Below are 56792 nucleotides of genomic sequence, written 5' to 3'. Positions count from 1 at the left end.
AACAGCAGCCCGAACGGCGCGAACGGCTCCACCTGGCGCTTCACCCCGTACGGCAGCCAGGGCTCCAGGACGCCGTAGCCGTCGAGGCCCGGCACCGGCAGGAAGTTCAGGAGCGCCGCGGTGACCTGGAGCAGGGCCAGGAACGCGAGCGCGTAGCGGAAGTCCGCCGGCACGCCGTCCAGCGCGTCCAGCCAGAACGGCGCGGTGCACACGGCGGCGAACAGCACGTTCGTCAGCGGCCCCGCCGCCGAGATCAGACTGTGCCGCCACCGCCCTCTGATCCGGCCCCGCTCGATGAACACGGCACCGCCGGGCAACCCGATCCCGCCCATGATCACGAACAGCACGGGCAGCACGATGCTGAGCAGGGCGTGCGTGTACTTCAGGGGATTGAGCGTGAGATACCCCTTGGCGCCGACGCTGATGTCCCCCGAGTGCAGGGCGGTGCGGGCGTGCGCGTACTCGTGCAGGCACAGGGAGACGATCCAGGCGGCCGTCACGAACAGGAACACGGCCACACCGGGCTGCGCGGCGAACCCGGTCCAGGTGGCCCACCCCGTGACCGCGGTGACGGCCGCGATCCCGACGAAGACGGGACTGATCCGCCGGTCACTGCGACGACTGAGGGCGGTGGTCATGAGGGCAGGACTCCTGAGGTCGGACATCGGGTGTGCGGGTCGACGGTACCGGTGGTGTGAGGGGAACGCCCCGCGGCGACCCCGGGTTCCTCGGGGCGCGGGCCGGGCGCCGCAACATCCGGAGCGGATCAGTCCGTAACGGCGGGGCCCGGGGCGGGAAACCCGGGAGCGTCGGGGGTGTGTCGCCGGAGAGAATGAACCCCGTGCGCTACCGCATCCTCGGAACCACTCAGGCCATCCGTCCCGACGGCACTCCCGTCGCCGTCGGCGGTGCGCGGCTGCGCGCGCTGCTCACCGTCCTCGCGCTGCGCGCCGGTCGGACCGTGCCCGCCGGGCTGCTGGTGGAGGAGGTGTGGTCCGGGGACCCGCCCGCCGACGCGCCGGGCGCGCTGCAGGCGCTCGTCGGGCGGCTGCGCCGGGTCCTCGGCGCGGCGGCGGTCGCCTCGGCGGAGGGCGGTTACCGGCTCGCCGCCGGCCCCGACGCCGTCGACCTGCACCGTTTCGAGCGGCTCACCGGTGACGGGCTGCGCGCCCTCGCCGACGGCGACCCCGCCAAGGCGGCCGCCGTCCTCGACGACGCGCTCGCCCTGTGGCGGGACCCGGCCCTCGCCGACCTGCCCGACCGCACCTCCGAGGCCGCCCGGTGGGAGGCCCGCCGCCTCGACGCCGTCCGCGGCCGCCACACCGCCGCACTCGCCCTCGGCCACGGCGAGCAGTCGCTGCCCGAGCTGACCGCGCTGTGCGGCGAACACCCCCTGGACGAGCCGCTCCAGGCGCTGCGCCTGCGCACCCTGCGCGCCGTCGGCCGCACCGCCGAGGCCCTCGTCGCCTACGACGGCATACGCCGGCTCCTGGCCGACCGCCTCGGCTCCGACCCGGGGCCCGAACTGCGCTCCGTGCACGCCGAGTTGCTCTCCTCCGGCGATGCGTCGCCCGCCGCGGAGCCCGCGCCGGCCCCGGTCCGGGCGCCGGCTCCCGCCCTCGCCCCGGGCAACCTCCGCGCGCGGCTCACCTCGTTCGTCGGGCGGGAGGGCGACATCGAGGTCATCCGCGCCGACCTCGCCGGCGCGCGGCTCGTCACCCTGCTCGGGCCCGGCGGGGCCGGCAAGACCCGGCTGTCGCAGGAGGCCGCCGAGGCCGTGCGCGGCGGCCTGGCCGACGGGGTGTGGCTGGCCGAACTGGCGCCCGTAGCCGACCCGGACGCCGTACCGCAGGCCGTCCTCACCGCCCTGGGCGCACGCGAGACCGTGCTGTACGGCGCCGGAGCCGAGGAGATGCGCGCGGTCGCCGAACGGCACGACGACCCCGTGGAGCGGCTGATCGAGCACTGCGCCCGGCGCCGCATGCTGATCGTCCTCGACAACTGCGAGCACGTCGTCGGGGCCGCCGCCCGTCTCGCCGAGGAACTCCTCGCGCACTGCCCCGGTTTGACGATCCTGGCCACCAGCCGTGAACCCCTCGGCGTGCCCGGAGAGACGCTGCGTCCCGTCGACCCGCTGCCCGAACCGGCCGCGCTGCGACTGCTCGCCGACCGGGGCGCCGCCGCAAGCCCCGGCTTCCGCGTCGACGCCGACGACGAGACCGCCGCGGCCTGCGCCGAGATCTGCCGCCGCCTGGACGGCCTGCCCCTCGCCATCGAACTGGCCGCCGCCCGGCTGCGGATGCTGACCGCCCGCCAGATCGCCGACCGCCTCGACGACCGGTTCCGGCTCCTCACCTCGGGCAGCCGCACCGTCCTGCCCCGCCAGCAGACCCTGCGCGCCGTCGTCGACTGGTCCTGGGACCTGCTCGACGAGGACGAACGCGAAGTCCTGTGCAGGCTCTCGGTGTTCGCCCGCGGCTGCGACCTCGCCGCCGCCGAGGCCGTCTGCGGCCCCGCCGCCCTCGACGCGCTCGGCTCTCTCGTCGACAAGTCGCTGGTCGTCGCCGCCCCGGCCGCCGACGGCGCGATGCGCTACCGGCTCCTGGAGACCGTCGCCGAGTACGCGGGCGAACGCCTCGACGAGTCCGGCGACCGCGGCGCCGCCGAACGCGCCCACCTCACCCACTACCGCGAACTGGCCCGCACCACCGAACCGTTGCTGCGCGGCCCCCGGCAGGGCGTTGCCATCGCCCGGTTCCAGCTGGAGTACGAGAACCTGCGCACCGCGCTGCGCCGGGCCGTCGCCGCCCGCGACGAGCAGGAGGGGCTCTGCCTCATCCTGTCCCTCGCCGCCTACTGGCAGATGCGCGACCTGCGGATCGAGGCCCGCGCCTGGTGCGAGGAGGTCATGGCCCTCGGCCCCGACCCCTTCACCGAGCCCGTCCGCCCCGCCGCCCCCGTGTGGAAGCCCTGCACCGACGCCCCGCCGCCGATGACCGGCGAGATCCTCGCCGAGGCCCGGCGCGGCGTCCACCTCGCCCATCTCGCCTGCATGGACACGGACCTGGCGGCCTGGGAGACCCCCGAGGCACAGACGAAGCTGCGGGTCATCGCCGAGACCTACCGGCCCGGTCTCCCGCAGACCTGCCGGGTGCCGGGCATGCTCTGGTTCTACGCCGTGATGCTCAGCGGCGACGCGGACCGCGTCCGCGTGATCATCGACGCCAACGTCCGCACCTGCCGCGAGACCCCCGGCTACGAGTGGGAGCTCGCCGCCTGCCTCCAGATGCGCGCCAACGTCCTGGCCAACCGCTCGGACTGGGCCGGCGACGCGCTGGCCGACGCCGACGAGGCGCTGGAGATCTTCCGCCGCGTCGGCGACGCCTGGGGCACCGCCGAGGCGCTCTCGGCGCGTGCCGAGGCCCACGAACGGCTGGGCCGCTACCTGGAGGCCGCCGCCCTCTACGAGGAGGCCATGGAGCACGCCGAACGGCTCGGCGCCCGCGCCCAGTTCTCCGTCCTGTCGGCCCGGCTGGGCGCCGCGCTGCTGGAGGCCGGCGAGGCCGAGCGGGGCGAGCGGATCCTGAAGGACGTGCTGGACGAGGTGGGCGGCACGCACACCGAGGCGATGCCGTTCAGCCGTATCGTCCTCGCCGCCTGGACCAGCATCACCGGCCGCGTCGCGGAGGCCCGCGAGCACATCCGCAGCCTGCGCGAGGACTTCGCGATCGCCCACTTCGTGGTCTTCGACACGTTCATCCTCAGCCAGGAGGCCTGGCTGGACGCCGTCGAGGGCTGCCACGCCGAGTCCCGGGAGAAGATCCGGCGCGGGCTGGGGATGGCCATGACCCCGCTGGCGCAGGCCATGTCCCCGCACGTCCAGTCGGTGTTCCTGACCGTCGCCGCCCTCGCCCTCGCCGAGGGCGACGCGGACACGGCCGGCGGCGGGGCACGCGACGGCGCCCGCTGCCTCGGGGCCGCCGACGCGCAGCTGCCCCCCGGTCATCGGCGGACCGCCGCGGAGCGCGTCGTCCGCGAGCGCGCCGAGGCCGCCGTACGGGCCGTGCTCTCCGCCGAGGAGTACGCGGCCGCCTACGACGAGGGCGGCGCCCTCACCGGAGAGGAGGCCGCCGCCCTGGTCTGAACGCCTCACAGGAGGGTCCCGGTCAGTTCTTCGTACGGAACTTGTGGATGGCGACGGGAGCCGCCACCGCGGTGATCAGCACCGACCAGGTCAGGGTCACCCACAGGTCGTGCGTGACCGGGCCGCCGACCATCAGCCCCCGGGCCGCGTCGGCCAGCGTGGACAGCGGGTTGTAGTCGGTGAAGGTCTGGAGCCAGCCCGGCATCGACTGCGTCGGGGCGAAGATCGACGAGCCGAACTGGAGCGGGAACAGCACCAGGAAGCCCATCGCCTGCACGGACTGCGCGTTCTTGAGCGTCACGCCCAGGGTGAGGAACACCCACATGATCGACGAGGCGAACACCGTGGACAGGCCCACGGCCGCGAACAGGCCGGGCCAGCTGCGGATGTCGAAGCCGACCAGCACCGCGACGACCATCAGCACGGACGTGGCGAACAGCATCCGCATCAGCTCGACGGAGATCTTCGCGAACAGCACCGAGCCGCGTCCGATCGGCAGCGACCGGAACCGGTCCATGACACCGGAGTTGAAGTCCTGGCTGAATCCGGTTCCGACGCCCTGCGACAACGTCATGCTCATCATCGCGATCATGCCGGGGATCACGTACTGCACGTACCCGTCCTGACCGCCGCCCAGGGCCTGCCCGATCGAGCCGCCGAAGACGTACACGAACAGCAGGGTGAAGACGATCGGCATGGCCAGCGCGTCGAACATCGACTCCGGGTCCTGCCGGATCCACAGCAGGTTGCGGCGGACGAGGGCGCCGGTGTGGCGCAGATGGCCGCGCAGGGTGATCCGCGCGTCGGCGGCAGGCTGGGTGAGGGTGGCGGAGCTCATACGGCGACCTCTTCGCGGTTGTCGGCGGGCACGGTGTCCTGCGGGGCGCCGGCGCGGTGGCCGGTGAGGGACAGGAACACCTCGTCCAGGCTGGGGAGTTCGGTGGTGACGGAGGAGAGCGTGATGCCGCGCGCGGTGACCGCGCCGATCACGGCGGTGAGTTGCTCGTCGCTGAGGACCGGCACCAGCACCGAGCCGCGCTCGGCGTCGACGGTCGTGCCGGCGAGCCCGGTGACGCCCAGGTCGTCGATCCAGCCCGCGAGCGGCCGCAGCTGCGCCGGATCGGCCGGGCGGACCCGCAGGGCGCGGCCGCCGACCTTCGCCTTCAGCTCCTCGATGCCGCCGCCCGCGATGACCTTGCCCCGGTCGACCACGGTCAGCTCGGTGGCGAGCTGCTCGGCCTCCTCCATGTACTGGGTGGTCAGCAGCACGGTCACGCCGTCGCCGACCATGCGCTTGACCTCGTCCCACACCTCGTTGCGGGTGCGCGGGTCCAGACCGGTGGTCGGCTCGTCGAGGTACAGCACCGCGGGGCGGCCGATCATCGACGCGGCCAGGTCCAGGCGGCGGCGCATGCCCCCGGAGTAGGTGCTCGCGGGGCGCTTGGCGGCCTCGGTGAGGGAGAACCGCTCCAGGAGTTCGTCGGCGCGGGCGCGGGCCTCCTTGCGGGACAGGTCCAGCAGTCGGCCGATCATGTACAGGTTCTCCCAGCCCGGGAGCTTCTCGTCGACCGAGGCGTACTGGCCGGTCAGACCGATGACCCTGCGCAGCTGGCGGGGCTGGTGGACGACGTTGTAGCCGGCGACGGTGGCCTGCCCGGCGTCGGGGGTGAGGAGGGTGGAGAGGATGCGGACGAGGGTGGTCTTGCCGGCGCCGTTGGGGCCGAGCACCCCCATCACGGTGCCCTCCCGGACGTCGAGGTCCACCCCGTCCAGGGCCTTGGTCTCGCCGTAGTGCTTGACCAGGCCCCGGACGGTGACGGCGGTCCCCGTGGCGGCGTTGGGGTTCTTGTCGGTTCGCGTCATGGGAACGACAGTGCCGCCCCCCACCGACAGACGGCCGACAAGCCGCGCCCGCCGCCCGCGGACCGCCTGCAAACCGCCTACAGACGACCGACAGAGCTCAGCCGACAGAGCTCAGCCGGCAGAGCCCTGGTGGCAGACCTCAGTGGACCGAGTGCTGCTCCGTCGGGAACGTCCCGCCGACGACCTCGTCCGCGAACGCCCTGGCCGCCCCGCTCATGACCTCGCGGAGGTTCGCGTACTGCTTGACGAACTTCGGGACCCGCCCACCGGTCAGGCCCAGCATGTCCGTCCAGACGAGGACCTGCGCGTCCGTGTCGGGCCCGGCCCCGATGCCGACCGTCGGGATGTGGAGCACGCGCGTCACCTCGGCGGCCAGCTCCGCCGGCACCAGCTCCAGCACGACCGCGAACGCCCCGGCGTCCTGAACGGCCTTCGCGTCCCGCAGCAGCTGCGCGGCCGCCTCCTCGCCGCGCCCCTGGACGCGGTAGCCCATGGCGTTCACGGACTGCGGGGTCAGGCCGATGTGGGCCATGACCGGGATGCCGGACTCCACCAGCAGCTCGATCTGCCGGTGCGAGCGCTCGCCGCCCTCCAGCTTCACGGCGCCGACCCCGGCCTCCTTCACCAGGCGGGTCGCCGAGCGCAGCGCCTGCACCGGGCCCTCCTGGTAGGACCCGAACGGCAGGTCGCCGACGATGAGGGCACGCCGGGTGCCCCGTACGACGGCCGCCGACAGCATGGTCATCTCGTCGAGGGTGACGGGGACGGTCGTGTCGTACCCCAGGTGACAGTTGCCCGCCGAGTCGCCGACGAGCATCACGGGGATGCCGGCCTCGTCGAAGACCGACGCGGTCATCGCGTCGTAGGCGGTCAGCATGGGCCATTTCTCGCCGCGCTCCTTGGCGGTGGCGATGTCGCGGACGGTGATGCGGCGCGTGCCCTTGCCCCCGTACAGCGCGGTGCTGCCGTCGGAGGGAGTCGACTTCGCAGTCTGGGCAGCCGAAAGCTGCGTCATTGCAACGGCTCCTAACGTCATCTCGAGGCGCCCTCACGGCGTCCCCGGACCACTGCCCATGGTGGCACCTCGGCACAGGGAGAGCCAGACCGGCTCCTGTGGGTAAGACCTCAGTAAAAGAATTGCGATACGAGACGGTCTCGTATCGCAATTCCCCTAGCCTCGACCGCATGACTACTCCCGCCGCTTCCACCGGGCCGGCAGCCTCCCGCATACCCGAAGAGGTCCACAGACGGCGCTGGGCGATCCTCGCCGTGCTGATGTTGAGCCTGCTGATCGTCGTCCTCGACAACTCGATCCTCAACGTCGCGATCAAGACCATCTCCACCCCCGCGCCGACCGGTCTGGGCGCCACCCAGAGCGAGCTGGAGTGGGCGATCAACTCCTACACGCTCGTCTTCGCGGGACTGCTGTTCTCCGCCGGTCTGCTCGGCGACCGCGTGGGCCGCAAGAAGGTCCTGCTCGGCGGTCTCGCCGTGTTCGGCATCGGCTCCGCGCTCGCCGCCGAGTCCGGCTCGCCCGCCCAGCTCATCGCCTTCCGCGCGGTGATGGCGCTCGGCGCCGCCTTCGTGATGCCGGCCACCCTGGCCGTCCTGATGAACGTCTTCGAGCGCGAGGAACAGCCCAAGGCGATCGGCCTGTGGGCCGGCGGGGTGGGTCTCGCGATCGCCATCGGCCCCATCACCGGCGGTCTGCTCCTCGACCACTTCTGGTGGGGCTCGGTCTTCCTGATCAACGTGCCGATCGTGCTCCTCGCCATCGCGCTGATGCTGTGGCTGGTGCCCGACTCCCGGGACCCGAACCCCGGCCGGATCGACCCCGTCGGCGTCGTCCTGTCCGTCGTCGGCCTGGTCCTGCTGGTCTACGGCATCATCAAGGGCGGCGAGCTCGCCGACTTCTCCGACCCGACCGTCCTGTCGACGATCGGCGCCGGCCTCCTCGTCCTGGTCGCGTTCGTCCTCTTCGAGAAGCGCAGCGACCATCCCTCCATCGACGTCACCTACTTCAAGAACAAGGTGTTCTCCGCCGCGATCAGCGTCATCGCGCTGGTCTTCTTCGCGCTGATGGGTGTGACGTTCTTCGCCGTCTTCTACACCCAGAGCGTGCGCGGCTACTCGCCGCTGCAGACCGGTCTGCTGATGCTGCCGCTGGCCGCAGCCCAGATGATCTTCGCGCCGCGGGCCCGGCTGGTCGTCGACCGCTTCGGCATCAAGGTCACCACCACGACCGCCATGCTCGTCATCGCCGCCACCCTGACGGCGTTCGCCACGCTCGACGAGGACACCCCGATCTGGATCCTCGAGGTCGTCTTCTTCTTCATGGGCGCCGGGATGGCCCACATCATGACCCCCACCAGCGTCGTCATCATGCAGGCCCTGCCCCGCGAGAAGGCCGGCTCCGCCTCCGCGCTCAGCAACACCTTCCGCCAGGTCGGCGGTGCGCTCGGCATCGCCGTCCTCGGCTCCGTGCTGTCCACCGCGTACCGCACCGGCATCGAGGACCGGCTCGGCGCGCTCCCGGCCGGGCTGCGCGAGACGGCGGGGGAGTCCATCGAGGCGACCCTCGGCGTCGCGGCCAAACTCGGCGACCAGGGCAAGGCGCTGGTCGGCCCCGCCGACGCCGCCTTCCTGCACGCGATGCACGTCACCGCGCTGTGGGGGGCCGGCGTGGCGGTGGTGGGCGCCGTCGTCGTCGGGATGTTCCTGCCCGGCAAGCCGAAGGCGCCCCAAACGGCCGAGAAGGACCAGGACTTGGTGCGGGCCGAGTCGTAGGTCCGGCCGTCGGGCCGTCCCCTGAGCGACAATCTCCCCAGTGTTCCCGTTACGACGAAGGGACGGACACACGTGAGCCTCGCCGACAGCGACACCGGTGTGGAGCAGCCCGCGCGCGGGCGACCCCGCAGCGAGGCGGTGGAACGGGCCATCATCGAGGGGACGATGAGACTGCTGGAGGAGGGGGTTCCGCTCGGTGAGGTGTCCATCGAGCGGATCGCCCGCACCGCCGGTGTCGGCAAGGCGACCATCTACCGCCGCTGGAGCGGCAAGGCGGAACTCTTCATCGACGTGCTGCGGGCCGTCGAACCCGAGGACCTCGCCCTGCCCGGCACCTCCCTGCGCGACGACCTGGTCGTGCTGCTGGAGTCGATGCGCCGGCGCGGACTGGCCAACCGGTCCTCCGCGCTGCTGCACAACGTCCTCGCCCAGATGAAGAGCAGCCCCAGCCTGTGGGCGGAGTACCACAACACGGTCGTCTCGCCGCGCCGCAGGCTCGGCCTCGAAGTCCTGCGCCGGGGCCGGGAGAACGGCGAGCTGCGCGCCGACCTCGACCTGGAGCTGATGTACGACATCGTCATCGGCCCCATGCTGGTGCGGACCGTGCTGCACCCCGACGCCGACCTCGCCGACGGGCTCGCGGAGCGGATGGTCGACGCCGTGCTGGCCGGCCTACGGGACGTCAGTTCGGTGCAGGCCGCGCCCTGATGTGAGCGTTTCGTCACAGGCCTGTCCCCGGCCCGGACGACCGGAACCCTGCGCGCCGCCCCCTTCGTCATCGTCGCCGTACGGCCGTCACGGACGGCAGGACCAGGGCCGGACATCCCCTAGGGTCGTACCCGGGGGACGGACGGTGCACGGCAGGCAGTGAGGCGACGGTATGGCGCGACAGGCGTACATGACGGAGACGGAGAACGGCGGCTCGGGGCCCGAGCGCCGAGGAGCCCGGCTCCGGCGCCTGCTCGGCCGGCTGGCCGCCCGGATGGCGGACGGCTGGCGCGGCGACCCGAGGATCTGGCGGCGCGGCCTCGTCGTCGCCGCCCTGGCCCTGCTGCTGGCCGCGGTGATGGTGGTGCACTCCCACATCCCCAACCGCTTCGGCAACCTCGGCAGCCTCACCGAGACGTTCCTGCCCTGGCTCGGCGTCTTCATCCCGCTGCTGCTGGTGCTCGCGCTGGTGCGCAGGTCGGCGACGGCGCTGATCGCGGTGGTCGTGCCCGCCATCGTGTGGACGAACCTCTTCGGCGGGCTGTTCACCGACAAGACGGCCCCCGGCGGCGACCTCACCGTGGCCACCCACAACGTCAACGCCGACAACCCCGACCCGTCCGGCACCGCCCGCGACGTCGCCGCCTCGGGCGCGGACGTGGTGGCCCTGGAGGAGCTGACCGCCTCGGCGGCCCCCGTCTATGAGAAGGCGCTGGCGGAGACCTACCGGTACCACTCGGTGCGGGGCACGGTCGGCCTGTGGAGCAAGTACCCGATGAGCCAGGTCGCGGACGTCGACATCAAGCTGGGCTGGGTGCGGGCGATGCGGGCCACGGTGACGACCCCCGAGGGACCGGTCGGGTTCTACGTCGCCCACCTGCCGTCCGTACGCGTCAAGCTCCAGGCCGGGTTCACCGCCCGCCAGCGGGACAGGAGCGCGGACGCGCTCGGCGAGGCGATCGCCGCCGACTCGCTCAGCCGGAAGATCCTGCTCGGCGACCTCAACGGCACCATGAACGACCGTTCGCTGAACGCCGTCACCTCCCAGATGCGTTCGGCGCAGGGCGCGGCCGGCAGCGGCTTCGGCTTCAGCTGGCCGGCGTCGTTCCCGATGGCGCGCATCGACCAGATCATGGTCACCGGCGTGGAGCCGGTCACCTCCTGGTCGCTGCCGCAGACCGGCAGCGACCATCTGCCGGTGGCCGCACGTGTGAACGTCGCCACACCGTGAGCGGCTGAACTGCCGGAATAGCGGGCCGGGCGGGGTTTGTTCCGTACTTGAACATATGATGGAACCAACCCCCTCCCGGAAAGGAACAGGCCCCTCTATGCCCTTGGCGCTGCTCGCCCTGGCCGTAGGTGCCTTCGGCATCGGCACCACCGAGTTCGTGATGATGGGCCTGCTGCCCGACGTCGCGGACGACCTGAACATCTCGATCCCGACCGCCGGACACCTGGTCTCCGCCTACGCCCTCGGCGTCGTCGTCGGCGCCCCGCTGCTGGCCGCGGCGACCGCCCGGATGTCCCGCCGCACGGTCCTGATGTCCCTGATGGGGCTGTTCGTCGTGGGCAACGCGCTGTCGGCGCTCGCCCCGGACCACCACTGGCTGCTGGCGGCCCGGCTGCTCAGCGGACTCCCGCACGGCGCGTTCTTCGGCGTCGGCGCCGTCGTCGCCACCGGGATGGTCGCGCCCGAGCGCAAGGCGCGCTCCGTGTCCCTGATGTTCCTCGGCCTGACCGTCGCCAACGTCGCGGGCGTCCCCGTCGCCACCCTCATGGGCCAGCACCTCGGCTGGCGGGCCACGTTCCTCGGCGTGAGCGCGATCGGCCTGGTCGCGATAGCCGCCCTGGCGCTGCTCATCCCGCACGACCACCAGCACGCGGCCTCCGGCGCCGGACTGCGCGGCGAACTCGCCGCCCTGCGCTCGCTGCCGGTGTGGCTCGCGCTCGGCACGACCGTCGCCGGCTTCGGCGCGCTGTTCTCCGCCTACAGCTACATCACCCCGATGCTGACCGAGTCCGCCGGGTTCGCCGACGCCGACGTGACGCTGCTGCTCGCCCTGTTCGGCGTCGGCGCCACGGCCGGCAACCTGCTGGGCGGCCGCCTCGCCGACCACCATCTGCGCGCCACCCTGTTCGGGGGCCTCGGCTCGCTGGTCGTCGTACTGTCGCTGTTCCCGCTGCTGATGTCGGCGCAGTGGAGCGCGGCGCTGGGCGTGGTCCTGCTGGGCGTGGCCGCGTTCGCGACCGGATCGCCGCTGCAGCTGATGGTGATGGAGAAGGCCGCCTCGGCCCCCTCCCTCGCCTCCTCCGCCAACCAGGCGGCCTTCAACCTCGCCAACGCCGGCGGCGCCTGGATCGGCGGCCTCGCCCTGGCGGCCGGCCTCGGCGCCACGGCCCCCGCGGTGGCGGGCGCGGCCCTGGCCGTCCTCGGCCTCGCGGTCGCCGCGACGGCCTGGACGGTCGACCGCCGCAGGAACCCGGCCCCGTCCCCGGCGCGCATCGTCGCGAAGTCCGCCGCGGCCCGGCGCAAGGAAGCCCTGCACCACTGACCCACCCGCACGGCGCGAAGCCGCCGCGCGCGAAAGAACCCCGGAGCCCGGCTCCGGGGTCCTTCACGGTTCCGGCCCGCCCGCCGGGGCCGGCCGGCGGGCCGTCAGCGGCGGCGGAACGACGGCACGTAGTCCCGCGCGGGCGTGCCCACGCCGGTGACGTCGTCGTAGTACCGCACCGCAGACAGCGAACCGTCCTCGCCGGGACTGCGCACGGACGTGGTCAGGCCCTCCGCCCCGTCATAGCCGTTCACACAGTCGACGCGGACACCCGCGCGCCGTCGGGCGTCGCACCCCGGTCCGCCTCGGCCGTGGCCCAGGCGGGCCTGGTCCCGGCCGGCGCGTCCCGCGCGGGGCCGCCCGCGGCACGCGGCCGGAACGGCAGACGTGCCTTGAGGGCGCAGGCCCCCGAGGATTCAGATGCCTAGGGGGCCTTCGCGCCGCGCTCCTCGAGGAGGTCGGCCATCAACCGGATCTCCGACTCCTGCGCCTCGACCATCCCCTGCGCCAGGCGCTTCTCCACCGGGACCTCGCACCGCGAGACACACCCCTCGGCCATGTGGACGCCGCCCCGATGGTGGGCCGTCATGAGCTGGAGGTAGTAGACCTCCGCCCGGCGGCCGTCGAGAGTGCCGAGCTTCTTCATCTCAGTGTCGGTGGCCATGCCCGGCATCAGGGCGCCGTCCTCGCCGCCGGCCATGCCCTTCATGCCCATCCACGTCATCGGCCCGTCCGACGACACCTTCGGCAGCTCCCACAGATCCAGCCAGCCCAGCAGCATCCCGCGCTGGTTGGCCTGGGTCTGGGCGATGTCGTAGGCGAGCCGCCGTATCTCCTCGTCCTTCGTGCGGTCGCGTACGACGTACGACATCTCGACGGCCTGCTGGTGGTGCACCGCCATGTCCCGGGCGAACCCGGCGTCCGCCGAGGCGGCCGACGGGACCCCGGGGCCGTTGTCCCCGGCCACCGAGTAGCTGATCGCACCGGCCGCGACCAGCACCCCCGCCACGGCCACGGCGACTGACGCGTACCTCACTGCGACAGGCCGCCCGTGCACGCCGCGCCCGGCTCGGGGGTCTGCTCGCCCTGCACGAACTTCTCGAAGAACGCGGCCAGCTTCGGGTCGCTCGCCCCCGTCACCGTCCGCTGGTGCCCCCACGCGCTCAGCATGATCGGATCGGCCTGCTCCTGGACCGGGCTCATCAGCGTGTACGGCGTCTTCCTCACCTTCGCCGCCAGCGCGTCCACCTCGGCCTTGGGGACCTTGTCGGTGTACGTCACCCAGACCGCGCCGTGCTCCAGAGAGTGCACGGCGTTCATGTCGTTCAGCGCCTCGGTGTAGACGTCGCCGTTGCAGTTCATCCACGCCCGGTCGTGGTCGCCGCCCACAGGAGGCTCGGTCGGATACTTCACCTTCTTGGTGACGTGGGTACGGCCGAGCTTCCCCTGCCACGTCTTCACGCCGTCGGCGCCGGTGACGAACTTGCCCGTCGCCTCGGCGTCGGCGGCCGCCGTCCCGTCGTCGTCCGACTGCGACCGCACGAGGACCACGGTCCCGGCGACGAGCGCGGCGACCGCGACGACGCTCGCCGTGACGATCAGGACGCGGTTGCGGCGCTCCCGGGACTGCTCGGCGCGCCGCATCTCCTCTATACGCGCCTTGCGTGCGGCGTTGCTGCTCTTGTCGGCGGAACCCATGGGGCTGTCCTTCGGGGGATCAGGGGGGGCGGAAGGGTAGAGCGGGGCCGGGCGGGGCGGTGCGTGGGACGCTGATGATCGTAAGGTCCCCGCCGCGGATTCCCTAGGCCGCGGCCAGCCGACAACGCTCCGGAATCGGCGGGGCCGGGTGGGACGCGGGGGGCCGGGCATTACGGATGTCGGTCCGAGCAGGCAAGATGGGCGGCAGAGCAGTACGCCCGCCGTGCGCGGGGCGTTCAGGCCAGGGTCGCCGCGGCGATCAAGGTCCGCAACGCGTACGAAACGCGTGTGTGGTGGGATGCTCAGGTGCCCGACCGCCCTCCCGTGGGACGGGGGACAGGCGGCCTGACCAGCAAGGATGGGGAAGCGGAAGATGGACAAGCAGCAGGAGTTCGTGCTCCGGACCTTGGAGGAGCGCGACATCCGGTTCGTACGCCTGTGGTTCACGGACGTGCTGGGCTTCCTCAAGTCCGTCGCCGTGGCCCCGGCCGAGCTGGAGCAGGCGTTCGACGAGGGCATCGGATTCGACGGTTCCGCCATCGAGGGCTTCGCCCGGGTCTACGAGTCCGACATGATCGCCAAGCCGGACCCCTCCACCTTCCAGGTCCTGCCCTGGCGCGCCGAGGCCCCCGGCACCGCCCGCATGTTCTGCGACATCCTCATGCCGGACGGCTCGCCCTCCTTCGCCGACCCGCGCTACGTCCTCAAGCGCGCCCTCGCCCGCACCTCCGACCTGGGCTTCACCTTCTACACCCACCCCGAGATCGAGTTCTTCCTGCTGAAGGACCGCCCCCTCGACGGCAGCCGCCCCACCCCCGCCGACAACTCCGGCTACTTCGACCACACCCCGCAGAACATCGGCATGGACTTCCGCCGCCAGGCGATCACCATGCTGGAGTCGATGGGCATCTCCGTCGAGTTCTCCCACCACGAGGGTGCCCCCGGCCAGCAGGAGATCGACCTGCGCTACGCCGACGCGCTCTCCACCGCCGACAACATCATGACGTTCCGCCTGGTCATGAAGCAGGTGGCGCTGGAGCAGGGTGTCCAGGCCACGTTCATGCCCAAGCCGTTCTCCGAGCACCCCGGCAGCGGCATGCACACGCACCTGTCGCTGTTCGAGGGCGACCGCAACGCGTTCTACGAGTCCGGCGCGGAGTACCAGCTCTCCAAGGTCGGCCGCTCCTTCATCGCCGGCCTGCTCAAGCACGCGGCGGAGATCTCCGCGGTCACCAACCAGTGGGTCAACTCCTACAAGCGCATCTGGGGCGGCGCCGAGCGCACCGCCGGCGCGGGCGGCGAGGCCCCCTCCTACATCTGCTGGGGCCACAACAACCGCTCCGCGCTGGTCCGCGTCCCGATGTACAAGCCCGGCAAGACCGGCTCGGCGCGGATCGAGGTCCGCTCCCTGGACTCCGGCGCCAACCCCTACCTGGCCTACGCGATGCTCCTCGCCGCCGGCCTCAAGGGCGTCGAGGAGGGCTACGAGCTCCCGCCGGGCGCCGAGGACGACGTCTGGGCCCTCTCCGACGCCGAACGCCGCGCGATGGGCATCGAGCCGCTCCCCCAGAACCTGGGCGAGGCCCTCACCCTGATGGAACGCAGCGACCTCGTCGCCGAGACCCTCGGCGAACACGTCTTCGACTTCTTCCTGCGCAACAAGCGGCAGGAGTGGGAGGAGTACCGCTCGGAGGTCACCGCGTTCGAGCTGCGGAAGAACCTGCCGGTGCTGTAGGCGCAGGTCGGGGCGGGTTCGCCACTGAGGCGTCACGTGGGGCCGACGGTCGCGGACCGTCGGCCCCGTTGCGTTTCATTGGCCCTGGGGGACCATCCGGGCTATGCCACCTGCCTATATGCCTCTTACCTGCGCAGACGCCCAAGGCGCGCGGCTTACGGAGCGGTGGCGCAGGTTCGAATCCTGCCGGGGGCACCTTGGATTAAGGTGCCTAACCAAAGACCCCGCCATCAGCGATTTTGCTGAGACGGGGTCTTCGCGTTTGTGCGGGCGTGTGCCGGTTGGAGCGGCTGTACGTCGGGTGCCGTGGACTGGCAGCGGGGCAAGAATCCGCAGGTCAGGCCAGCAAACTCTCGCGGCTCGGCGCGACGGCCGGTCTACTGCCAGCCGTGTTCCGTGAGAGGGCCGCTGTCGTCGAGGTAGCCGCGCAGGCCGGCCTCCGGGTATTCGATGATGTCGTCGGGCAGGTCGTGCACGGTGAACCACTCAAGGGCGAGGCACTTCTCGGGCTCCTTGTTGACGGGCTGCCCCTCCCATTCGGTGGCCTCGAAAAAGAAACCGATCCGCTCCACCTTCGCGTCCTGCCGGTGGTGCACGGTCTGCACCAGGCGAAGGTGAGTCGGGTCGACGGTGATGCCCGTTTCCTCGTACAACTCCCGGGCGGCCCCGTCGGGGAGGGGCTCGCCTCGGTCGAGCTTGCCCGAGGGCATGTGCCATCGGCCGTGACCGTAAGGGCCACCACGCTGCGAGAAAAGGATCTTGTCGCCGTCGCGGAGGATGACGTGGGTGTCGATGACGGGCTGTGCCAGTTGTCCGCTCATGTTCCTTGGGGGGTCGGATGGGTGGGTGGGATGACCGACGCTAGCGGCAGAGCCGGGATGGCGTCGGCGATTCGCCGTGCAACCTCCAGTGGGGTGACGTGGCCGACGTCGAGGTGCAGCACCTTCACCCCCTGGCTCATCAAGTGAGATGCGGCATCGGCGTAGAGCCCGACTTCCCGGCCCGGCGCCGAGGGGTCGAGATGGAAGCGGTGGGTGACGCCGCGCGTTGCGATGCGTTGGGCGATGAGTTCTGGTTCCGCGGTGAGAATCACGGCCAGGTTCGGCAGCAGCGCGTGACGATTGACGTCGAGCAGGAAATCCAACGACACTCCGTCGAGCCGTTGCAGGACCATCGTCGAGGGCAGGTAGCGGTCACTAATGATCAGTTCGCCGGCCCGCAGCGCAGGCTGAATCTCGCTCTCGATGTGCTCGTAGCGGTTGGCAGTCACCAGGCAAGCGAGCGCCAGGCCGTGGATCTGGTCGGCGTGGCTGCGGAGGAACTGGCCCAGGTCGCTGGTGGTCGGCTCGACCGTGCGCCGTGCGGTGGATCCTTGCCTTCTACGACCAGGCCGAGCTGGACTCTTTGGCCCTGTCGGCGCACTTGGCACTCGGCGACTACCCGACCGCCGAGTACCACGCCCACCGCTGCCTGTCCGCCCTACGGCCTCACATGGCCCGGTCCCGGGCCATCACCACGACCCGGCTCGCCCACGCCCAGCTCGCGCAGGGTGACCCAAACGCTGCCACGGCCACTGCGATGAAGGTTCCCATCGCCGCCGCCACCCAACACGCCCGGGTGACGCGCATGCTCCAGGAGTTCGGCGCCGCGCTGCGCGCCACCGCGCCCCGCACTTCCGCCGTCCGGACCTGGACCGAGCACGCTGCCACCTGGAGGATGGCCGCATGACGACGGCGCCCTCGATCGAACTGCGCACGTTCACCACTCTCGACACCGCCCGCGGCGATCTCCTCGACGTGTACGCCGAAGTGCGCGCCCCGCTCCTCCACCTGCCGAACTACGCGGTCACCGCGTTCGGCGAGCGCCTGGACCGGCACTGCGGCGAGCCGGGTTTCGCGGCCATCCTCGCGTACGCGGACGGGCACCCGGTCGGCTACGCCTACTGCAACACCATCGAGCACGGCGACCGCTACTGGCAGCGCACCAGCCCGACGCCGGCGGAGAAGTACACCGAGCATCCGGCCATGGCCCTGAAGGAGATCGGCGTCCGACCGACCTGGCGCAAGACCGGCACCGCCCGGCGTATCCATGACGCCCTCCTCGCCACACGAGACGAGCCCTTCGTCACGCTCATGGTCAACGCGACCGCCGGCGACGGGAAGGTCCACGCGCTCTACAGGGCTTGGGGGTACGAGGAGATTGGGCAAAGCCAGCCGTCACCGGCCTCGCCGGTGCTCACGGTGATGATCCGCGCCACCCGCCAGCAGGGTCATGACACTCGAGATACTCACGGATAAGCACGATGGAACGCAGCCCTGGACGACATCCGTATCCTCCTCAGGCTGGTGTCGGCGGCAGGCCAGGAGCCCTGACGCGGTCGCGGCGGGTGCCCCGCTGCAACGAATGACGCATGGGGCCGACGGGTCGTGGACCGTCGGCCCCGCGGCGTCTCTCCGCCAGCCCCGCCCGGGCCGTGGCGTCGCCCACCGTCGAATCTGAGTACCGGTACTCATGCCCGCCTACCCCGGGGGAGGAAGCATCGGGTCGTGTCCATCCGGAAGCCCGCTGCGCTCGCCGTCGTCGCCCTCGTCCTCCTGACCGGTTGCGGGAAGAGCGCGGATGACCTCTTTTCCAACCTCAACGTCACCCAGTCGTCCAGCCCACCCGACGCCGGTACGGCGGGCCCGAGCGGGCCCGAGCCTGATACGCCACCCAACCACGCCGACAACAGCCGAGCGCGGCTCCCTCGCGAGATGAGCCCGGAGGACGAGAGCCGGGCCGGGCGGACAGCCGTCGACGTGGAAAAAGCCCTGGACGAGCTGCGTCGACGAGGCGGCATCAGTCCCGCAGAGGTGCAGTCCACCCTCGCACGACATGCGGCCCCCTTTTCCGTCACCGTCGCAGGCCTCGTGCCCGGTACCGGGACCGAAGCGGTCGAAGGCAGCGCTTTCGGTGTCTGGGTCGGCGAGACCGCCTGCGTCACAGGAGCTGTCACCGAGGACCGGGTGTGGACCGACGTGAACGGCCACTACCCAGAGACCGGTTGCCTGCCCCCGGCTTCCACTCACTGAGCCGTCATCGGCCCGCTACCCGCGAAGAGCGAGGACCCCGCCATCCGTTGCGCACGACACGTCAAAGGCGCCCTGATCTTCTCCGGCGCCACCGCGGCCTGCCACCCCCTCATGTCCGCCGGCTACGCCTGGTCCCGCGACGAGGCGGCCGCGGACGGGGACACGGTGGGCTCCGGCGCCTTCGAGTTCCTTCTCACCACGGCCGCTTCCTGTGGCCTGATGCCCCTTCTGCTGCGGGCCGGGCTGCGGGTGGTGGGGGACGCATTCACCGCCGTGCCGGTGGCCGTCGGCGGGGTGCTCTGGGCGGTGGGCTCCGGCTACTTCATCGACGACCTCGACCGCCCGGGAGGGCACATACCGATCGTGGCCCTCGCCGCGCACGTCCTGCTCGGCGCGGTGCTGGTCGGGGCAAGCTCCGACCGCCGCGACTGAGGTTCCCTCCGCGACCGCCGGTCGCGGCTGGTCAGTCCTCCCGGGGAAGGCCGGCCAGTACCTCGTGGAGCGGCTCTTTCGCCCGGCGGCGGTACTCCTGGATCGACCAGCCGTTGCCGTCGGGGTCGGTGAAGTACATGAACGTCGCGCCGTCCGCCTCGGAGTAGCGGACCGGTTCGGTGACGTCCAGGCCGCGCGCGACCAGCTCCGCGTGGGCGGCCTCGATGTCGGCCACGCACAGCTGGAGCCCCTGGTACGACCCGGGCGCCGGGCGCGGTCCCTTCGTCATCTCCCAGATGCTGTCGCCCAGCGCGATCGAACAGCCCGAGCCGGGCGGGGTCAGCTGGACGATCCGCATGCCCGGCATGACCTCCTGGTCGATGTCGACGTGGAACCCGGCCTTGTCGCGGTAGAAGTCCCGGGCCCGGTCGATGTCGCTGACGGGCAACGGGACGACTTCCAAGGTGTACTGCATCGCTGTTCCCTTCCCCTGAGGCGTGCGTGCCGCTGCCTGCGGCTCTCCACACCGAAGCCGAAAACAGGCCGCCGCGCCACCGCGCCGCCCCGCCTGCCGCCGGTTCACGCCACTGCGCCGGTCCGCGCCCGGCTGGGTCGCGTGACCATGCCGGTCCGTCCGCGGCGGGTTCGCATGCGCGCCGGCCCGCGCCCGGCGGGTTCGCATGCGCGCCGGCCCGCGCCCGGCGGGTTCGCATGCGCGCCGGCCCGCCTCACCGCCGGTTCGCGCCACCGCGCCGGCCCGCACGCGGCGGGTTCGCGTCGCCGTGCCGCCCCACCCCGCCCCCGCCGGTTCGCGCCGCCGTCGGGTCCGCCCCCGGCCGGTTTCCGGTGCTCGTCCCGGCGCTTCGGCCCAGGTCTGCGGTTAGGCTCGGTGGGTACGACCTTGATCGGACTCAGGAGGCCGGGATGACGGGGCCGGGACGCAGGAGCAGTACTTTCACTCGGCTGCTGCGGCACGGTTTCACCGACCCCTCCGCCGCCGAACGCCTCCTCGACGGCGGCGAGCTGGCCGCCGTGCGCAACGACCCCGTCCTGCTGGAGGCCCTCGGCCGGACCGCCGACCCCGACCTCGCGCTGCACGGACTCGTACGGCTGCTGGAAGCGCAGCCCGGGGCGACCGCGCGGCGGGAACTGCTCGACACCGTGATCGCCGCCATGCCGCTGCGGGACCGGCTGCTCGGGGTGCTCGGCGCGTCCGCCGCGCTCGCCGACCACCTCGCCCGGCACCCGCGGGACTGGGAGGCCCTCGTCACCTACGAGCCGCGCGACCTCCACCCCGGGGTGGAGGAGTTCGAACGCGGGCTCGCCGAGGCGGACGACCCCGTCTCGCTGCGCGTCGCCTACCGGCGGTGCCTGCTGTCCATAGCCGCGCGGGACGTGTGCGGGACCACCGACGTCGCCGAGACCGCCGCCGAACTGGCGGACCTGGCCACGGCCACCCTGCGCGCCGCCCTCGCGCTGGCCCGCGCCGCCGCGCCCGACGACGCCGCGCTGTGCCGGCTCGCCGTCATCGCGATGGGCAAGTGCGGCGGGCACGAGCTCAACTACGTCTCCGACGTGGACGTCATCTTCGTCGGCGAGGCCGTCGAGGGCGCCGACGAGGGCAAGGCGCTGCGCGCCGCCACCAAGCTCGCCTCGCACATGATGCGGATCTGCTCCGAGACCACCGTGGAAGGCTCGATCTGGCCCGTCGACGCCAACCTGCGCCCCGAGGGACGCAACGGACCGCTGGTGCGCACCCTCAGCAGCCACCTCGCCTACTACCAGCGATGGGCCAAGACCTGGGAGTTCCAGGCCCTGCTCAAGGCCCGCCCGGTCGCCGGCGACCTCGGGCTCGGCGAGGAGTACGTCGCCGCCGTCGGGCCGATGGTGTGGCAGGCCGCCGAGCGGGAGAACTTCGTCGCCGACGTGCAGAAGATGCGGCGCCGGGTCGTGGAGAACATCCCCGCCGCCGAGGTCGAGCGCGAGCTGAAACTCGGGCCGGGCGGCCTGCGGGACGTCGAGTTCGCCGTCCAGCTGCTCCAGCTGGTGCACGGGCGCGCGGACGCCTCCCTGCGCAGCGGCACGACCCTGAACGCGCTGCAGGCGCTCGCCGCCGGCGGGTACGTGGGGCGGACGGACGCCGTTCAGCTCGACGACGCCTACCGCTTCCTGCGGTCCATGGAGCACCGGATCCAGCTGTACCGGCTGCGGCGCACGCATCTCGTGCCCGAGGACGAGAGCGACCAGCGGCGGCTAGGACGGTCGCTGGGGCTGCGTTCCGACCCCGTGGGGGACCTCAACCGCGAGTGGAAGCGGCACGCCGCCGTGGTGCGACGGTTGCACGAGAAGCTGTTCTACCGGCCGCTACTCGACGCCGTCGCCCAACTCGCGCCGGGTGAGGCCAGGTTGAGCATGGTCGCCGCCCGGGAGCGGCTCGTCGCGCTGGGATACGCCGACCCCGCGGCCGCGCTGCGGCACCTGGAGGCGCTGGCCTCGGGGGTGTCACGCAAGGCCGCCATCCAGCGGACGCTGCTGCCCGTGCTGCTCGGCTGGTTCGCCGACTCCGCCGACCCCGACGCCGGACTGCTGAACTTCCGCAAGGTGTCCGACGCGCTCGGCAAGACCCCCTGGTACCTGCGCCTCCTGCGCGACGAGGGCGCCGCCGCCGAGAACCTCGCCCGGGTGCTGTCCGCCGGGCGGCTCGCCCCCGACCTGCTGATGCGCGCCCCGGAAGCCGTCGCGCTGCTCGGCGACGGCGACGGCGGGCGCGGCGGCCTGGAACCACGCGGGCGCAGGGCTCTCGAGCAGGAGATACTCGCCGCCGTCGGCCGCGCGGACGGTGCGGTCCAGGCCGTCACCGCCGCGCGCGGCGTCCGGCGGCGCGAGCTGTTCCGTACGGCCGCCGCGGACATCGTCGGCTCCTACGGCACCGAGTCCCAGCCCGCCGAGGCCGACCAGGGCGCCCTGGTGGACCTCGTCGGCGGGGCGGTGTCCGACCTCACGGCGGCGACCCTCGCCGGAACCCTGCGCGCGGTCGTGCGCGCGGGCTGGGGGGACACCCTGCCCACCCGGTTCGCGATCATCGGCATGGGCCGGTTCGGCGGGCACGAGCTGGGCTACGGCTCGGACGCCGACGTCGTCTTCGTCCACGAGGCGCGGGAGGGCGTCGGGGAGGAGGAGGCCGCGCGGGCCGCCGCGGCCGTCGTGGCGGAGATGCGGCGGCTGCTGCAGCTCCCGAGCGCGGATCCGCCGCTGCTGGTCGACGCCGATCTGCGGCCCGAGGGGAAGTCGGGGCCGCTGGTGCGGACCCTGAAGTCGTACGAGGCGTACTACCGGCGGTGGTCGCTGGTGTGGGAGTCGCAGGCGCTGCTGCGGGCGGAACCGGTCGCCGGGGACGAGGAGCTGGCCGGGCGGTTCATGGAGCTCGTCGACCCGCTGCGGTATCCGCGGGGCGGGCTGGGCGAGGAGGCCGTGCGGGAGATCCGGCGGCTGAAGGCGCGGATGGAGTCGGAGCGGCTGCCGCGGGGGTCCGATCCCAAGCTGCACACCAAGCTGGGGCCCGGGGGGCTGTCCGACGTGGAGTGGACCGTGCAGTTGCTGCAGCTGCGGCACGGGGCCGAGGAGCCGGGGCTGCGGACCACACGGACGCGTGCCGCGCTGGCCGCCGCGCGGGACGCGGGGCTGCTGTCGGAGGAGGACGCGGCGACGCTCGACGAGGCGTGGGTGCTGGCCACCCGGGTGCGCAACGCGGTGATGCTGGTGCGCGGGCGGGCGGGCGACACGTTCCCGTCGGACGTCCGGGAGCTGGGGGCCGTCGGGCGGTATCTGGGGTACGGGCCGGGGCGGGTGGGCGACATGCTGGACGACTACCGCCGCACGGCCCGACGGGCCCGGACCGTGGTGGACGAGCTGTTCTACGGCGGGTGAGCCGCGCCCCGGGCAGGGAACGCCCTGTGCAGCCCGGTCGGGGCACGCTCTTGTGGCCGCGCCCCGGGCTGGACATGCTCTGTGCAGCCCGGTCGGGACACGCCCTGTGCAGCCGCGCCCCGGGCTGGACACGCCCTCTGTAGCCGAGCCGTGCAAGACACGCCCCGTGCAGCCGAGCCCGCGCGGACCACGCCCTACGTCTCCGGGAGCAGCACGCCCGGCGCCGTCGTCCTCGGGAGGCGGTGCGGGAGGGTGCCGTACCAGAGGCGGGACAGGGCGCAGCCGAAGGCGAGGCACAGGGCGCCGCCCACCGCGTCCAGCCAGAAGTGGTTGGCGGTGGCGACGATCACCACCAGGGTGAGGGTCGGGTAGAGCAGGCTCAGGACGCGGACCCAGGGCGTCGCGGCCAGGGCGAAGACCGCCAGACCGCACCACAGGGACCAGCCGATGTGCATGGACGGCATCGCGGCGTACTGGTTGGACATGCTCTTCAGGTCGCCGGAGGCCATCGAGCCCCAGGTCCGGTGGACCACCACCGTGTCGACGAAGTGGGCGCCGGTCATCAGACGCGGCGGCGCCAGCGGGTAGAAGTAGTAACCGGCCAGGGCCACGCCCGTGGTCGCGAAGAGGCCCAGCCGGCAGGCGGCGTAGCGGCCGGGGTGGGCGCGGTAGAGCCAGACCAGCACGCCGAGGGTGACGACGAAGTGCAGGGTGGCGTAGTAGTAGTTCATCCCGACGATGAGCCAGGTCGCCGAGTTGACGGTGTGGTTGATCGACTGTTCGGCCGCGATGCCGAGCTGGTGCTCGGCCCGCCAGATCCAGTCGGCGTTGCGCAGCGCCTCGGTCCGCTGTTCCGGGACCGCGTTGCGGATCAGGGAGTACGTCCAGTAACTCAGTGCGATGAGCAGGACCTCGAACCACACCCGGGGCCGGCGGGGAGCGCGCAGCCGCCGCAGGGGGTTCGCGGCCGTGAAAGGCTGTGGGACGGCCTTGTCGTGGCCTTCCGGACATGTCACGGTCGGTTCGCCCATGGACACAAAGTCTGCCAGATCGGCGTTATCTCCGAATCGTCATCGGTGTCGTCCCACCCGCATGCCGAGGGGAGAGTTCACGCGCGATTGCGGTCTCCGGAGGCGGTGGAGCCCCGGACGACCAGTTCGGGCATGAACACGAACTCGCTGTGCGGGGCGGGTGTGCCGCCGATCTCCTCCAGGAGCGTGCGCACGGCGGCCTGGCCCATCGCGGGCACCGGCTTGCGGATGGTCGTCAGGGGCGGGTCGGTGAAGGCGATCAGCGGGGAGTCGTCGAAACCGACCACGGAGACGTCCTTGGGGACGTCGAGGCCCCGTTGGCGGGCCGCCCGGATCGCGCCCAGGGCCATCATGTCGCTGGCGCAGACCACCGCCGTGCAGTCCCTCTCCAGCAGGGCGGCGGCGGCCGCCTGGCCGCCCTCCAGGGTGTACAGGGAGTGCTGGACCAGCTCCGACTCGATGGTCTCGGGGCTGATGCCCAGCTGCTCCTGCACCGCGCGGACGAAGCCCTCGATCTTGCGCTGCACGGGGACGAAGCGCTTCGGGCCGAGGGCGAGGCCGATGCGGGTGTGGCCGAGAGAGACCAGATGGGTGACCGCGAGGATCATCGCCGCGCGGTCGTCGGGGGAGATGAAGGGGGCCTGCACCTTCGGCGAGAACCCGTCGACCAGGACGAAGGGAACGCCCTGCGCGCGCAGTTGCTCGTAGCGCTGCATGTCGGCCGTGGTGTCCGCGTGCAGCCCTGAGACGTAGATGATGCCGGCGACGCCGCGGTCGACCAGCATCTCGGTCAGCTCGTCCTCGGTGGAGCCGCCCGGGGTCTGGGTGGCGAGGACCGGCGTGTAGCCCTGGCGGGTCAGGGCCTGACCGATGACCTGGGCCAACGCCGGGAAGATCGGGTTCTCCAGCTCCGGCGTGATGAGGCCGACGAGGCCCGCGCTGCGCTGCCGCAGCCGGACGGGGCGCTCGTAGCCCAGCACGTCGAGGGCGGCGAGGACGGACTCACGGGTGGTGGCGGCGACGCCGGGCTTGCCGTTGAGCACCCGGCTGACGGTCGCTTCGCTCACCCCCGCCTGCGCTGCGATGTCGGCAAGCCGTGTGGTCACAGGGCTGGACTGTACCCGCCGGGCGACACCCGGCGCACCGGACGGCCGCAGTGGCCGACCGGTCGAACGGCCCGGCCCGGACTGCTGTGTCATCGCGCTCCCTCTTGAAAGTGACGGCAAGGGCTTGCAGAGCCTTGCAGGGGCGTCCGTATAGCGCTCGACCCTTGTGAACAAGCGTCTCATGACGGTCGCCGAGAGGTCACGCCCGGATAACTTCCAAGCCGTCTTGCGCTTTTTTGCTGCAAGGTCTTTCGCGACGCTTACAACGCTGTTACGTTCACGTCGCCCGGCGGCCGCCGCAACGGCGCAGTCGGCAAGTCGGCAAGTCGACAGGGGTGCGGACGGGACCGCCCCCTGTGGCTACTCGGGCCTTACCCTCAAGGAGAACTCAATGCGGCGTGGCATAGCGGCCAGCGCGCTGGTGGCGTCCCTCGCCCTCGCGGCGACGGCCTGCGGCGGGAGCGACAGCGGCGACTCGGCCGGCGGCCCGGTCACCATCACATGGTGGGACACCTCCAACGCCACCAACGAGGCGCCGACGTACCAGGCCCTGGTCAAGGAGTTCGAGGCCGCCAACAAGGACATCAAGGTCAAGTACGTCAACGTCCCCTTCGACCAGGCGCAGAACAAGTTCGACACCGCCGCCGGCTCCAAGGGCGCCCCGGACGTGCTGCGCTCGGAGGTCGGCTGGACCCCCGCCTTCGCCAAGAAGGGCTTCTTCCTGCCGCTGGACGGCACCGAGGCCCTCGCGGACCAGGCGAAGTTCAAGCCCAACCTGATCCAGCAGGCCCAGTACGAGGGCAAGACCTACGGCGTGCCGATCGTCACCGACACGCTCGCGCTCGTCTACAACAAGCAGCTCTTCGCCAAGGCCGGCCTCACCGCCGCCCCGAAGACCTGGGACGAGCTGAAGACGGCCGCCGCCACCGTCAAGGACAAGACCGGCGTCGACGGCTACTGGGGCTCCACCCAGGCCTACTACGCCCAGTCCTTCCTCCACGGCGAGGGCGCCGACACCGTCGACGTCGACGCCAAGAAGATCACCGTCAACTCGCCGGCCGCGAAGAAGGCGTACGGCACCTGGCTCGGCCTCTTCGACGGCAAGGGCCTGCACAAGGCCGACACCACCGCCGACGCCTACGCTCACATCCAGGACGCCTTCGTCAACGGCAAGGTCGCCGCGATCGTCCAGGGCCCCTGGGAGATCACCAACTTCTACAAGGGCTCGGCGTTCAAGGACAAGGCCAACCTGGGCATCGCCCCCGTCCCGGCCGGCTCCACCGGCAAGGCGGGCGCCCCCACCGGCGGCCACAACCTGTCGATCTACGCCGGCTCCGACGCCGCCCACCAGAAGGCCGCGCTGAAGTTCCTCAACTTCATGACCTCGGCGAAGGCCCAGGCGACCGTCGCGCAGAAGAACTCCACGCTGCCCACCCGCGACGACGCCTACACCGACCAGGTCAAGGCCGACCCGGGCATCGCCGGCTACGGCGCCGTCCTGTCCGCCGCCCGGCCGCGTCCCGCGCTTCCGGAGTACAGCTCCCTGTGGGGCCCGCTCGACAGCGAGCTGCCCAAGATCGCGGGCGGCAAGGAGACCCTCGACGAGGGCCTCGGCAACGCCGAGACGGCCATCGCCAAGCTGGTGCCCGACTTCGGCAAGTGAGCCCCGCCGTGGCCGCCCTGGACGCCGGCCACACCACGGGCACGCCCGGCCGCCGGACCTCCCTCGGGGGAGGGCCGGCGGCCCCGAGCCCGCCCGGCCCACCCCCTGATCCCCCAGAAGGTGTCGAACCATGACAGTCGCCATCGACCGAGCGACCGGCAAGCGGCGCGGTGAGCGAGACCCGCGGCCCGGGCCGGGCCGGCGCCTGAAGCAGGCCTATCAGAAGCACTGGTACGCCTACGCGATGATCGCCCCGGTGGCGATCGTCCTCGGCGTCCTCGTGCTCTACCCCCTCGCCTACGGCTTCTACCTCACCCTCACCGACGCCGACAGCCTCAACACGGCCCGCACCATCGGCGTCAACGAGATCGAGGCCACCTACAAGTTCATCGGCCTCGACAACTACGCCGACATCCTGTGGGGCCCGACGGCCTACGACCGCTTCTGGTCGCACTTCCTGTGGACCATCGCCTGGACCGCGCTCTGCGTCACCCTGCACTACTTCATCGGACTCGGCCTCGCGCTGCTGCTCAACCGCGAGTTCCGCGGCCGCACCCTCTACCGCTTGATCCTCGTGCTGCCCTGGGCCGTCCCCACGTTCGTCACCGTCTTCGGCTGGCGCTTCATGCTCGCCGACGGCGGCATCGTCAACACCGCGCTCGACGCCCTGCACCTGCCCTCGCCGCTGTGGCTGGAGGACACCTTCTGGCAGCGGTTCGCCGCGATCATGGTCAACACCTGGTGCGGTGTGCCGTTCATGATGCTCTCGCTGCTCGGCGGCCTCCAGTCCATCGACTCCTCGCTCTACGAGGCGGCCGAGATGGACGGGGCCGACGCCTGGCAGCGGTTCCGGTACGTCACCCTGCCCGGCCTGAGGTCCGTCAGCTCCACCGTCGTCCTGCTCGGCGTCATCTGGACCTTCAACCAGTTCGCCATCATCTTCCTGCTGTTCGGCGACACCGCCCCGGACGCGCAGATCCTCGTCACCTGGGCGTACTACCTCGGCTTCGGACAGCAGCCGCGCGACTTCGCCCAGTCGGCCGCCTACGGCATCCTGCTGCTGGCCGTCCTGATCGTCTTCACCTCCTTCTACCGCCGCTGGCTGAGCCGCAACGACGAGCAGCTCGCGATCTGAGGCAGGAGCCCCCATGAGCACCAGCACCGCCCCCACCTCCGTCGCGACAACCGACCGGCCCACCGGGACCGCCCCGGCGGGCGCCGTCCGCCGCCGCGGCCGACGCGGCCCCCTCGCCACGCTCGCCACCCACGGCGTCCTCGTCGCGGCGGGCCTCGTCGCCTTCTTCCCGGTCGCCTGGCTGATCTTCCTCTCCCTCGGCCCGGACAAGGACGACTACCTGCACCCCGGCGGGATCTGGCGCAAGGCGACGCTCGACAACTACACGTTCGTCCTGCAGCACACCGCGTTCTTCGACTGGCTGCGCAGCACGCTCGTCGTCGTCCTCGGCACCACCGCCATCGGCGTGATCATCGCCGCCACCAGCGGCTACGCCGTCTCCCGGATGCGCTTCCCGGGCTACAAGAAGTTCATGTGGGTCCTGCTCGTCACCCAGATGTTCCCGGTCGCCGTCCTGATCGTGCCGATGTACCAGATCATGTCGGAGCTGCAGCTCATCGACACCTACCTCGGACTGATCCTCGTCAACTGCACCACCGTCGTGCCCTACAGTGCCTGGCTGCTCAAGGGCTACTTCGACACCATCCCGTTCGAGATCGACGAGGCCGGACGCGTCGACGGACTCAGCCCCTTCGGCGCCTTCCTGCGGCTGGTCCTGCCGCTGGCCAGGCCCGGCCTCGCCGTCGCCGCCTTCTACAACTTCCTCACCGCCTTCGGCGAGGTCGCCTTCGCCTCGACGTTCATGCTGTCCGACTCCAAGTACACCTTCGCCGTCGGTCTGCAGAGCTTCGTCAGCGAGCACGACGCCCAGCGCAACCTGATGGCCGCCACCGCGGTGCTGATCGCGATACCCGTCTCCGTCTTCTTCTACCTTGTCCAGAAGAACCTGGTGACCGGCCTCACCGCCGGCGGCACGAAGGGCTGACGCCCCGGCCGTGAGAACAACTCCCGCGCGCCCCGCCGCGCGGGCGGCGGCCGCGGTGCCCTTCCGACCCCGCAGGCACCGCGGCCGCCTCGTCACCCGCCGCCGAAAACCCGAGCACCGACCGTGACCGCGACTCCGTTACCTACCAAGGACACCATGAGCCAGCACTCCGCCGACCCGGCACCGAACTCCGCCGTCGCCACCGTCGCCAAGCGCCGCGACTGGTGGCGGGACGCGGTGATCTACCAGGTCTATCCGCGCAGCTTCGCCGACAGCAACGGCGACGGCATGGGGGACCTGGAAGGCGTACGATCCCGCCTCCCGTACCTGCGCGACCTCGGCGTGGACGCCGTGTGGCTCAGCCCCTTCTACGCCTCCCCGCAGGCCGACGCCGGATACGACGTGGCCGACTACCGGGCCGTCGACCCCATGTTCGGCAACCTCCTCGACGCCGACGCGCTGATCCGCGACGCCCACGAACTGGGCCTGAGGATCATCGTCGACCTGGTGCCCAACCACTCCTCCGACCAGCACGAGTGGTTCCGGCGGGCCGTCGCCGAGGGCCCCGGCTCACCCCTGCGGGAGCGCTACCACTTCCGCCCCGGCACCGGGAAGAACGGCGAACTCCCGCCCAACGACTGGGAATCCATCTTCGGCGGGCCCGCCTGGACACGCGTCGAGGACGGCGAATGGTACCTGCACCTCTTCGCGCCCGAGCAGCCCGACTTCAACTGGGAACACCCGGCGGTCGGCGACGAGTTCCGCTCGATCCTGCGGTTCTGGCTCGACATGGGCGTGGACGGCTTCCGCATCGACGTGGCACACGGACTGGTGAAGGCGGAGGGCCTTCCCGACCTTGGATCCCACGACCAGCTCAAGCTGCTGGGCAACGATGTCATGCCGTTCTTCGACCAGGACGGCGTCCACGAGATCTACCGGGAGTGGCGCAAGGTCCTCGACGAGTACGCGGGAAATGAAAAGGGGCCCGAAGGGCCTTCGTCAGAAGGGCGGTGGTGGGAGACGGGCGGGCGCATTTTCGTCGCCGAGGCGTGGACCCCGACCGTCGAGCGCACCGCGAACTACGTCCGCCCCGACGAACTGCACCAGGCCTTCAACTTCCAGTACCTGAGCACCGACTGGGACGCGAAGGAGCTGCGCAAGGTCGTCGACCTCACCCTGGAGGCCATGCGGCCCGTCGGCGCCCCCGCCACCTGGGTGCTGTCCAACCACGACGTCACCCGGCACGCCACCCGCTTCGCCAACCCGCCCGGCCTCGGCACCCAGATCCGCCTCGCCGGCGACCGTGAGCTGGGCCTCCGGCGCGCCCGGGCGGCCACCCTGCTCATGCTGGCTCTGCCCGGCTCGGCGTACATCTACCAGGGCGAGGAGCTGGGCCTCCCGGACGTCGTCGACCTGCCCGACGAGGTGCGCCAGGACCCTGCGTACTTCCGCGGCGCCGGCCAGGACGGCTTCCGTGACGGCTGCCGGGTGCCGATCCCGTGGACGCGCACGGGCTCGTCGTACGGCTTCGGCAGCGGCGGCAGTTGGCTGCCCCAGCCGGAGAGCTGGGGGGAGCTGAGCATCGAGGCGCAGACGGGAGCCGCCGGCTCCACCCTCGAGCTCTACCGCACCGCGCTCGCCGTCCGCCGTGAGCAGCCCGACCTCGGCGCGGGCGACTCGGTGGAGTGGCTGAAGGCTCCGGAGGGTGTTCTGGCCTTCCGGCGCGGGGAGTTCGTGTGCGTCGCCAACACCGGCGGCGAGTCGGTGACGACCCCCGTCCACGGCCGCCTCCTCCTCGCCAGCGACGAGATCGCAGAGACGGACGGCGAGACGAAGATCCCGGCGGACACCACGGTGTGGTGGACGACGGCCTGACAGCCGGTCACCTCTCACGGGGGATCGCTTCGGCGGTCCCCCGTGAAAATGTTTACTCAGGGTTTCAATTCTATTGCTGTAAACCTTTCACGGCGGTACGTTCGCGCGGCGCCAGGCAAAGACGCCTGGCCGTCGTCGCAAGGAGTACACGCCCGTGATATCGAGATGGTCCGTCACCGCGACCGCGCTCGCCGCCACCGCCGCGGCCCTCGTCGCTCCCGCCACCACCGCGCAGGCCTCCCCGCCCGGCGCCAAGGACGTCACCGCCGTCCTCTTCGAGTGGAAGTTCGCCTCGGTCGCGAAGGAGTGCACCGACACCCTCGGCCCGGCGGGCTACGGCTACGTCCAGGTCTCGCCGCCCGCCGAGCACATCCAGGGCTCCCAGTGGTGGACGTCCTACCAGCCGGTGAGCTACCGGATCGCGGGCAGGCTCGGTGACCGCACGGCCTTCAAGGCCATGGTGAACACCTGCCACGCGGCCGGTGTGAAGGTCGTCGTCGACACCGTCGTCAACCACATGGCTGCGGGCGGCGGCACCGGCACCGGCGGCTCGTCGTACACCAAGTACGACTATCCGGGCCTGTACTCCTCCTACGACTTCGACGACTGCACCTCCCAGGTGACCAACTACCAGGACCGCTGGAACGTCCAGCACTGCGAACTCGTCGGCCTCGCCGACCTCGACACGGGCGAGGACCACGTCCGCAAGGCCATCGCCGGTTACCTGAACGACCTGCTCACCCTCGGCGTCGACGGCTTCCGCATCGACGCGGCCAAGCACGTCGACTCCGCCGACCTCGCCGCCGTCAAGTCCCGGCTGACCAACCCGAACGCGTACTGGAAACAGGAGGTCATCCACGGCAGTGGAGAGGCCGTGCAGCCCACCGAGTACACGGGCAACGGGGACGTCCAGGAGTTCCGCTACGCCTACGACCTCAAGCGCGTCTTCAACAACGAGAACCTCGCCTACCTGAAGAACTACGGTGAGGGCTGGGGCTACCTGAACAGCTCGGTGGCCGGCGTCTTCGTCGACAACCACGACACCGAGCGCAACGGCTCCACGCTCAGCTACAAGGACAACGCCCACTACACCCTGGCCAACGTCTTCATGCTCGCCTGGCCCTACGGCGCGCCCGACGTCAACTCCGGCTACGAGTGGTCGGACGCGGACGCGGGGCCGCCCAACGGCGGCACGGTCAACGCCTGCTGGCAGGACGGCTGGAAGTGTCAGCACGCATGGCCGGAGATCCTGCGCATGGTCGCCTTCCGCAACGCCACCCGCGGCGAGCCGGTCACCGACTGGTGGGACAACGGCGGCGACGCGATCGCCTTCGGGCGGGGCGCCAAGGGCTTCGTGGCCATCAACCACGAGTCGGGCTCACTGACCCGTACCTACCAGACGTCGCTGTCTGCGGGGACGTACTGCAACGTCCAGAACAACACCGCGGTGAGCGTGAACTCCGGCGGCCGGTTCACGGCGACCCTGGGCCCCGACACCGCCCTGGCCATCTACGCGGGCAGGGGCGGCTGTTGAGCGACCCCTGAAAGTTCTTTCCCATTGTTTCAGGACTCTTGCTGTAAGTGTTTCGACGGCGATACGGTCGCGCGGGGTCGGACCCACAAGAGCCGTCATGCAAGGAGTCCACGTCAGTGATACCGAGATGGCCGGTGCCGTCCAGGCGCCCAACCGCCCGTGCCGGACGGGTCGCTGCGGTCACCGCGACCGCGCTGGCCGCAGCGCTCGTCCAGCCCCTCGCCGCCCGGGCCGAGACCCCGCCCGCCCCGCCGTCCGACGCACGGCTCGCCGCCCAGCCCGCCCGGCACGACGACACGCGCGAGCAGTTCTACTTCGTCCTGCCGGACCGGTTCGCCAACGGTGACAGTGCCAACGACAAGGGCGGCCTGACCGGTTCACGCCTCGCCACCGGCTACGACCCCGCCGACAAGGGCTTCTACCAGGGCGGCGACCTGAAGGGCCTGACCGGGAAGCTCGACTACATCAAGGGCCTCGGCACCACCGCCATCTGGATGGCCCCGATCTTCAAGAACCGTCCGGTGCAGGGAACGGGCAGCAACGCCTCGGCCGGCTACCACGGGTACTGGATCACCGACTTCACCCAGGTCGACCCGCACTTCGGCACCAACAAGGACCTTCAGACCCTCATCTCCAAGGCGCACGCCAAAGGCATGAAGGTCTTCTTCGACGTCATCACCAACCACACGGCGGACGTCGTCGACTACGAGGAGAAGTCCTACGACTACCTCTCCAAGGGCGCCTTCCCGTACCTGGCGAAGGACGGCGTGCCCTTCGACGACGCCGACTACGCCGACGGGCGGCGCGCCTTCCCCGCCGTCGACCGGGACTCCTTCCCGCGCACCCCGGTCGTCACCAGGAAGAACAAGGTGCCGTCCTGGCTCAACGACCCGACGATGTACCACAACCGCGGCGACTCCACCTTCGCCGGTGAGAGCTCCACCCACGGCGACTTCTCCGGACTCGACGACCTGTGGACCGAACGCCCCGAGGTCGTCAGCGGGATGGAGAAGATCTACCAGCGGTGGGTGCGGGACTTCGACATCGACGGCTTCCGGATCGACACCGTGAAGCACGTGAACATGGAGTTCTGGACCCGGTGGGCGACCGCCCTGGACGCCTACGCGGCCCGGCACGGACGCGACGACTTCTTCATGTTCGGCGAGGTCTACTCCGCCGACACGGACATCACGTCCCCGTACGTCACCCAGGGCCGCCTCGACGCCACGCTCGACTTCCCCTTCCAGGAGGCGGCACGGCAGTACGCCTCCCAGGGCGGCAGCGCGCGAGGGCTCGCCTCCGTCTTCGGCGACGACTACAAGTACACGACCGACAAGGCCAACGCCTACGAGCAGGTCACCTTCCTCGGCAACCACGACATGGGCCGCATCGGCCACTTCCTGAAGCAGGACAACCCGAAGGCCACCGACGCCGAACTGCTCGGGAAGGACCGGCTCGCCAACGAGCTGATGTTCCTCAGCCGCGGCAACCCGGTCGTCTACTACGGCGACGAGCAGGGCTTCACCGGCGCCGGCGGTGACAAGGACGCCCGCCAGACGATGTTCGCCTCGCGCACCGCCGACTACCTCGACGACGACCAGCTCGGCACCGACCGCACCCACGCGAGTGCCGCCTACGACACCCGGGCACCGCTGTACCGGCGGATCGCCGCCCTGGCCGAGCTCCGCAAGGCCAACCCGGCCCTCACGGACGGCGTCCAGAGCGAGCGCTACGCGGCGGACGGCCCGGGCGTCTACGCCTTCTCCCGCACCGACGCGAAGACCGGCACCGAGTACGTCGTCGCCTTCAACAACGCCGCCGACGCGAAGTCGGCGACCTTCGCGACCGGTTCGGCGGACATGGCGTTCCGAGGCGTATACGGCAGCAAGGACACGCTGACGTCCGGCGCCGACAAGAAGCTCACCGTCCGCGTCCCGGCCGGCTCGGCGATCGTCCTCAAGGCGGCGGGCAGGCTCGCCAGGCCAGCGACCAAGCCGGTCATCACCCTCGACGCCCCTGCCACCGGCGCCACCGGCACCGTCGAACTGGGCGCCGACGTCGAGGGCGGGCAGCTCAACCGGGTCGTCTTCGCCGCCCAGACCGGCGACGGCGCATGGCGCACCCTCGGCTCCGCCGACCACGCCCCGTACAAGGTCAGGCAGGTCATCGGCAAGGACGTACCGGCGGGGACCGCTCTGCGCTACAAGGCGGTCGTGATCGATTCGGCCGGGCGGACGTCGAGCGCGACCGCCGGCAGCACCACCGGCACCCCGCCGGCCCCCGAGCCCCCCACCGCCTCCTCCCGCGACCACGCGATCGTCCACTACAAGCGCACGGACGGCGACTACGCCGACTGGGGCCTGTACGCGTGGGGCGACCTGGCCGACGGCGAGTCCACGAACTGGCCCGACAGCCATCCCTTCGCCGGCCGGGACGCCTACGGCGCCTTCGCCTACGTCAGGCTGAAGCCGGGCGCGTCGGACGTCGGCTTCCTCGTCATCGACAAGCAGGGGAACAAGGACGTCTCCGCCGACCGCACGATCGACGTCACCAAGACGGGTGAGGTGTGGATCGAGCAGGGCGAGGAGACCGTACGGACCGAGCGTCCCGAGTATCCCGCCCAGGACAGGACGAAGGCCGTCCTGCACTACCACCGCGCCGACGGGAACCACGACGGCTGGGGACTGCACGTCTGGACGGGCGCCGCACACCCCACCGACTGGTCGAACCCCCTGAAGCCGGTGAAGACTGACGCCTATGGCGCTGTCTTCGAGGTGCCGCTCACCGAGGGTGCCACCAGTCTCAGCTACATCATCCACAAGGGCGACGAGAAGGACCTGCCCGCCGACCAGTCGCTGGACCTCACGGCGAGCGGCCACGAGGTGTGGCTGTTGAACGGCCAGGAGAAGCACCTGCTGCCGCAGCCCGCGGGCAGCGCGGCCGCCCTCGACCTGACCACCTCCAAGGCGGTCTGGATCGACCGGCACACCGTCGCCTGGAACGGCTCCGACGCGGCCGCCTCCACCCAGCTGCTGTACTCGCGCGACGGCTCGATCGAGGTGAAGGACGGGACGCTGACCAGCGACGACGAGCGCCGGCTGCGGCTGTCCAGGACCACCCTCACCGACGCCCAGAAAGCGAAGTTCCCGCACCTGAAGGACTACCCCGTCTGGTCCGTCGACCCGCGCGACCGCGACCGGGTGCGCGAGGCGCTGCGCGGTCAGGTCGTCGCCTCCCAGCGGGCTGTCGGGGGCACCTCCCAGGCTTTCGGCTCCGGGGGAGGGGCGGTGCTCGCGGCGACCGGCGTGCAGATCGCCGGCGTACTCGACGACCTGTACCCCGGGGCGACGAAGGCCGAGCTCGGGCCGACGTTCCGCCACGGCCGTCCGACGCTGGCCGTCTGGGCGCCCACGGCTCAGTCGGTGAAGCTGGAGCTCGCAGGCTCCACGGTGCCGATGAAGCGCGACGACACCACCGGCGTCTGGTCCGTCACCGGCCCCGCGTCCTGGAAGAACAAGCCCTACCGCTACGTCGTCCGGGTCTGGGCGCCCAGCGTCCGCGAGATCGTCACCAACAAGGTCACCGACCCCTACTCGCTCGCCCTCACGGCGAACTCCGAGCGCAGCCTCGTCGTCGACCTGGCCGACAGGTCACTCGCCCCCGAGGGCTGGTCGACGTACGCCAAACCCAGAGCCGTACCGCTCAGGGACGCCCAGATCCAGGAGCTGCACATCCGGGACTTCTCCGTCGAGGACCGCACGGCGCGCCACCCCGGCGGTTATCTCGCCTTCACCGACCGGGACACCGACGGCTCCAGGCGCCTGCGGGAGCTGGCGAAGGCGGGCACCTCCCACGTCCACCTGCTGCCCGCGTTCGACATCGCCACCATCCCCGAACGCAAGGCCGACCAGGCCACCGTCGGCTGCGACCTCACCGCCCACGCGCCCGACTCCGACCGGCAGCAGGCGTGCGTCGCCGAGACCGCCGCACGGGACGCCTACAACTGGGGCTATGACCCGTACCACTACACGGTCCCCGAGGGTTCCTACGCCACCGACCCCGACGGCACCGCCCGCACGGTGGAGTTCCGCCGGATGGTCAAGGCGCTCAACGAGGACGGCCTGCGGGTCGTCATGGACGTCGTCTACAACCACACCGCGGCCTCCGGGCAGGCCGCCACCAGCGTCCTCGACAAGGTCGTCCCCGGCTACTACCAGCGGCTCCTCGCCGACGGCTCGGTGGCGAACAGCACCTGCTGCGCCAACACCGCCACCGAGAACGCCATGACGGGCAAGCTGGTCGTCGACTCGGTCGTCACCTGGGCCAGGCAGTACAAGATCGACGGCTTCCGCTTCGACCTCATGGGCCACCACCCGAAGGCCAACATCCTCGCGGTCCGCAAGGCCCTCGACGCGCTCACCCCCAGGGAGGACGGCGTCGACGGCAAGAAGATCATCCTCTACGGCGAGGGCTGGAACTTCGGCGAGGTCGCCGACGACGCCCGCTTCGTCCAGGCCACACAGAAGAACATGGCGGGCACCGGCGTCGCCACCTTCTCCGACCGCGCCCGCGACGCCGTCCGCGGCGGCGGCCCCTTCGACGAGGACCCCGGCGTCCAGGGCTTCGCCTCCGGGCTCTGGACCGACCCCAACTCCTCGGCTGCGAACGGCACTCCGGCCGAACAGAAGGCCCGGCTTCTGCACTACCAGGACCTGATCAAGGTCGGCCTCAGCGGCAACCTCGCCGCATACCGCTTCACCGACAGCGCCGGCCGCGAGGTCGCCGGCGCCGAGGTCGACTACAACGGCGGCCCCGCCGGCTACGCGCACGCCCCCGGCGACGCCCTCGCCTACGCCGACGCCCACGACAACGAGTCCCTCTTCGACGCCCTCGCCTTCAAACTGCCCGCGACGACGAGCGCCGACGACCGGGCCAGGATGCAGGTCCTCGCCCTTGCCACGGCCACCCTCTCCCAAGGACCCGCCCTATCCCAGGCCGGCACCGACCTGCTGCGCTCCAAGTCCCTGGACCGCAACTCCTATGACAGCGGCGACTGGTTCAACGCCATCCACTGGAACTGCGCCGACGGCAACGGCTTCGGCCGCGGACTGCCGCCCGCCGCCGACAACCGGACCAAGTGGCCTTACGCCAAACCCCTGTTGACCACCGTCCGGGTCGGCTGCCCGCAGATCGAGGCCGCCTCCGCCGCCTACCGCGACCTGCTGCGCATCCGTACGACGGAGAAGGCGTTCTCCCTCGGCACGGCCGCCCGGGTGCAGTCGGCGCTGTCCTTCCCGCTGTCCGGCCGCGAGGAGACCCCCGGCGTGATCACCATGGCGCTGGACGACCTCGTCGTCGTCTTCAACTCGACGCCCACGAAACAGCAGCAGCGGATCACCTCGCTCGCCGGGACCGGCTACCGCCTGCACCCGGTGCAGGCGGCGGGCGCGGACCCTACAGTCAAGTCCTCGACATACGAAGCGGAATCGGGCACGTTCGCCGTTCCGGGCAGGACCGTGGCGGTCTTCTCCCGCACACGCTGAACAAGGGCTTACCTTGGTGGAGCGGGCCATGGACGCGGTCCGCTCCACCAAGGGGTGCCCGAGGGCTGACATTTGGACGTCGACGGCAAGCGGACCGACGCGACCGTCCTGGTCGTGGACGATGTGCCGGCCAGCCGGTTCGCCATGGGCGCGCTGCTGCGCCGCGCCGGCCACCAGGTCGTCCCCGTGGCCAGCGGCCGGGAGGCGCTCGTCGAACTCGACGTGCGGCTGCGCCGGGGCGCCCTGCCCGACGTGGCGCTGGTCGACGTGGGCCTTCCCGACATGAGCGGCTTCGACCTGTGCCGCCGGCTCAAGGCCCGCCCGCACATGGCCGGATTACCCGTCGTGCACTTCTCGGCCGCCGCGCTCGCCTCCGGCGACCGCTGCCAGGGACTGGACGCGGGCGGCGAGGCCTATCTGACGATGCCCGCCGAACCCGAGGAGATCGCCGCCGTCGTCCGGGCCGCCGTGCGCGCCGCCCGGCTGCGGGCCGGCGACCAGGCGCTGGCCCGCAGACTGTCCCTGCTGTCGGAGACCATCGTCACCGTGCAGTCGGCGCGCTCCCTCCAGGAACTCGCCGACGCCGCCGCCGAGAGCGCCGGGCGGCTCACCGGCGGACCCGCCGCCGTCTTCGTCCTCGCCCCGGACGACGAGCTCTACCACGGCGCCTCCCGCGACCGCACCTCCCTGGCACCGCCCGACGCGGACGCCCACCGCACCGTGGCCGCGCTGCTGCGCCGGCTCACCCGCGGACAGGCCGGAGTGCAGATCACCACCGTGCCCGCCCCGCTGTGGCCGGCCGGCTTCTTCCGGCCCGGCCTCCAGCACGACGCCCGTCTGGTGCTGGTGCCCACCCAGGACGGCAGGGCGTCGGTGTGCCTCGCCACACCCACCCGTGAGGTGCGCAGGGTCGACCCCGAGCGGGAGGCGGTCGCCGCCCGGCTCGCGCAGGCCGCCGCGCTCGCCGCCCAGCCGCTGCTCATGTACCAGGTCGAGCGGCACGTCGCCCTCACCCTCCAGCACAGCTTCCTGCCCCAGCCGCACCGGCTGCCCGAACTGCCCGGCGTCGACATCGCCGTCCGCTATGTGCCCGCCTCCCGGGACACGGAGATCGGCGGCGACTTCTACGCCGCCCAGCGCACCGCCGACGGCGTGCTCACCGCCGTCGGCGACGTCGTCGGGCACTCGCTCGAGGCGGCCACCGTCATGGTCGAGATCCGGCACGCGCTGCGCGCCTACTGCGTCGACGAGAGCGACCCGGCCGTGCTCGCCGAGCGCCTGGACCGGATGCTCCAGCACCACCACCCCGAGGTCACCGCGACGGTGTGCCTGGCGCTGATCGACCCCGGCACCGGAGAGACCCGCGTCGCCAACGCCGGTCACATCCCGCCGCTCGTCGTCCGCGACGACCGCGGCGCCGACTACGTCAAGGCCGCCGGCCCCCTGCTGGGTCTCGGCGTGCCCCACCCGCCGCCCACCGAACTGCGCTTGGCGCCCGGCGACCGGCTCCTCATGGTCACCGACGGTCTGATCGAGACCCGGGGCGTCGACCTCGCCGTCTCCATGGAGCACCTGCGGGCCGCGGCGGCCGGCGCGCTGCCCGGCCTGGACGCCCTGTGCGACACCCTGCTCGGCTGCTTCGGCCACGACCGGGACGACGACATCGCGATGCTGGCGCTGAGCCGCACCGGCTGAGCAGGGCACTAGGGTGATCGCGACCCCAGGACAGGAGTGCCCATGCCGCAGATCACCGTCGACTACTCCGACCGGCTCGCCGACGACTTCGACCGGCCCGGATTCGCCCGGGCGCTGCACACCGCCGTCGTCGACATCGCGGCCGCCAAGCCGCCCGCCTGCAAGACGCAGTTCCGCCGCACCGAGGACGCCGTCGTCGGCCCCGACACCGAGGGGCACGCCGTCGTCCACGTCCATATCGGGCTGCTCGCGGGCCGCAGCGAGGAAACCAGGTCCCGGCTGACCGACGCCGTCCTGGACCTGCTGCGCCGGTACGTCAAGCCCGCCGGGTCACTGGCCGTGCACGCCTCCGCCGAGGTCCGCGACCTCGACCCCTCGTACCGCAAGTACGACGCCTGACCGGTCAGGACGCCAGAGCGATGAGCCCGGCCGCCAGTGTGCCGAAGGGGCCGTCGGCCGGCTCGTCGCCCAGGACGGGCCGCAGCAGCTCACGCAGCCGCGGATCGTGGGCGGCGCTCACCGCGGCGAGGGCGGCGAAGTCCTGCACGAGCTGCACCTCCAGCTCCTCGCGCGGGATGCGCCGCCCGTCCAGCCACAGCAGCGCGGTCGACTCGGCCAGGGAGATCCAGGAGCGGACGACCAGCTCCAGACGCGCAGGCGGATCACAGACGCCCAGATGCGACAGGATCTGCTCGTAGGCGGCCTGACGCACGGAGTCGATGAGCGCGTTCGTGGCCGAGACATGACTGATCGTGTCCGCCGCTCCGGCGGAGACCGCCGGGCCGCCGCGCATGAGGGCGGAGAAACCGGGACCGTGCGCGTCGACGAAGTCGAAGAACCGGCCCATCACCCGCAGCAGCCGCGCCCCCAGCGGTCCTTCGTGCGGCTCGGCGAACCGGCTTTTCAGATCCTGCGCGGCCCGCTGCAACGCGGCCTCGTACAGGCTGAGTTTGCCGGGGAAGTAGTGGTAGACGAGAGGGCGGGAGATACCGGCGGTCGCGGCTATCTCGTCGATGGAGACCTCGTCGGGCGAACGACGGGCGAACAGTTCGAGGGCGACGCCGATCAACTGCTGCCGACGCTCCTCCACACCCATCCTGCGGCGGACCCCGGTAGTCATAAGACCACCTTACCGATCGAATCCGGACGCGAACGGACCGGACCATTCACGGCGTTCGTCACCGCAGTCCGCTGACCGCCCGCCCGCCCTTCAACGTCCCCTCCAGATCCGCCCGCGCGCCCCGCTTCGTCCGCACGGCCAGCAGGTTGCCGGCGGACTCCCCGCGCACCCCGCCGGTCGCCCGCACCGACTCGGCCGCGCGGTCACCGGCCGCGAGGAGGTACCAGGAACCGGCCTCGGACTTCCACAGCACACCCGCCAGGACGTGCGGGTCGCGCGGACCGCACGCCGGCACGTCCCCGGCCGCCGCCACGACCGCCCCGAACAGACCGCCCGGCGTGCGGAACTGGGCCAGCGCCCGCGTCCCGTCGCCCCGCCAGGTCTCCGCACGCGTGCACACCCAGCCGCCGGAGCCGCTCCCGTCGGGCAGCGGCTGCCGCGCGTACGCCCAGGCGTTGACCGACCGCACGCCCTGCGCGCGCACCTCGCCCAGCGAGCAGGCGAACGGCGCCCAGTCGCGCAGCGCCTCCGCGCCCGTCGCGTCCTTCGGCGCGGCCGGCCGGCCGGCGGTGATCCGGGCGGGCAGGATCTCGCCGAGGTCGCTCAGCAGGTACGAGCCGGACGCGTCCGACAGTTGCAGCACGTTCCAGGTGGTGCAGGCCCCGGCGCGGGTCGCGGGGCTCGCCAGCGGCGAGGTGACACCGCGGGTCAGCGTCAGGTTCATCAGCCCCGCGCCCGGCTTCGACAGGTCCCGCTCGGCCGCCCTGCGCACCCAGGGGGCCGTCAGATAGCGGACGTTGCCGTCGGCCCGGTCCAGCACCACCGCCCCGGCCTCCGGGCCGAGCGCGCCGTTCGCCCGCGCGAGGTCGAGGGCGGCGCCGGCCGTGCCCTCCTCCGGCTCGGCGTAGCGGGCGATGCGCAGACCGTCGTAGAGGATCACCACGCGCGCGACGCCGACGTCACCCGCGTAGAGCAGCTGGGGCGGTCCGGAGGGGCCGCCGGCCGGGGTGCCGGGCGTCGCCGAGACCCGGACCGCGTCACCGGGGCGCGCCCACACGGCGAGCGCCCGGCGCAGCAGCGCGTCGTCCCCGGTGAGCTCGCCGCGCGCGGGCCACACGGAGAAGTCGGCGCGGGTGGCGGTCTTCCAGGCGGCGGGGGAGACCCGGACCAGCCGGCCCGGGTCGAGGGCGGCCTCCGCCGCGGGGTTGCGTGTGTACGGCGGGGCGGCGGCGCCGTCGGGGCCCCAGCCGCGGTCGGGCAGCGCGAACAGCGAGCCGCACACGGCGAGCGCGGCCGCGGCGGCGAGTGCGGCCCGGGTGTGCCGGCGACGGCGCATCAGGTCGGTGGGGCGGGCCTGGAGCGAGCAGGGGTCGAACTCGGGGGACTCCAGCAGGGAGTACCGGGCGGGGACGGCGCCGGCCGCTTCCAGCGCGGCGTCCACGTCGTCCACCCCGGCCTCGGTCAGCGCCCTGCGCACCTCCGCGTCGTCGAGTCGCTCCAGACCCCGCAGCACGTAGGCGGCCCGGGCCGGGGCCGACAGCGAGGCCAGCGACTGGTCCAGGGCGAGTTCCTCGGCGCCGCCGGAACGGGGGAAGAGACGCAGCCCCCACACCATCGGCAGCACCGGCGGCACCAGCGCGTGCCGGGACCTGCGGGCCCGCTGCTTCAGCGGCAGAGTGGCCTCCAGCGCCGAGCGCACGACGCGCAGCCGTACGTAGCCGTAGCCGGCGTCGCCGTCGCGGGCGGTGGACTGGGCGGGGATCACGGGGGCCGGGGCGCCGGGGCGGGGCAGGGCGCGCTGGGCGAGGGCGTGCGCGGTCAGGACGCGTCGGCCGCGGCCGAGATCCGGGGAGAGCACCAGGTAGGCGATCCGGACCAGACGCGGATAGTGCTCGACGAGCGCGGCCTCGGCCTGCTCGACGTCGACGACCCGATCGGCGACGGATCCGGACTCGGGGCGCGGGACGACATCCTGTGGCTGCACGCCCAGGGCAACGAGTGAGCCGACGGATGGTCACACGGGGCGAGCGGCTGGGGCGATCCCGTTCGGGGGACGGCGGGCGGGCTCAGTCGTCCGGTTCGGTCAGGGCTCGGGCGTAGTTCGCCATCGACCGCTGGTAGCGGGGGAGATGGGCGGCCAGGGCCTCCAATACCAGGGCGAGGCCCTCGCGGTCGCGGCCGAGGCTCGACAGGCACAGCGCGAGCGTCGCGCGGACGGCGTCGTCCAACTCGTCGGAAAGGGCGTCCAGTTCCGGGGTGAGGAGCTTGACGCCTTCCTCCGGTCGCCCCACGTTCCGCAGCGAGCTGGACAGCTGGATCTTCGCGCGCCGCCCCCGGTAGCCGTCGAGGCCGCCCGCGAGCGCCTCCCGGTACAGCGGGACCGCGCGCTCGGAGTGCCCGGTCGAGTCCCAGGCGCAGGCCCGCTCGAACAGGCCCGGCGGGCTGTCCGCCGGCAGTTCCGCGGCCAGCTCGTCGATCACGGCCCGGAAGTCGGCCGCGCCCTGCTCGCCGTAGGTGTCGAAGGAGGCCCAGGCGGCGGCCACCCGGTCGTCCCATGCTCGGTCGTCGTGGTTCACCGGCCCACCTTGGCACGGGTGGGGCCGCCGGGACACCGGTATTTTGAGCGGACCGTGCGCGGGAGCCGTATCCAGGACGAGGCTCTTCCAGGGAGGACGGACAGATGAAGGTGACCCGACCGATGCTCGCGGCGACCGCCGCCGCGGCGGCGCTCGTGCTGACCGGCTGCGGCGGCTCCGGCGGTGACGCTCAGGCCGTCCCCGAGGCCGCCACGGGCAGCCTGGAGCAACTGGCCGCCCAGGTGAAGTGCAAGCCGAACATGCAGACCGACGCGGACGAACTGCGCCAGGCCATCTGCAAGAACCCCGAGGGCAAGTTCATCCTCGTCACCTTCGCCACCGACCGCGGACAGCGCGAGTGGATCAACGGGGCGAAGGACTACGGCGGTCACTACCTGGTCGGCCGCAAGTGGGTCGCCGTGGGCGAGACCAACACCGTGACGGCGCTGCGCGAGAAGCTCGGCGGCGACATCGAGGAGGGCACGGACCACTCGGCACACACGGGGTCGCACGAAGGCCACGAGGGCTCGGCCGAACCGTCCGCCGGGGCGACGCACCCCGGTCAGTCAACTTGACCCGGCCCTGAAGGGCCTGGCTCGGAGGTAGCGCCCAGCTGGCTGCTGGGGTGGACTCCTCCGTCCACACACCCCCGTTATGGGGCGGCAGGGACGCGTGACTCACGCCCCGCTTTCCACACTCTCTCGCCACGGGCGGCGATGTTGTGGGAAGAGTTCCGGTCGGCGTGGGCAACGACCCCGCGCCCCCGGCAGATGAAAAGCCCCTGGTCGACACGGTTGCGTTTGTCGACGTGGTCGCACTCGGCGCACGTCCGCGACGTGTACGCGGGATCAACGAAGACCAGGGGCACACCGGCCCGTTCGGCCTTGTAGGCGATGAAGTCTCCAAGCTGGGCGAACGCCCAGGAATGGAGTGCGACCCGTTGGGGCTTGCGGAGCCGTACCGGGTTGCGGATGCCCTTGAGTTCTTCGAGGGACAACCCGCGCCCGGTGCGTTCAGCCTCGGTCACGAGCGCCTTGGAAATGATGTGGTTGGTGTTCGCGGCGTGCCGCACCGCTGAACCGGCTGCCGAAGTCGCCGCTCGAGAGGCGCACGGAGCGCACGGCAGACGGACACAGCGCGAAGGCCGGCGGTGAGGGAATCTCACCGCCGGCCTTCGGCGTTTCACGACCGGACCGCCGGGGGCGCGGTCCTAGGCCGTCACTGGCACTTCTGGCCGTTGTTGATGCAGTTGACCATCTTGTTCATCAGGTTCTTCGAGAAGAAGTTGATGAAGTCGTTGTGGTCGGTGATCGGCTTGTGCAGGTTCTCCGGGAAGGTGTCCACCGCGTACGCGTTCACGACCTGGCCGTTCTGGATCTTGGGAGCCGGAACGTTGTAGACCAGTCGGACCTGCAGCTGGGGGATCGCCTTGAAGCCGTTCGCGCAGCTGCCGTCACCCTGCACGAAGGCCACGTGCGTACGGTGGTTGGCGCTGTCGATGTTCTGACCGTCCCAGCAACTCTGGAAGTTGGACGTGCGCACGACCTGGCTGCCCTGCGGGCAGATCGGGTACTTGTCCTTCAGCTGCACCTTGTTCTCGAAGCCGGTGCAGCTCCAGTTCACGTTGGCGTTGGCGTTGCCGTTGACGAAGGCCTTCGCGTCACCGGTGATGATGCGCAGGGCCGTCGGCATCGCGACGACCTTGCCCTTCTTGTTGCCGACGAACTTCAGCTGCGCCTGGGCGGGCTGAAGGATCTTGCCGACGTTGCCTTCCTTGCCGCCGCCGTCGTTGTTCTGGTCGAAGTCCTGCGAACCGTCCTGGACGCGGAGCACCGGCCAGAAGTACGAGGACTTGTCGCCCTGGTTCTGGCAGCTGGTGCCGGCGCCCGCCAGCTCCTGGTCGCTCGCGAAGGCGTCGTTGTTCTGGTTGCCGACGTAGTCGTGCAGGTGGTGCGCGCCGTTGGTGACACCGGGGGCCACGATCACGTTGTCCGTGTTGTGGTTGTCGTTGCCGTTGGTGCCGCACTTGGTGGTGAAGGAGCCCTTCGAACCGCTGTTGCCGTTGGCGGCGAGTCCGTTCTGGCCGACACCGAGCTGGGCGTTGTTCCCGGCCTTGGTGATGTCCACGAAGTCCGCCGCGACCGGGCCGTTGCCGGCCTGACCGCCGTTGCCCTGCTGGCCGCCGTTGCCCTGCTGGCCGCCGTTGTTCTGCTGGCCGCCGTTCTGCTGGCCGCCGTTGTTGTTCTGGCCGCCGTTCTGCTGCTGGCCGCCGTTGTTCTGCTGGCCGCCGTTCTGCTGGCCGCCGTTGTTGTTCTGGCCGCCGTTCTGCTGCTGGCCGCCGTTGTTCTGCTGGCCGCCGTTCTGCTGGCCGCCGGCGTTGGTCTGCACGACCTGCGGCGTGCAGGCGGACAGCTGGTTCAGGTTCGCGGCCTGCCCGCCGGCCCGCTGGATGTTGATCCGGATGCGGTCGATCGTGGCGGCCCGCTTTTCCTTCAGGGGGCCGAGGATCGCGTTGTTCACGAATCCGGGGTCGCCCGCCTGGGCTTGACGGGTGGAGGCGAGCCGGGCGTAGGCCTCGGTGATCTGCTTGTCCAGCAGCGCCAACTCCTGGTCGACTCCCGAGCGTGCGCCCTTGGGCACGTTCGTCAGCTTCTGCCCCACGTCGGGGCAGGAGATGGTCGCCACCTGCCCGGCCGCGGCCTTGACCTGGTTGTTCTGCGACGAGTTCTTCTCGTGCGCGGAAGCGTAGAAATTCGCCCAGACAAGCCCGCCCCCACCGAGCGCTAGGGCCGCCGATGCTGCTATGGCCTTGCCGGCCATCGATGAACGGCGTTTACGTGTGTTGCGTCCCATGGAACTCCTCTGACTTCCTTGCGGGGCAGCATTGAGGCGCCCGACAGGAGTGAAGCGGCGTCCATCCATACGCATGCCGCCCCGCAGGTGTTCAGCGGTCTCAGAAATTGATGAGAGGTCCGTGGAACAATTCGACCCCAACGCCCCCACAGGCGACATAGTCAACACGCCTGTGTGTCAAGGGAGTTGTGTGGATCACGCGTCCTGGTCCAGGCGGGCGAGCACCTTGGCCTCCACCTCCGGGTCCAGTCCCTTGCTCGTCCGGTCGGGACGCTGGGGAGCGGTGCCGCCGATCGCGCCCAGCCATCGCCAGGTGTCGGCCACCGTCTCCCCGACGGGCCGGCAGCCCAGCCCCGTCGCCACCGCCCGTGAGACGTCCGCTGCGTACACGCTGTCGTGCATCTCGCTGTCCGGCGGCACCCACATCGGCAGCTGCGTCCACGGCTCGATGCCCGCGTCCAGGATCACCTGCGGCTCGGCCCACCGCAGTTCGGCGGCCCCACCGGTGACCCGCACGCAGGATTCGAGCAACTCACCCATGGTCGCGTGTCTCTGAGGACTCATCAGGTTGTAGGGGCCGCTCAGTTCCCGCTCCACCGCCCCGACGGTCCACTCGGCGAGGTCGCGGACGTCGATGTACTGCAGGGGCAGCTCGTACGGCCCCGGCGCCAGGACCGGGCCCCCGCGGGCCGTCCGGGTCAGCCACCAGGGCAGTCGGCCCACGTTCTCGTACGGGCCGATGATCACGCCGGCCCGGACCAGCACCGAGGCCTCGGCCCCGAACGCGCCGATCGCCGCCAGCTCGCCGCCCCGCTTGTCCCGGGCGTAGTCGGTCTTCTCCGCGTCGGGCTCGGCGCCCTCGACCACGGCCGCGTCCTCGGCGTATCCGGCGGGCGGGGCGTACGCGTACACCGAGCAGCTCGACACGTACACGTACCGGCGGGCGCGGCCCCGCAGCAGCCGCGCCGCCTCGTGCACCGCGCGGGGCGCCCCCGACCAGGTGTCGACGACGGCGTCCCACTCGCCCTCCGCGAGGGCGGCGAGGCCCCCGGACGCGGTGCGGTCGCCGACCAGCGACCGTGCCCCGGGGGCGGGCGTGTGCCGCCCCCGGTTGAAGACCGTCACGTCCCAGCCGCGCCCGAGGGCCGCCTCCACGACGGCCCGTCCCACGAACTCCGTACCACCCAGCACCAGTAGTTTCATGCCGGTGACTGTGCCCGGCCCGGGCACGGGAGGGAACCCCGGTCTGCCGACGGCAGAACAGGGCGACGGAAGCGGGGCGCCCGGGGGCCGGCGTCCGGTCAGCGCCCGGTCGGGGGCGTGTACTTGTAGCCGACCCGGCGCACCGTCTGGATCGAGTGGCGGTGCTCCGCGCCCAGCTTGCGGCGCAGCCGGGCGACGTGGACGTCGACCGTGCGGCCGTCGCCCACATGGCCGTAGCCCCACACCGTGGTGACGAGCTGGTCGCGGGTGTGCACCCGGTTCGGGTGCGCCACGAGGTGGGCGAGCAGCTCGAACTCCAGATAGGTCAGGTCGAGTTCCCGCCCGTCGACGAAGGCGGTGCGCTGCACTGGGTCGACCCGCACGGGCCGGTCGTCCGCGTCCGCGGCGGCGGTCACCGGGGCGGCGGTGTCCTCCGGCCGGTCGGGCACCGCCACCGGCAGGAACGGCGGCTGCTGGTCGGCCGGGACGAGCACCAGGTAGCCGACCATCTCGGGCCGTCCGGGCAGGGCGGGCAGGGTGTGCTGCGGGGCGGGCAGCCAGGTGGTGCCCGGCGGGAGGAAGTCCGCGACGTCCACCACCTCGTCCCGGTCCACGGCGCGCAGCCGGTGACGGGCGGGCACGGGGGCGGTCGCGGCGCCGGAGACGGCCGGGGCGGAGAGGGGAGCGGCGGAGAGAGAACGAGTGGTCGCCATGAGGGGTCAGCTCTTTCGCGCGAGGAGTTCGTCGGGAGGACGACGGCCGCGATTCGTGGTCGGGCCCGTCGAGGGACGTACGTCGTGCGCGCTGGCCGAAGACCGGGGTGTACGGCTTCAGAGGGCCTGCGCGTTCCTCACGCGGCAACACACCCGGTCGAAGTCATGGTGCTGACGGGAAGGCCAGAAGGGCTCGAGGTCGTGGCGACCCGAGGCGCAGAACTTCTGGAAGCCGGTCATGAGCCCATTGAAGCAGACGCACGCCCGTCGCAGCAGACTCCTCTCACAGCTTGGACGCCTCGCCCGCGTCCGTGTGGCGTGAAGTCGCCGTCGGCGGGGACGCGGAAGGGGCGTCCACCGCCGACGACGGTGGACGCCCCTTCCGGGAGCGGGATCAGACCTGGCCGGCCTTCTCCAGGGCGGAGCAGCAGGTGTCCACCAGCAGACGGGTCACCGTGTACGGGTCGACGTTGGCGTTGGGGCGGCGGTCCTCGATGTAGCCCTTGCCGTCCTTCTCCACCTGCCACGGGATGCGCACCGAGGCGCCGCGGTCGGAGACGCCGTAGGAGTACTCGTTCCACGGGGCGGTCTCGTGCAGGCCGGTCAGGCGGTCGTCGATGCCGGCGCCGTAGTTCTTGACGTGGTCGAGCGGCTTGGAACCCTCGCCGAGCGACTCGCACGCCGTGATGATCGCCTCGTAGCCCTCGCGCATCGCCTTGGTCGAGAAGTTGGTGTGCGCGCCGGCGCCGTTCCAGTCGCCCTTGACCGGCTTGGGGTCGAGGGTCGCCGAGACGCCGAAGTCCTCGGCGGTGCGGTAGAGCAGCCAGCGGGCCACCCACAGCTGGTCGGAGACCACCAGCGGGGACAGCGGGCCGACCTGGAACTCCCACTGGCCGGGCATGACCTCGGCGTTGATGCCGGAGATGCCCAGGCCCGCCTTCAGGCAGTTCTCCAGGTGCGCCTCGACGACGTCACGGCCGAAGATCTCGTCCGCGCCGACACCGCAGTAGTAGCCGCCCTGGGGGGCCGGGAAGCCGCCCTTGGGGAAGCCGAGCGGGTAGCCGTCCTTGAAGAAGGTGTACTCCTGCTCGATGCCGAAGATCGGCTCCTGGTCGGCGAACCTCTCGGCGACCTCGGCCAGCGCGGCGCGGGTGTTGGTGGCGTGCGGGGCGAGGTCGATGTCGAGGACCTCGCAGAGCGCCAGGACGTCGTCGCCGCCGCGGATCGGGTCCGGACAGACGAAGACCGGCTTGAGCACACAGTCCGAGGCGTGGCCCTCGGCCTGGTTGGTGGAGGACCCGTCGAAGCCCCAGATCGGCAGCTCGGCACCCTTGGCGTCGTCCGCGAGGATCTTCGTCTTCGAGCGAAGCTTGGCGGTCGGCTCGGTGCCGTCGATCCAGATGTACTCAGCCTTGAAGCTCACGGGCCACATCCTTCGGGGGTGTGTCAGGGCGCGATGCGGGTGTTGCGGCGCTGCGGCACCGGGGCGCCGCGGTTCGATGTGCGCGAGCTTGTCAACAGGCGATTTCCCGGCCGTTGCCCGAGTGTGAACCCCGTGTTACCTGGTCGTGCCGTGACCCGCCCCCCAGGGCGTGAGACCGCCCGCGCGCGTGCGGCGGCTCGTATGCGAGCGGGTCCCGCTTGTTCGTGGCCGCGAACGGAGCGGGACCCACTGCGACACATACGAGGTGACGGCCCGGGCGGGCGAGCTTGCTCGCGGGAGGCGGACGTCCGGTCGGACGCGTCCCCTCACGTGCCCCCGCTCGCCGCGCCCTCCGGTAGGGGCCGACGCCTCAGCGAGTCACCTCTCGTCGCCGCCTCACCCCACCTTCTCGATCACGGCCCGGCGGATCAGGAACTTGCCGGGCTCACGGACCTGTTCGAAGGCCGCGTTGTTCAGCAGCACACAGCTGCCGGACACCGACGTCACCTCGACGGTCGTGGACTTGTTGTTGTCGAGGTTGGTGACCTTCAGCTTCGTCCCCGCCGGGAACTGGTTGCTGGACGCGGCCGGGGCGCCCCCCTCGCCGGAGAGGGTGACCGTCGAGCCGTTGCAGACCTGCTGACCGGAGGCGGCGCCACCGGCGCCGCCGCCGTTCCCGGCGGGGGCGCTCTGCGCGGGGGGTGTCGCGGACTGGGCGGGCTGCCCGGGTTGCGCGGGCTGGGCCGACTGCGCCGGCTGTGTCGTCTGGGAGCCCTGAGCCGACTCCCCGACGACGCAACCGGACGCCTCCTGCTGCACCTTGATCTGCGCGATGACCGCCTCACGGTTGGCGATCCTGGCCGCCGACTGCGCGTCGGGCTTCGCCTGCTGGTCCGCGATGAAGCGCTGGTTGTTGCCGAGAGCGGTGGCGAGACCCTGACAGACGGTCGACTCGGCGGCCGTCTGCGGGCTCTGCGCGGCGTTCGACGTCGTCGCCATGACGAAGGCCCCGCCTCCCGCCACGCTCGCGGCGCTCACGAACAGAGCGAGCTTCTTCTTCGTGCTGAGAGTTCTCCTGCGCGACATGCGCGCCTCCTGAGAGGTAGGGGAGCGTACGCCGCTATGTACGAGATCCCGAACGAGGTTACTCAGCGGTCACGGAAGTCGGTCGAGTGGCGCGCGTCACAACTGCGCCCCGGGGAGCGGCTGTTACCGGGACAGAGCCTCGCGAACGGCCTCGTCCGTGCGGGCCACGACCGCCGTGCCGTCGTCCGCCGTGATGATGGGGCGCTGGATGAGCTTGGGGTGCCGGGCGAGCGCACTGATCCACCGCTCGCGCGAACCGGCGTCCCGGGCCCACTCCTTGAGCCCGAGCTCCTCGGCTTCGGCCTCCCCGGTGCGGGTGATGTCCCACGGCTCCAGGTTCAGCCGGTCGAGCACGGCCCTGATCTCGTCCTCGCTCGGCACGTCCTCCAGGTAGCGGCGGACGGTGTATTCGGCTCCCTCGGCGTCGAGCAGGCTCAGCGCGCTGCGGCACTTGGAACAGGCGGGGTTGATCCAGATCTCCATGGGTTCACGGTATCGGCAGGGAGTGCGTCCGGAACGCTCGGGGAGACCCCGAAAGCCCCTGTGGCCAGGGGCTTTTGTCAGTGGTGGGCAGTAGAATAGAAGCAGTGTTCGAGGGTCCCGCCGGAGTCGCCGGCGGGTGCCCTGACCGCGACAGGAGGATGCCCGTGCCCGCTGCCGCACTCGACCTGCCCTACGTCCCCGTCCAGAAGAGGGCGCTGCCGCCCGGCCGGCCGCGCGACTGGTACATCACCCACAACCGCCGCCTGAAGGCGATGCGCCTCGCCATCGCCCTCCTCGACTCCGGCGTCTACCTCCCGGGCCAGGCCCGCAACGAGAAGATCCGCAGCACGGCCCAACGCCTCGGCATCCACCCGCCGTCGGACACGACGTGCCACATGGTGCGAGCCCTGATGCGCTACTCCCGCTGACCCCCCCGCCGGGCGCCCGCCCCAACGGCCCGCGCCCGGCCCACCCGCCCTACCGTGCCACCGGGACCTCCGGCATCACGGCGGTGCCGTACGTCGCCGATGCTTCCGTCACGTACTCCTCCAGGCGGGCGCCCAGCAGCTCAGGGATCAGGTCCGTTCGGCCCAGGTCCCTCCATGGCCCCGCCGGTTTGGCCGCGTCGGGTGCGTAGGCCGAGGCGTCGCGCAAGGGGCCGCCCATTCACTCACGCCGCCCAGCCCCTCGGAGCGCCGTTCCGCGCCGAAAAGGAGATGCACGGCGAGTGACGGACTCCCTACGCTGAGGGCACCCCCCAGCGCATCGCACCACCCACACCCCACCCCTCACGCCCTACGACCACGCACAGCCACCCGATCCCCGACCAGGAAGGAGGCACACCATGGGTACCGTCGTCCTCTCCGGCACCGTCGTCCTGGTGGTCCTGGGATTCGGCAACCACCTGTACTGGCTCGCCGCCGTCGCCGTCCTCTTCCTGTACGTGCGCCACGGACGCGACGCGACCTCCCCGGCCGCTCCCGACCCCACCCCGAGTGCCGGGCCGACCTCCTACAAGGCCTACCGCGACCGCCGCGACCAGCAGGCCAAGTGGGAGCGGCGCTACCGCAGGGAGCGTCCCGTCGAGTCCCGCCGGCAGGACCGCGCGCGCGCCGACTGAGGCGCACCGCCCGAGTGGGGCGCCCCCGGCCGTCACAGGCCGGGCGCCCCGCAAGGGGGCGCCCGGGAGGGGGGCGGTCAGACGTCGGGGTCGACCTCGGGGTGCGTGAACCGCACGGGCTTGCCCAGCAACCGGGCGTAGCCGATCTCGGCTCGGGTGCTGTCCCCGATGTAGTCGCCGACCACGAGCACCTCATCAGCGAGCCGGATCTTCGCCCGGTGCAGATCGTCGAGTCGAACCTTCAACGCCTCGGCCTCGACGGGATCCGACCACAGTTCGTGCGGCGACTTCATGTCGCAACCCGGCTTGACGACGATCTTCCCGGCTTCGGTCTCCCGCAGATCGGCCTCGGCCATCGCGGCCATGAAACGGGTGGAGCCGCAGATCACGACGATACGCGGGAGGCTCAGCCGCTTCTTCGCGTCGGCGAGCGACTCCTCGGGGGTGAGCGGTCGCGGGTATGACATCGGTCTGATTCCTCGGGTCACTGCTCAGTCGGCCAGTCCGGGTGCGCCCCAGATGGGGAACCAGCGCGACTTGTCGGGCTCGATCCGCAGATCGGTCCCGAGCAGGGCGGCTATCTGGATCTCCAGCGGGTTGTCGCGTTTTCCGGGGTCGGAGCGGATGCACAGCGGATAGAAGGTACCCCTCTTGTAGAGGTACACCAGCCCCAGCGTCCGCCCCGTCTTGTCGCGGAAGCCGGCCAGGGAGCACAGGAGCTGAGGGCCGAAGCCGTTGACCTCCATCGAGCTGTTCACCGCGTGCAGGTCGTTGACGAGCAGCGGCAGTTCGTCGGGCGCCCGGCGTGAGATCAGCCAGGAGTAGCCGTAGTCGTCCCGGGCGAGTTCCACCGGCGGGCCCGTGCGGTCGGCGTCCGCGTCGAGGAGGGCCTGCACCTCGCGGTGCGTCTGCTCGAACGCTGCGCCCTCGACCGTCGCGAAGCACACCGCGCCCTGCCCGGTCGGGGTGAACCCGGTCGCCGCCTCCAGCGTCACCGCCGCCGACGGCAGCGCGAACAGCTGGTCGAGATCGGGCGCGACCGGCTTCGTACGGCCGAGGAGGATGTCGAGCAGCCCCATGCTCAGCCCGCCTTCCCGGGAGCCGCCGCCCCGCCCAGCTCGGCCGAGATCCGGCCCAGCTGGTCGAGCCGCTGCTCAAGGCTCGGGTGGGTGGAGAAGTACCGCTCGAGGCCGGGCTCCCTGCCGGACGCCGGGGTGAAGTAGAAGGCGTTGAAGGCCTGGCTCGTGCGCAGGTCCTTCGTGGGGATCCGGGCGATGTCGCCCGACACCTTGGTCAGCGCGGACGCCAGCGCCGAGGGCCGGCCGGTGAGCAGCGCCGCCGCCCGGTCCGCGGCCAGCTCCCGGTACCGCGACAGCGCCCTGATCAGCAGGAAACTGACCGCGTACACGGCCGCCGAGACGCCCATCACCGCGGCGAAGACCATCGCGGTGTTCTGGTCCCTGCGTCCTCCGCCGAAGACCTGCGAGTAGAAGGCGAACCGCACGATCAGGCCCGCGATCACACCGAGGAAGGACGCGACGGTGATCACGGCGACGTCCTTGTGCGCCACGTGCGACAGCTCGTGCGCGAGCACGCCCTCCAGCTCCGCGGGCTCCAGCCTGCGCAGCAGTCCCGTGGTCACGCAGACCACGGCGTGGTCGGGGTCGCGCCCGGTCGCGAACGCGTTCGGCATGCCCATCTCGGACACGGCGACGACCGGCTTCGGCATGTCGGCCATCGCGCACAGCCGGTCGACGACCGCGTGCAGCTCGGGATACTCCTCGCGTTCCACGACTCGCCCGCGCATGGCGAACATCGCGATCCGGTCGGAGAACCAGAACTGCGCGACGAACATCGCCGCGATCAGCACGACGACCAGCAGCCAGGACTTCAGCAGGACGATCAACGCGGCGACGAAGGCCACGTACAGCAGGCCGAGCAGGAACATCGTGACCGTCATCCGCACGGTCAGGCCCCGGTCGCCCTGGAAACGGCTCCGCATCTGCATCACCACCCCGCAGGTCAGGCACTCGTCCCAAGCCCCAGTGTGCCCCCACCGACCCCATGAAGCGGTCGCGCCCGCACCTAGGTGCCGCAAAGACTCACGGGTGGAACGCCCGCGAGGGCCTCTCTAGTACGGCGACCGGTACTGCGCGTACCCCAGCAGGAAGATCACCGCGGCCACGCAGCCCAGCACGATCGTCGTCGACACCCAGGACGATCTGCGCGGTGCGGCCGGGGTCGGGTCGGCCCGGAACGGCTGCGGCCCGGGCGGGTTCTCCTTCCAGCGGGCGGCCAGCATCCGGGCCCGCGCGGAGGGCTCCTTGTGCTCCGCCGCGTCCGCCCATCTGATGTCGAACTCCCGCTCCACGTCGTCCTGTTCGGCCATTCCCGTCTCCCCGTCACCTCTGTCGAACAGCTGTGCACAAACCATACGACGACTCGCCGGGCCCCTGCCAACGAAACGACGGCGCCCCCGCCCTGAGGAACAGGAGCGGGGGCGCCGGGAGCCTCACGCGTCACGCACGCGCGGTCCGGTCACACGTCGAAGTACAGCTCGAACTCGTGCGGGTGCGGACGCAGCTGGAGCGGCGCGATCTCGTTGGTGCGCTTGTAGTCGATCCACGTCTCGATCAGGTCGGACGTGAAGACGTCACCGGCGAGCAGGAACTCGTGGTCCGCCTCGAGGCGGTCCAGGACGGCCGGCAGCGAGGTCGGGACCTGCGCGACGCCCGCGTGCTCCTCGGGGGCCAGCTCGTAGAGGTCCTTGTCGATCGGCTCGGCCGGCTCGATCTTGTTCTTGATGCCGTCCAGGCCCGCGAGCAGCAGCGCGGAGAACGCCAGGTACGGGTTGCCGGAGGAGTCGGGCGCGCGGAACTCGACGCGCTTGGCCTTCGGGTTGGAGCCCGTGATCGGGATACGCATGGCCGCGGAGCGGTTGCGCTGCGAGTACACCAGGTTGACCGGCGCCTCGAAGCCCGGGACCAGGCGGTGGTAGGAGTTCACCGTCGGGTTGGTGAAGGCCAGCAGCGACGGGGCGTGCTTGAGGATGCCGCCGATGTAGTAGCGGGCCATGTCCGACAGACCCGCGTAGCCGGCCTCGTCGTAGAACAGCGGGGAGCCACCGGCCCACAGCGACTGGTGCACGTGCATGCCCGAGCCGTTGTCGCCGAAGATCGGCTTCGGCATGAAGGTCGCGGTCTTGCCGTTGCGCCAGGCGACGTTCTTCACGATGTACTTGAAGAGCTGGAGGTCGTCGGCCGCGGCGAGCAGCGTGTTGAACTTGTAGTTGATCTCGGCCTGGCCGGCGGTGCCCACCTCGTGGTGCTGGCGCTCGACCTTCAGGCCGTTCTTCTCCAGCTCCAGGGAGATCTCGGCGCGCAGGTCGGCGAAGTGGTCGACCGGCGGGACCGGGAAGTAACCGCCCTTGTAGCGGACCTTGTAACCGCGGTTGTCCTCCAGCGCACCGGTGTTCCAGGCGCCGGCCTCGGAGTCGATGTGGTAGAAGGACTCGTTCGCGGAGGTCTGGAAGCGCACGCTGTCGAAAACGTAGAACTCGGCCTCGGGGCCGAAGTACGCGGTGTCCGCGATACCGGTCGACGCGAGGTAGGCCTCGGCCTTCTTCGCCACGTTGCGCGGGTCACGGGAGTACTGCTCGCCCGTGATCGGGTCGTGGATGAAGAAGTTGATGTTCAGCGTCTTGTCCCGGCGGAACGGGTCCACGCGCGCGGTCGACAGGTCGGCGCGCAGCGCCATGTCGGACTCGTGGATCGCCTGGAAACCGCGGATCGACGAGCCGTCGAACGCGAGCTCCTCGTCCGGGTCGAACGCCTCGACGGGCACCGTGAAGTGCTGCATGACGCCCGGCAGGTCGCAGAAGCGGACGTCGACGAACTTGACGTCCTCGTCCGCGATGAACTTCTTGGCCTCGTCGGCGTTCTGGAACATCCAGCTCCTCCTACTCCCGACCGTCGCGCCGGGGTGGTAGTTCGTTCGTGCGGCCAGTGCGGTGGCACACGCTGATCCCGACCCTAGGGACGGGTGATTTCTCGGGCGTGACTCATTTGTTTCGCAGAAGTTAACCGCCCTCGGTTCCACCGTAGCCCCGCCGGCGGGCGCCGCCACCCCCGCCGTGCCCGGGTCGTACGCGGGCGCAGTACCGTGGTCGGGTGGACAACAGGCAAGCACTCGGATCGTGGCTGTCCGGCCCCCGCGCGGCCATGGAGGACGCCGGCGCCGACTTCGGGTACCGGGGCGAGCAGCTCGGCCTGCCCGAGTCGGGACCCGGCTCGATCGCCCGCCCCGGCCGCCGGCTCGGCGCGCTGGCCGTCGACTGGGGGCTGTGCCTCCTGATCGCATACGGCCTGATCACCGACGGCTACGGGCAGGCGACCAGCAACTGGGCGTTGCTCATCTTCTTCGTGACCGGCGTGCTGACCGTCGGCACCCTCGGCTTCACCCCCGGCAAGCGGCTCTTCGGCCTGCGGGTGGTCGCCCTGGACACCGGCACGGTCAACCCGATGCGCGCCCTGCTGCGCACCGCGCTGCTCTGCCTCGCCCTTCCGCCCCTCATCTGGGACCGCGACGGCCGCGGCCTCCACGACCGGCTGGCCAAGACCGTCGAAGTGCGGATCTAGGTGTATTGATCACGAGCGTTGTTAACGCGGGTCGGTCTTGATCGTGGCGAAGGCCCCCGTGTGTGGTGGAGGTGTCGAATCTTCACCGCACGGAGGCCTTCGTGTCCCACCGTAATGCCCGCCTGACCGTTCACGGCAGGCGGCTGCTGGTCGA

49 protein-coding genes and 2 pseudogenes (1 of these 51 running past the window's edge) are annotated in these 56792 nt (G+C 71.4%); 23 read left to right on the top strand and 28 right to left on the bottom strand.

Features of this window, described 5'->3' with window-relative positions; genetic code table 11:
• Window positions 1–638, bottom strand: partial view of a site-2 protease family protein gene (locus ACIOC0_RS10770; RefSeq protein WP_356679054.1) — the 5' portion only. Its footprint begins 163 nt before the window's first position; 638 of the gene's 801 nt are visible here — the first part of the coding sequence; it begins with the start codon at window positions 636–638; its stop codon lies off the left edge, out of view.
• A gap of 194 nt (window positions 639–832) precedes the next feature.
• Here ACIOC0_RS10770 and ACIOC0_RS10765 point away from each other — a divergent pair, with 194 nt between their 5' ends.
• Window positions 833–4144 (top strand): BTAD domain-containing putative transcriptional regulator, encoded by a 3312-nt coding sequence (locus tag ACIOC0_RS10765; protein WP_402155072.1) that lies wholly within the window; start codon window positions 833–835, stop codon window positions 4142–4144.
• 22 nt (window positions 4145–4166) lie between these two features.
• On the opposite strand, the gene ACIOC0_RS10760 is transcribed toward ACIOC0_RS10765, so the two are convergent.
• From ACIOC0_RS10760 to panB, 3 genes are all read right to left on the bottom strand, one after another.
• Window positions 4167–4982 (bottom strand): ABC transporter permease, encoded by an 816-nt coding sequence (locus ACIOC0_RS10760; protein WP_402154480.1) that lies wholly within the window; start codon window positions 4980–4982, stop codon window positions 4167–4169.
• Window positions 4979–6007: an ATP-binding cassette domain-containing protein gene (locus ACIOC0_RS10755; RefSeq protein WP_402154478.1), complete on the bottom strand. Its 1029-nt coding sequence runs from the start codon at window positions 6005–6007 to the stop codon at window positions 4979–4981. The genes ACIOC0_RS10760 and ACIOC0_RS10755 overlap by 4 nt, the downstream gene beginning before the upstream one ends.
• Window positions 6008–6146: 139 nt before the next feature.
• The gene (panB, locus tag ACIOC0_RS10750; protein WP_402154476.1) at window positions 6147–7022 is read right to left on the bottom strand and encodes a 3-methyl-2-oxobutanoate hydroxymethyltransferase; all 876 of its coding nucleotides are present in this window, start codon (window positions 7020–7022) and stop codon (window positions 6147–6149) included.
• Window positions 7023–7192: 170 nt separating this feature from the next.
• On the opposite strand from panB, the gene ACIOC0_RS10745 reads away from it, so the two are divergent.
• From ACIOC0_RS10745 to ACIOC0_RS10730, 4 genes are all read left to right on the top strand, one after another.
• Entirely contained in the window at window positions 7193–8794 is a 1602-nt protein-coding gene (locus ACIOC0_RS10745) for an MFS transporter (protein WP_402154474.1), read from the top strand.
• Between the two features lie 72 nt (window positions 8795–8866).
• A complete protein-coding gene (locus ACIOC0_RS10740; RefSeq protein ID WP_402154472.1) occupies window positions 8867–9502 on the top strand; it encodes a TetR/AcrR family transcriptional regulator in 636 nt (211 codons plus the stop codon).
• Window positions 9503–9776: 274 nt separating this feature from the next.
• A complete protein-coding gene (locus ACIOC0_RS10735; protein ID WP_402155070.1) occupies window positions 9777–10733 on the top strand; it encodes an endonuclease/exonuclease/phosphatase family protein in 957 nt (318 codons plus the stop codon).
• 97 nt (window positions 10734–10830) lie between these two features.
• A complete protein-coding gene (locus tag ACIOC0_RS10730) occupies window positions 10831–12054 on the top strand; it encodes an MFS transporter (protein ID WP_402154470.1) in 1224 nt (407 codons plus the stop codon).
• Window positions 12055–12158: 104 nt separating this feature from the next.
• On the opposite strand, the gene ACIOC0_RS10725 is transcribed toward ACIOC0_RS10730, so the two are convergent.
• The 3 genes from ACIOC0_RS10725 to ACIOC0_RS10715 form a co-directional block, all read right to left on the bottom strand.
• Window positions 12159–12308 (bottom strand): hypothetical protein, encoded by a 150-nt coding sequence (locus ACIOC0_RS10725; RefSeq protein WP_402154468.1) that lies wholly within the window; start codon window positions 12306–12308, stop codon window positions 12159–12161.
• Window positions 12309–12478: 170 nt separating this feature from the next.
• Window positions 12479–13090: a DUF305 domain-containing protein gene (locus ACIOC0_RS10720; protein WP_402154466.1), complete on the bottom strand. Its 612-nt coding sequence runs from the start codon at window positions 13088–13090 to the stop codon at window positions 12479–12481.
• Complete coding sequence (locus tag ACIOC0_RS10715; RefSeq protein ID WP_402154464.1) at window positions 13087–13752, bottom strand: DUF3105 domain-containing protein; 666 nt, start codon at window positions 13750–13752, stop codon at window positions 13087–13089. Before ACIOC0_RS10715 ends, ACIOC0_RS10720 begins: the two co-directional genes overlap by 4 nt.
• 373 nt (window positions 13753–14125) lie before the next feature.
• Between ACIOC0_RS10715 and glnA (ACIOC0_RS10710) the strand changes: the two genes are divergently transcribed.
• On the top strand, window positions 14126–15487 hold the full coding sequence (glnA, locus tag ACIOC0_RS10710; protein WP_130437089.1) for a type I glutamate--ammonia ligase: 1362 nt from the start codon (window positions 14126–14128) through the stop codon (window positions 15485–15487).
• A 377-nt stretch (window positions 15488–15864) separates the two neighbouring features.
• On the opposite strand, the gene ACIOC0_RS10705 is transcribed toward glnA (ACIOC0_RS10710), so the two are convergent.
• A complete protein-coding gene (locus ACIOC0_RS10705) occupies window positions 15865–16308 on the bottom strand; it encodes an NUDIX domain-containing protein (RefSeq protein ID WP_402154462.1) in 444 nt (147 codons plus the stop codon).
• Window positions 16305–16916 carry a dTMP kinase gene (locus tag ACIOC0_RS10700; protein ID WP_402154460.1) on the bottom strand — a complete coding sequence of 204 codons (612 nt, stop codon included), beginning with the start codon at window positions 16914–16916 and terminating at the stop codon, window positions 16305–16307. The genes ACIOC0_RS10705 and ACIOC0_RS10700 overlap by 4 nt, the downstream gene beginning before the upstream one ends.
• Between ACIOC0_RS10700 and ACIOC0_RS10695 the strand changes: the two are divergent.
• The 4 genes and pseudogenes from ACIOC0_RS10695 to ACIOC0_RS10680 all read left to right on the top strand — a co-directional run.
• Window positions 16853–17215 (top strand): annotated as a pseudogene (locus ACIOC0_RS10695) (XRE family transcriptional regulator); the annotation flags it as partial. The gene ACIOC0_RS10700 and the pseudogene ACIOC0_RS10695 sit on opposite strands and share 64 nt — an antisense overlap.
• Window positions 17212–17784, top strand: a complete 573-nt coding sequence (locus ACIOC0_RS10690; RefSeq protein ID WP_402154459.1) for a GNAT family N-acetyltransferase — start codon at window positions 17212–17214, stop codon at window positions 17782–17784. The pseudogene ACIOC0_RS10695 and the gene ACIOC0_RS10690, both read left to right, overlap by 4 nt.
• Window positions 17785–18240: 456 nt before the next feature.
• Entirely contained in the window at window positions 18241–18558 is a 318-nt protein-coding gene (locus ACIOC0_RS10685; RefSeq protein ID WP_402154457.1) for a hypothetical protein, read from the top strand.
• Between the two features lie 111 nt (window positions 18559–18669).
• Window positions 18670–18990, top strand: a complete 321-nt coding sequence (locus ACIOC0_RS10680; protein WP_402154455.1) for a hypothetical protein — start codon at window positions 18670–18672, stop codon at window positions 18988–18990.
• Window positions 18991–19021: 31 nt separating this feature from the next.
• Here the strand turns inward: ACIOC0_RS10680 and ACIOC0_RS10675 are convergent, their stop codons facing one another.
• Window positions 19022–19465: a VOC family protein gene (locus tag ACIOC0_RS10675; RefSeq protein WP_402154453.1), complete on the bottom strand. Its 444-nt coding sequence runs from the start codon at window positions 19463–19465 to the stop codon at window positions 19022–19024.
• 449 nt (window positions 19466–19914) lie between these two features.
• On the opposite strand from ACIOC0_RS10675, the gene ACIOC0_RS10670 reads away from it, so the two are divergent.
• Window positions 19915–22917 (top strand): bifunctional [glutamine synthetase] adenylyltransferase/[glutamine synthetase]-adenylyl-L-tyrosine phosphorylase, encoded by a 3003-nt coding sequence (locus ACIOC0_RS10670; protein ID WP_402154452.1) that lies wholly within the window; start codon window positions 19915–19917, stop codon window positions 22915–22917.
• A gap of 194 nt (window positions 22918–23111) precedes the next feature.
• Here the strand turns inward: ACIOC0_RS10670 and ACIOC0_RS10665 are convergent, their stop codons facing one another.
• A complete protein-coding gene (locus tag ACIOC0_RS10665) occupies window positions 23112–23948 on the bottom strand; it encodes a phosphatase PAP2 family protein (protein WP_402154450.1) in 837 nt (278 codons plus the stop codon).
• Between the two features lie 77 nt (window positions 23949–24025).
• Window positions 24026–25054 (bottom strand): LacI family DNA-binding transcriptional regulator, encoded by a 1029-nt coding sequence (locus tag ACIOC0_RS10660; RefSeq protein ID WP_130437095.1) that lies wholly within the window; start codon window positions 25052–25054, stop codon window positions 24026–24028.
• A gap of 391 nt (window positions 25055–25445) precedes the next feature.
• Between ACIOC0_RS10660 and ACIOC0_RS10655 the strand changes: the two genes are divergently transcribed.
• The 8 genes from ACIOC0_RS10655 (at window position 25446) to ACIOC0_RS10620 (ending at window position 39823) form a co-directional block, all read left to right on the top strand.
• Complete coding sequence (locus ACIOC0_RS10655; RefSeq protein ID WP_402154448.1) at window positions 25446–26717, top strand: extracellular solute-binding protein; 1272 nt, start codon at window positions 25446–25448, stop codon at window positions 26715–26717.
• A gap of 130 nt (window positions 26718–26847) precedes the next feature.
• A complete protein-coding gene (locus ACIOC0_RS10650; RefSeq protein WP_402154446.1) occupies window positions 26848–27852 on the top strand; it encodes a carbohydrate ABC transporter permease in 1005 nt (334 codons plus the stop codon).
• A 13-nt stretch (window positions 27853–27865) separates the two neighbouring features.
• Window positions 27866–28777: a sugar ABC transporter permease gene (locus ACIOC0_RS10645; protein WP_402154444.1), complete on the top strand. Its 912-nt coding sequence runs from the start codon at window positions 27866–27868 to the stop codon at window positions 28775–28777.
• A 156-nt stretch (window positions 28778–28933) separates the two neighbouring features.
• A complete protein-coding gene (locus ACIOC0_RS10640) occupies window positions 28934–30652 on the top strand; it encodes a glycoside hydrolase family 13 protein (protein ID WP_402154442.1) in 1719 nt (572 codons plus the stop codon).
• 154 nt (window positions 30653–30806) lie between these two features.
• Complete coding sequence (locus ACIOC0_RS10635) at window positions 30807–32186, top strand: alpha-amylase family protein (RefSeq protein ID WP_402154440.1); 1380 nt, start codon at window positions 30807–30809, stop codon at window positions 32184–32186.
• A gap of 116 nt (window positions 32187–32302) precedes the next feature.
• Complete coding sequence (pulA, locus tag ACIOC0_RS10630; RefSeq protein WP_402154438.1) at window positions 32303–37729, top strand: pullulanase-type alpha-1,6-glucosidase; 5427 nt, start codon at window positions 32303–32305, stop codon at window positions 37727–37729.
• A 72-nt stretch (window positions 37730–37801) separates the two neighbouring features.
• Complete coding sequence (locus ACIOC0_RS10625; RefSeq protein WP_402154436.1) at window positions 37802–39424, top strand: SpoIIE family protein phosphatase; 1623 nt, start codon at window positions 37802–37804, stop codon at window positions 39422–39424.
• Between the two features lie 42 nt (window positions 39425–39466).
• A complete protein-coding gene (locus ACIOC0_RS10620) occupies window positions 39467–39823 on the top strand; it encodes a 5-carboxymethyl-2-hydroxymuconate Delta-isomerase (RefSeq protein ID WP_402154434.1) in 357 nt (118 codons plus the stop codon).
• Between the two features lie 4 nt (window positions 39824–39827).
• On the opposite strand, the gene ACIOC0_RS10615 is transcribed toward ACIOC0_RS10620, so the two are convergent.
• From ACIOC0_RS10615 to ACIOC0_RS10605, 3 genes are all read right to left on the bottom strand, one after another.
• The gene (locus tag ACIOC0_RS10615; protein WP_402154432.1) at window positions 39828–40544 is read right to left on the bottom strand and encodes a TetR/AcrR family transcriptional regulator; all 717 of its coding nucleotides are present in this window, start codon (window positions 40542–40544) and stop codon (window positions 39828–39830) included.
• 58 nt (window positions 40545–40602) lie between these two features.
• The gene (locus ACIOC0_RS10610) at window positions 40603–42528 is read right to left on the bottom strand and encodes a hypothetical protein (protein ID WP_402154430.1); all 1926 of its coding nucleotides are present in this window, start codon (window positions 42526–42528) and stop codon (window positions 40603–40605) included.
• Window positions 42529–42610: 82 nt separating this feature from the next.
• Window positions 42611–43120 (bottom strand): tetratricopeptide repeat protein, encoded by a 510-nt coding sequence (locus ACIOC0_RS10605; RefSeq protein WP_402154429.1) that lies wholly within the window; start codon window positions 43118–43120, stop codon window positions 42611–42613.
• A 104-nt stretch (window positions 43121–43224) separates the two neighbouring features.
• Here ACIOC0_RS10605 and ACIOC0_RS10600 point away from each other — a divergent pair, with 104 nt between their 5' ends.
• The gene (locus ACIOC0_RS10600) at window positions 43225–43695 is read left to right on the top strand and encodes a hypothetical protein (RefSeq protein WP_402154427.1); all 471 of its coding nucleotides are present in this window, start codon (window positions 43225–43227) and stop codon (window positions 43693–43695) included.
• A gap of 77 nt (window positions 43696–43772) precedes the next feature.
• On the opposite strand, the pseudogene ACIOC0_RS10595 reads toward ACIOC0_RS10600, so the two are convergent.
• From ACIOC0_RS10595 to ACIOC0_RS10565, 7 genes and pseudogenes are all read right to left on the bottom strand, one after another.
• Window positions 43773–44189: pseudogene (locus tag ACIOC0_RS10595) on the bottom strand (zinc ribbon domain-containing protein); the annotation flags it as partial.
• 149 nt (window positions 44190–44338) lie between these two features.
• Window positions 44339–45973 carry a DUF1996 domain-containing protein gene (locus ACIOC0_RS10590; protein ID WP_402154425.1) on the bottom strand — a complete coding sequence of 545 codons (1635 nt, stop codon included), beginning with the start codon at window positions 45971–45973 and terminating at the stop codon, window positions 44339–44341.
• A gap of 195 nt (window positions 45974–46168) precedes the next feature.
• Window positions 46169–47176 (bottom strand): NAD-dependent epimerase/dehydratase family protein, encoded by a 1008-nt coding sequence (locus ACIOC0_RS10585; protein ID WP_402154423.1) that lies wholly within the window; start codon window positions 47174–47176, stop codon window positions 46169–46171.
• Window positions 47177–47274: 98 nt separating this feature from the next.
• Window positions 47275–47889, bottom strand: coding sequence for a winged helix-turn-helix domain-containing protein (locus tag ACIOC0_RS10580; RefSeq protein WP_402154421.1), 615 nt, complete (start codon window positions 47887–47889; stop codon window positions 47275–47277).
• A 394-nt stretch (window positions 47890–48283) separates the two neighbouring features.
• Complete coding sequence (gene glnII / locus ACIOC0_RS10575) at window positions 48284–49312, bottom strand: glutamine synthetase (protein WP_402154419.1); 1029 nt, start codon at window positions 49310–49312, stop codon at window positions 48284–48286.
• Between the two features lie 396 nt (window positions 49313–49708).
• Window positions 49709–50398: a hypothetical protein gene (locus ACIOC0_RS10570; RefSeq protein WP_130437109.1), complete on the bottom strand. Its 690-nt coding sequence runs from the start codon at window positions 50396–50398 to the stop codon at window positions 49709–49711.
• A 123-nt stretch (window positions 50399–50521) separates the two neighbouring features.
• Window positions 50522–50881, bottom strand: coding sequence for an arsenate reductase family protein (locus tag ACIOC0_RS10565; protein ID WP_402154417.1), 360 nt, complete (start codon window positions 50879–50881; stop codon window positions 50522–50524).
• Between the two features lie 158 nt (window positions 50882–51039).
• Between ACIOC0_RS10565 and ACIOC0_RS10560 the strand changes: the two genes are divergently transcribed.
• Window positions 51040–51309 (top strand): hypothetical protein, encoded by a 270-nt coding sequence (locus tag ACIOC0_RS10560; RefSeq protein WP_402154415.1) that lies wholly within the window; start codon window positions 51040–51042, stop codon window positions 51307–51309.
• 49 nt (window positions 51310–51358) lie between these two features.
• Here the strand turns inward: ACIOC0_RS10560 and ACIOC0_RS10555 are convergent, their stop codons facing one another.
• Window positions 51359–51535 (bottom strand): hypothetical protein, encoded by a 177-nt coding sequence (locus ACIOC0_RS10555; RefSeq protein WP_402154413.1) that lies wholly within the window; start codon window positions 51533–51535, stop codon window positions 51359–51361.
• Between the two features lie 190 nt (window positions 51536–51725).
• Between ACIOC0_RS10555 and ACIOC0_RS10550 the strand changes: the two genes are divergently transcribed.
• Complete coding sequence (locus tag ACIOC0_RS10550; protein ID WP_402154411.1) at window positions 51726–52001, top strand: hypothetical protein; 276 nt, start codon at window positions 51726–51728, stop codon at window positions 51999–52001.
• Window positions 52002–52078: 77 nt separating this feature from the next.
• Here ACIOC0_RS10550 and ACIOC0_RS10545 read toward each other — a convergent pair whose 3' ends face one another.
• The 5 genes from ACIOC0_RS10545 to glnA (ACIOC0_RS10525) form a co-directional block, all read right to left on the bottom strand.
• On the bottom strand, window positions 52079–52468 hold the full coding sequence (locus ACIOC0_RS10545) for a hypothetical protein (protein WP_402154409.1): 390 nt from the start codon (window positions 52466–52468) through the stop codon (window positions 52079–52081).
• Window positions 52469–52492: 24 nt separating this feature from the next.
• Entirely contained in the window at window positions 52493–53080 is a 588-nt protein-coding gene (locus ACIOC0_RS10540) for a hypothetical protein (protein ID WP_402154407.1), read from the bottom strand.
• 2 nt (window positions 53081–53082) lie between these two features.
• Window positions 53083–54009 (bottom strand): zinc metalloprotease HtpX, encoded by a 927-nt coding sequence (gene htpX, locus ACIOC0_RS10535; RefSeq protein ID WP_402154405.1) that lies wholly within the window; start codon window positions 54007–54009, stop codon window positions 53083–53085.
• A 123-nt stretch (window positions 54010–54132) separates the two neighbouring features.
• Complete coding sequence (locus ACIOC0_RS10530) at window positions 54133–54390, bottom strand: hypothetical protein (protein ID WP_402154403.1); 258 nt, start codon at window positions 54388–54390, stop codon at window positions 54133–54135.
• Between the two features lie 149 nt (window positions 54391–54539).
• On the bottom strand, window positions 54540–55949 hold the full coding sequence (glnA, locus tag ACIOC0_RS10525) for a type I glutamate--ammonia ligase (RefSeq protein ID WP_130437118.1): 1410 nt from the start codon (window positions 55947–55949) through the stop codon (window positions 54540–54542).
• A 221-nt stretch (window positions 55950–56170) separates the two neighbouring features.
• On the opposite strand from glnA (ACIOC0_RS10525), the gene ACIOC0_RS10520 reads away from it, so the two are divergent.
• A complete protein-coding gene (locus tag ACIOC0_RS10520) occupies window positions 56171–56638 on the top strand; it encodes an RDD family protein (protein ID WP_402154401.1) in 468 nt (155 codons plus the stop codon).
• Window positions 56639–56792 lie beyond the last annotated feature (154 nt).

Source organism: Streptomyces sp. NPDC088254, assembly GCF_044740925.1.
Taxonomy (GTDB): domain Bacteria; phylum Actinomycetota; class Actinomycetes; order Streptomycetales; family Streptomycetaceae; genus Streptomyces.
Note: the sequence above shows the minus strand (reverse complement) of the source record. Positions and strands in the feature narration are given on the sequence as shown.

Coding starts and splice junctions, on each gene's coding strand:
- ACIOC0_RS10765 (WP_402155072.1), top strand. CDS start 833: ATGAACCCCGTGCGCTACCGCATCCTCGGAACCACTCAGGCCATCCGT.
- ACIOC0_RS10760 (WP_402154480.1), bottom strand. CDS start 4,982: ATGAGCTCCGCCACCCTCACCCAGCCTGCCGCCGACGCGCGGATCACC.
- ACIOC0_RS10755 (WP_402154478.1), bottom strand. CDS start 6,007: ATGACGCGAACCGACAAGAACCCCAACGCCGCCACGGGGACCGCCGTC.
- panB (WP_402154476.1), bottom strand. CDS start 7,022: ATGACGCAGCTTTCGGCTGCCCAGACTGCGAAGTCGACTCCCTCCGAC.
- ACIOC0_RS10745 (WP_402154474.1), top strand. CDS start 7,193: ATGACTACTCCCGCCGCTTCCACCGGGCCGGCAGCCTCCCGCATACCC.
- ACIOC0_RS10735 (WP_402155070.1), top strand. CDS start 9,777: ATGGCGGACGGCTGGCGCGGCGACCCGAGGATCTGGCGGCGCGGCCTC.
- ACIOC0_RS10730 (WP_402154470.1), top strand. CDS start 10,831: ATGCCCTTGGCGCTGCTCGCCCTGGCCGTAGGTGCCTTCGGCATCGGC.
- ACIOC0_RS10715 (WP_402154464.1), bottom strand. CDS start 13,752: ATGGGTTCCGCCGACAAGAGCAGCAACGCCGCACGCAAGGCGCGTATA.
- glnA (WP_130437089.1), top strand. CDS start 14,126: ATGGACAAGCAGCAGGAGTTCGTGCTCCGGACCTTGGAGGAGCGCGAC.
- ACIOC0_RS10705 (WP_402154462.1), bottom strand. CDS start 16,308: ATGAGCGGACAACTGGCACAGCCCGTCATCGACACCCACGTCATCCTC.
- ACIOC0_RS10690 (WP_402154459.1), top strand. CDS start 17,212: ATGACGACGGCGCCCTCGATCGAACTGCGCACGTTCACCACTCTCGAC.
- ACIOC0_RS10685 (WP_402154457.1), top strand. CDS start 18,241: ATGAGCCCGGAGGACGAGAGCCGGGCCGGGCGGACAGCCGTCGACGTG.
- ACIOC0_RS10680 (WP_402154455.1), top strand. CDS start 18,670: ATGTCCGCCGGCTACGCCTGGTCCCGCGACGAGGCGGCCGCGGACGGG.
- ACIOC0_RS10675 (WP_402154453.1), bottom strand. CDS start 19,465: ATGCAGTACACCTTGGAAGTCGTCCCGTTGCCCGTCAGCGACATCGAC.
- ACIOC0_RS10670 (WP_402154452.1), top strand. CDS start 19,915: ATGACGGGGCCGGGACGCAGGAGCAGTACTTTCACTCGGCTGCTGCGG.
- ACIOC0_RS10665 (WP_402154450.1), bottom strand. CDS start 23,948: ATGGGCGAACCGACCGTGACATGTCCGGAAGGCCACGACAAGGCCGTC.
- ACIOC0_RS10655 (WP_402154448.1), top strand. CDS start 25,446: ATGCGGCGTGGCATAGCGGCCAGCGCGCTGGTGGCGTCCCTCGCCCTC.
- ACIOC0_RS10650 (WP_402154446.1), top strand. CDS start 26,848: ATGACAGTCGCCATCGACCGAGCGACCGGCAAGCGGCGCGGTGAGCGA.
- ACIOC0_RS10645 (WP_402154444.1), top strand. CDS start 27,866: ATGAGCACCAGCACCGCCCCCACCTCCGTCGCGACAACCGACCGGCCC.
- ACIOC0_RS10640 (WP_402154442.1), top strand. CDS start 28,934: ATGAGCCAGCACTCCGCCGACCCGGCACCGAACTCCGCCGTCGCCACC.
- ACIOC0_RS10620 (WP_402154434.1), top strand. CDS start 39,467: ATGCCGCAGATCACCGTCGACTACTCCGACCGGCTCGCCGACGACTTC.
- ACIOC0_RS10615 (WP_402154432.1), bottom strand. CDS start 40,544: ATGACTACCGGGGTCCGCCGCAGGATGGGTGTGGAGGAGCGTCGGCAG.
- ACIOC0_RS10600 (WP_402154427.1), top strand. CDS start 43,225: ATGAAGGTGACCCGACCGATGCTCGCGGCGACCGCCGCCGCGGCGGCG.
- ACIOC0_RS10590 (WP_402154425.1), bottom strand. CDS start 45,973: ATGGGACGCAACACACGTAAACGCCGTTCATCGATGGCCGGCAAGGCC.
- ACIOC0_RS10585 (WP_402154423.1), bottom strand. CDS start 47,176: ATGAAACTACTGGTGCTGGGTGGTACGGAGTTCGTGGGACGGGCCGTC.
- ACIOC0_RS10580 (WP_402154421.1), bottom strand. CDS start 47,889: ATGGCGACCACTCGTTCTCTCTCCGCCGCTCCCCTCTCCGCCCCGGCC.
- ACIOC0_RS10570 (WP_130437109.1), bottom strand. CDS start 50,398: ATGTCGCGCAGGAGAACTCTCAGCACGAAGAAGAAGCTCGCTCTGTTC.
- ACIOC0_RS10565 (WP_402154417.1), bottom strand. CDS start 50,881: ATGGAGATCTGGATCAACCCCGCCTGTTCCAAGTGCCGCAGCGCGCTG.
- ACIOC0_RS10560 (WP_402154415.1), top strand. CDS start 51,040: ATGCCCGTGCCCGCTGCCGCACTCGACCTGCCCTACGTCCCCGTCCAG.
- ACIOC0_RS10550 (WP_402154411.1), top strand. CDS start 51,726: ATGGGTACCGTCGTCCTCTCCGGCACCGTCGTCCTGGTGGTCCTGGGA.
- ACIOC0_RS10545 (WP_402154409.1), bottom strand. CDS start 52,468: ATGTCATACCCGCGACCGCTCACCCCCGAGGAGTCGCTCGCCGACGCG.
- ACIOC0_RS10540 (WP_402154407.1), bottom strand. CDS start 53,080: ATGGGGCTGCTCGACATCCTCCTCGGCCGTACGAAGCCGGTCGCGCCC.
- htpX (WP_402154405.1), bottom strand. CDS start 54,009: ATGCAGATGCGGAGCCGTTTCCAGGGCGACCGGGGCCTGACCGTGCGG.
- ACIOC0_RS10530 (WP_402154403.1), bottom strand. CDS start 54,390: ATGGCCGAACAGGACGACGTGGAGCGGGAGTTCGACATCAGATGGGCG.
- glnA (WP_130437118.1), bottom strand. CDS start 55,949: ATGTTCCAGAACGCCGACGAGGCCAAGAAGTTCATCGCGGACGAGGAC.